A 56299-nucleotide genomic window follows, 5' to 3' on the forward strand; every position below is an offset into this window, starting at 1 on the left:
AAACCCGGAGTTCCGGATCATCCTGACACACCGTGCCGCCTGATTTTACGACTGCTGCGCAGCCGGACGCAGGCTACGCCAGCTGCTACAGGACGCAGGCTTCGCCAGCTGCGACAGGGCAGTGGCTATTCGGCGGGTAATGTCAGGCGCTGGCCGGCCATCAACAACGACAACCGGCTCAGGCTCATCCACGGCGAGCCTGCGGCCTGGCCCTTGATCTGCGCATCGATGCGCTGAGCTTCCAGTAACAACTGCGCCCAGCGTTGCGCCGAGTAGCGTTGCAGGGCTTTGCTCATCAGCGGTTTGCGTTTATCCCAGACCGGCGGTCGGGCCTGGCTGAAGGCCTTGTCCAGCGGCACACCCTGGCTGTATTGCAGTGACAGGTTGGCCAGCAGGCGCAGTTCCCGGGCCAGGGCCCACAGAATCACCGGCGGTTCGACACCTTCCCCGCGCAGCCCTTCGAGCATGCGCAGGGCATGCGCCGCTTCGCCGTTCAGAATGGCATCGGTCAGTCCGAAAACATCGAAACGTGCACTGTCAGCCACTGCAGCCTGCACCGTTTCGACGGTGATCTGACCGCCTTCGGCCATCAGCTTGAGTTTTTCGATTTCCTGAGCAGCGGCCAGCAGGTTGCCTTCAACCCGCGCGGCGATCAGTTCGACGGCGTCCTGGCTGGCGGAAAGCCCGGCCTGGGACAGCCGTTGACGGATCCAGCTCGGCAACTGGTTGGCGTCTACCGGCCAGATCTGCACGAACTGGGTGTGCTGACCTTCGACCAGTGCCTTGCCCCACTTGGTTTTTTGCGCACTGCCATCAAGTTTCGGCAGGCTGATCAGCAATACCGTGTCTTCGGCCGGCCGCGAGCAGTACTCGATAAACGCAGCGGCGCCTTTGTCACCGGGTTTACCAGAAGGCAAACGCAGTTCCAGCAGACGTTTTTCGGCGAACAACGACATGCTCGCACCCGCTTGTAGCAACGTACCCCAGTCGAAACTGGCATCGGCGGAAAATACCTGGCGTTCGTCGAAACCCTGTTGGCGGGCGGCGGCACGAATGGCGTCAGCGGCTTCCTGACACAGCAAGGGGTCATCGCCACTGATGATGTAGACCGGCGCAAGGGCGCCTTGCAGGTGTTTGGCGAGTTGGGCGGGAGCGAGTTTCATAAGAGAGGGGGAACGGGGCGCCTGAGCGCCCCGTAAGCCTTACTGCTGCGGCAGTTGGACTGGCGACTGGCGCGGAGTATTCGCTTCAGCCTTCTGCGCCGCTTCCAGCGCCGCGGCTTCTGCCTTGGCCCTGGCTTCGGCCGTCTGTTGCAGCTTATCCAACTGGGTCGGCGAGATCTGTTGCAGGCGCAGCATCATGCGTTGAACCAGTTCACGACGGGTTTCTTTGCGCGCAGTGGCGGTTTCCTGATCGGAACCGACCAGATTGTTGCCGTCATGGAGAAAGATTTTCTGCACTTCAAGCTTGTCGCTCAGCAGTGGCAGGTTGTGGGCACCACGGATCTCATAGTTCAGCACCGTGTTTATCTGATACTCGCCAGTACGACCGGCACCCGCATAGCTGAGGATGCGCTGGTTTTCCTGCTCATCGGTCAGCATCAGTTTGTAGGGAGCGCCGGAGTAAACCTTGACGCCGCTGCTTTCCAGCACCTGGCGCAATTGGGTCACGGTTTCGCCGTAGGCGTTGCGGGCGCTGAGGTCGAGTTCCTTGATCGCCAGCTCGGTGGTGCCGGTGCCGCGCAGCTGGAACCCGCAGGCGCTCAGCAGAACGGCGAGACCCATCACCAGCAAATTGCGTTTGATCATCTTGTTGCTCCCCTTGAAACCAGGTGGGCCGATCATGCGGCCCGAAAGGTTTTACTCGGCACCAGGCATGACCTGGCGCCTGATCCAATTTAGCTGGCGACGATGTTGACCAGTTTCCCGGGCACTACGATCACTTTACGAATAGTCAGGCCGTCGACAAAGCGCAGCACGTTTTCGTTGGCGCGTGCGGCGGCTTCGACTTCTTCGCGGCTGGCGCTGGCCGGCATTTCGAGGTGCCCGCGCAGCTTGCCATTTACTTGAATGACAAGCTGCAGGCTGTCCTGCACCAGCGCGCTTTCGTCCAGCACTGGCCAGCCTGCGTCGATCACCGGTTCGGCGTAGCCCAGTTGATTCCACAGTTCGTGACTGATGTGCGGGGTGATCGGCGCCAGCAACAGGGTCACGGTTTCCAGGCCTTCGTGAATCAGGGCGCGATCCTGTTCGGTGCCTTGTGGGGCTTTTTCCAGCACGTTCATCAGCGTCATCACCTGGGCGATGGCTGTGTTGAATTTGTGGTTCTGGCCGACGTCGTGGCTGGCCTGCTTGATGGCCTGGTGGATCGAACGCCGGATGGCTTTCTGCTCGTCATTCAGGCTGGCGACATCCAGTTTGCCCGGCAGGCCCTGAGTGACGTGCGCTTGAGCCAGTCGCCAGACGCGCTTGAGAAAGCGGTGCGAACCTTCTACTCCGGAGTCGGACCATTCCGCGCTCATGTCAGGTGGCGAGGCGAACATCATGAACAGGCGGCAGGTGTCTGCGCCGAACTGGTCAATCATCGACTGTGGGTCAACGCCGTTGTTCTTTGACTTGGCCATCTTCTCGGTGCCACCGATTTCCACCGGCAGGCCGTCTGCGATCAGCTTGGCGCTAATGACCTTGGCCTTGCTGTCGCGTTCGAGTTCGACGTCCGCCGGGTTGAACCACGTGTAGGCACCGTTGGCTTCGCGACGATAGTAAGTCTCGGCGATCACCATGCCTTGGGTCAGCAGGTTCTTGAACGGCTCGTTGGAGCTCACCAGGCCTTCGTCGCGCATCAGCTTGTGGAAGAAGCGCGCGTACAGCAGGTGAAGAATGGCGTGTTCGATACCGCCGATGTATTGATCCACCGGCAACCAATGGTCGGCTGCAGATTTTTCCACCAAGCCACCTTGATAGTGCGGCGAGGCGTAACGGGCGTAATACCACGAGGACTCGACGAAGGTGTCCATGGTGTCGGTTTCACGCTTGGCAGGCTGGCCGCATTTCGGGCAGATGCACTCGTAGAACTCGGGCATGCGCGCCAGCGGCGAACCGGCGCCATCCGGTACGACGTCTTCGGGCAGTACGACAGGCAGTTGAGCTTCCGGGACCGGCACATCACCGCAGGTGTCGCAGTGGATGATCGGGATCGGGCAGCCCCAGTAGCGCTGACGGCTGATGCCCCAGTCGCGCAGGCGGAACTGGGTGCGCGAGGCGCCCAGGTTTTTCTTGATCAGTGCGACTTCCATGGCGTCAAAGGCGCCTTCGAAGTCCAGGCCGTCGAACTCGCCGGAATTGATCAGCGTGCCGTGCTCGCCGTAAGCATCCTGCCAAGGTGCCGGGTGAGTGTCACCAGTACTGGTGCGCACCACCGACTTGATGGGCAGGTTGTACTTGGTAGCGAACTCGAAATCACGTTCGTCATGCGCCGGAACCGCCATGACCGCGCCGTCGCCGTAGTGCATCAGCACGTAATTGGCGACCCACACCGGGAGCTTCTCACCGGTCAATGGGTGCTCGACGAACAGCGTGGTCGGCAGGCCTTTTTTCTCTTGAGTGGCGACGTCGGCTTCAGCGACGCTGCCGCCCTTGCATTCAGCGATGAACGCTTGCAGCTCAGGGTTGTTCTGCGCAGCCAGTGTGGCCAGGTGGTGTTCGGCGGCCACGGCGACGTAGGTCGCGCCCATCAGGGTGTCCGGACGGGTGGTGAAGACTTTCAGTGCGCCGGTTTCACCGATGGAATCAACGTTGTACGGGAACTGCACTTCCATCCCGCGGGATTTGCCGATCCAGTTGCGCTGCATGGTCTTGACCTGTTCGGGCCAGCCCGTCAGTTCGTCGAGGCTCTCCAGCAGCTCATCCGCGTAGGCGGTGATCTTGAAGTAGTACATCGGGATTTCGCGCTTTTCGATCAGCGCACCGGAACGCCAGCCACGACCGTCGATCACCTGTTCGTTCGCCAGGACGGTCTGGTCGACCGGGTCCCAGTTCACGGTGCCGTTTTTGCGGTAGATCACGCCTTTTTCGAACAGGCGAGTGAACAGCCATTGTTCCCAGCGGTAGTAATCAGGCTTGCAGGTGGTCACTTCGCGCGACCAGTCCACCGCCAGGCCCAGGCTGCGCAGCTGGGTTTTCATGTAGGCGATGTTTTCGTAGGTCCATTTGGCGGGCGCTACGTTGTTCTTCATCGCGGCGTTTTCCGCCGGCATGCCGAAGGCGTCCCAGCCCATCGGTTGCAGGACGTTCTTGCCTTGCATGCGCTGATAGCGGGAGATCACGTCGCCGATGGTGTAGTTACGCACGTGCCCCATGTGTAGCTTGCCGCTGGGGTAAGGGAACATCGACAGGCAGTAGAACGTCTCCTTGCCTGGCTGTTCACTGACTTCAAAGGACTTTTGCTCGTCCCAGAACGACTGGGCGGCGGCTTCGATTTCACGGGGCTGATATTGTTCGTGCATGGCTACTTTTGAACTGAATAGGGGTGGCCTAATCCTCTTCGATGCAACGCTGGGCGATGAACACGCCCAATCGGCGTTTCGCTGCCCAGGCAAGCTGGAAGTGGAGTTACAGGAAGCGCCGTAGCATACATGACCGCACTCTATCGAGGGAAACCCTGATTACTGCCGCGCATCCCCCGAAACCCGCTGCGAGGGCCGTTGGTCGCGGCGTCCAGCCGGTTTGTTCAGTGAAGCTAAGCTCTAAATGGGGAGTAAGTCTTATCTTCAATGAGGTGAGGGATGGTTGAGTCACGGGAAAAAGTTACAAAACCGGAGATGTACGAAAGACTGATCGATCGGCTGGGAATGGCCCTGGACGTGGCAAAAGCCGCTGGCCGGCTGCGTGACGAACGTCCTCTTGAACTGGAGCTGCGTGGCTTGAGCCCCGCTGAGTTTGCTCTGGTCAAGGCGTATCTGGATCGCAGTGAACGTGAAACACACGGATGCTTGTCTGAAGCAGTGAAGCAACTCGACGCACCACGTTCGGCCAAGATCATCTGGCTCAAGGACAAGACTCCCAGCCGAGACGCGGTAAAGGTCCGGTCTCTGCAATTCAAGTAAGGGCACTTGAAGCTGTAGCCATGACTGATGTTTATTTAAAGCATAGTCCTTCAGTTGTTGTCGCATTGCGTCAACCCACATAGGCTTCGAGCATCTCTGGAGATGCTCGATGCCTTTTCGTTATGCCCTTAAACAACTTCTACTGCCGCCCGGCATTCTTTTGCTGCTGTTGGTGCTTGCCTGGTGGTTGCGTCGCTCAAGGCCGCGCCTTGCCGGTGTGTGTTTTGCTCTGGGGGTGGGCGGCTTTTGGCTAATGAGCCTGCCGGTGGTGGTGCAGTGGGAGGCGGGGGCACTTGAGCGTGAACCGCCACTGACGCACGACGAATGGGCAGCACTGGGTCAGCGTGCGGATGCGATCGTGGTGCTGGGCTCTGGGCGCGAACGTGGCGACCTGGCCTGGGGCGCCGACCAGCCGACCGGTGTGGGTCTGGAGCGTGAGCGTTACGCCGCACGATTGGCCAAGGCGTCGGGGCTGCCGATCCTGACCAGCGGCGGCTTGCATTACGGCACTCCGCCGACTGAAGCCAAAATAATGGCTGATTCGATGCACGATGATTTTGGCGTGACCGTACGTTGGCAGGAAGGGCGCAGTCGTACCACCTGGGAGAACGCGCAGTTCAGCGCCCAGGTGTTGTTGCCGGAAGGGATCAAGCGCGTTGTGGTGGTGACTCAGGCCTGGCACATGCCGCGAGCGGTCTGGAGTTTCCAGAAGGCCGGATTTGAGGTGGTGCCGGCGCCGGTGGGGTTCTTGGGTGTGGACAACGCCCGGCCGCTGGGCGGCTGGATGCCGGAGTTCAAATCGATCTGGCAGAGCGGGCAGTTGATGAATGAGGCGGTGGGGCAGATTGGGTATTCACTGTTCTACCGCTGAAAATCAAAAGATCGCAGCCTCGTTTCACTCGACAGCTCCTACAGGTGATTGCGTATCCCTGTAGGAGCTGTCGAGTGAAACGAGGCTGCGATCTTTTTGCAGGCGCCGCGATTAACGCGATTAAACAGTCTTTGCCATCCGGCTCGCAATCAACGCCCAGCCAAACAGCAGCACGCACACGATGATCAGCGGCCACGAACGCCATTGCAGGTACGGCGTCAGGTTGTGCATCGGCACCACTTCGCCATACAAAATGCCGCGTTCGAACTGCGGGATCTGCGCGGTGATCTGGCCGTACGGGTTGATCAAACCGGTTACGCCGTTATTAGTGGCACGGATCATCCAGCGACCGGCCTCAAGCGCGCGCATTTGCGCCATCTGCAAGTGTTGCAGCGGGCCGATGGAAGTGCCGAACCAGGTGTCGTTGCTGATGGTCAGCAGTAAATCGCTACGGGCGGCGAGGCTGGCGGCGAACTCTGGATACACCACTTCGTAGCAGATGAACGGCGCAATTTGATAACCCTTGGCCTGCAGCATAGGCTGATCGTCCGGGCCACGGGCAAAGTCCGACATGGGCAGGTCAAAGAAGGCAATCACGCCGCGCAGTACTTCCTGCAGCGGAACGTATTCGCCAAACGGCACCAGTTTCTGCTTCAAGTACGTTCCGTCACCTTCGCCCACCACGGTGATGCCGTTGAAGAAACGCTTCTCGTGGTGAACTTCCTGACGGATCGGTACGCCGGTAATCAGTGCGGAGTTACGCTCGGCGGCGAAGTTTCCCATCATGTTCAGGTAGCCCTCGGCGGACTCCTTGAGCACCGGGACCGCGGTTTCCGGCCAGATCAGCAGGTCGACGCGCCTGGAACTGAAACTCATGTCGCGGTACAGCGCCAGTTGTGCGTTGAGCTGCGCCGGGTCCCACTTCATGCTTTGTTCGATGTTGCCCTGGATTGCCGCGACGGACAGCGGCGCGCCCGCCGGACTGGTCCAGGCGTGGCCTTTGAGTGCCATGCCGGCCACCCAGGGACCGATCAGCAGCAACACGCCCGCCGCGATAAAGCCCTTGCGGCCAGTCTTGATCAGGCGCGAAGCGTTGTAGATCAGCGCGGCTGTCAGGGCCAGCGTGAAGGACACCAGCCACATGCCGCCGATCGGCGCGAGCCCGGCCAGTGGGCCATTGAGCTGGCTGTAACCGGAGTAAAGCCATGGGAAGCCAGTGAGAAACCAACCGCGAAACGCTTCCTGAGCGACCCACAATGCGGCGAACGCCAAGGCATCGGCCAGCGGCGCTTCGTTTCGGCGCAACCATCGCGCCCAGATCCAGGCGGGCAGGGCGAAGAACCAGGCAATCGCTGCGGTAAAGGCCAGCATCAGCAACCCGGCCAGCAGCATCGACGCTCCGCCAAAGTTGTGAATGCTGTAGTAGATCCAACTGGTGCCAGCGCCAAACAGGCCGAAACCGAAACACCATCCACGGCCCAGGGCCTGACGTGGGCTCAGCTCGCGCAAGCCGGCATAGAAGAATCCGACCGCCAGCAATGCCAGCGGCCAGACATCGAACGGCGCGAGGGCCAGGGTGGTGAGTCCACCGGCCGCCACGGCCAGCAGGTTACCGGGCCAGCCGGGGCGGGTCAGACGGTGCATGTCAATCCTTAGCGTGCAATGGGTGTCAGGCGCAGCAAATGAATTCGACGGCTGTCGGCGTTCAGGATGCGGAAGCGATAAGGGCCGATTTCAGTGATTTCGTTGCGTTTTGGCAAGTGCCCGAACGCGCTCATCACCAGGCCGCCCACGGTGTCGAACTCATCGTCGGAGAACTCGCTGTCGAAGAACTCGTTGAAGTTCTCGATCGGCGTCAGGGCCTTGATCAGGAAGTCACCGCTGGGCAGGGGCTTGATGTAGCTGTCTTCTTCGACGTCGTGCTCGTCTTCGATGTCGCCGACGATTTGTTCCAGCACGTCTTCGATGGTCACCAGCCCCGCCACGCCGCCGTACTCGTCAATGACGATGGCCATGTGGTTGTGGTTGGCGCGGAATTCGCGCAACAGCACATTCAGGCGCTTGGACTCGGGCACGAAGGTGGCCGGGCGTAGCAGGTCCTTGATGTTGAAGCTGTCGCCGTTCTCCCTGAGGATCAATGGCAGCAAGTCCTTCGCCAGCAGCACGCCCATCACGTCGTCGTGGCTTTCGCCGATGACCGGGTAGCGGGAGTGGGCCGAATCGACCACGGCAGGCAGAAACTCGCGGGGTGTCTGGGTCGCCTTGATGCTGACCATCTGCGAACGCGGGACCATGATGTCCCGTACCTGCAGGTCCGCAACCTGGATAGCGCCTTCGACGATGGCCAGCGCTTCGCTGTCCAGCAACTTGTTTTGGTGTGCGTCGCGCAGCAGCTCCAGCAGCTCCTGGCGGTTCTTCGGCTCGTGGGCAAAAGCCTGGGTGAGCTTACCCAGCCAAGACTTTTGCCCGTTGCTCGATCGATCTTCGCTCATAGCGATTACTCTGAATCCTTTGTTGTAACGATAGGGGATGTTTCTGTTTCGTCGTCCGCGTACGGGTCGGGATAGCCCAGCTCTGCAAGCAACGTTCGTTCCAGCGCTTCCATCTCTTCGGCTTCGTCGTCATCTATATGGTCGTAACCGAGCAGATGCAAGCAGCCGTGAATCACCAGGTGCGCCCAATGAGCCTTTAGTTCCTTGCCTTGCTCGGCGGCTTCGCGCTCGACCACCGCCACGCAGATCACCAGATCGCCGAGCAGCGGGATGTCGAGAAACTCGTCAGGCACATCAGCAGGGAACGATAAGACGTTAGTGGCGTAATCCTTTTGCCGCCAGGTGTGGTTCAGCTCGCGACCTTCCTCTTCGTCGACCAGGCGAATGGTCATTTCAGAGTCGGCGGTGCGCTGGCGCAGGGCCAGCTCGCACCATTGGCGGAACTCGGCTTCGCTTGGGGCTGGCGCTTCGGTAGCAAGTTGCAGATCAAGCTCAAGCATCGCGGCGGCTATCCTTTGGCTTTTCGTCTGCCACGCGATTTTCGAAGCGCTCGTAGGCTTCGACGATGCGTTGCACCAGCGGATGGCGCACAACGTCCTTGGGCATGAAATGGGTGAAGCTGATGCCCGGCACGTCTTTCAGCACCTCGATCACATGGTGAAGGCCGGACTTGGTGCCTTTCGGCAGGTCGACCTGGGTGATGTCACCGGTGATGACTGCGGTGGAGCCAAAGCCGATCCGGGTCAGGAACATCTTCATTTGCTCGACCGTGGTGTTCTGGCTTTCGTCGAGGATGATGAAGCTGTTGTTCAATGTGCGACCGCGCATGTAGGCCAGTGGTGCGACTTCGATCACCTGGCGCTCGATCAGCTTGGCGACGTGTTCGAAGCCGAGCATTTCGTAGAGGGCGTCGTAAAGCGGACGCAGGTACGGGTCAATCTTCTGCGACAGGTCGCCGGGCAGGAAGCCAAGCTTTTCGCCCGCTTCAACCGCCGGACGCACCAGCAGGATGCGACGAATCTGCTCGCGTTCCAGTGCATCCACCGCGCAGGCAACGGCCAGGTACGTCTTGCCCGTACCGGCCGGACCGATGCCGAAGTTGATGTCGTTACCGAGGATTTCCTTCACGTAGCGCAGTTGATTCAAGCCGCGAGGGCGAATCATGCCTTTTTTCGTGCGCAGGGCCACGGAAGGTTCGGAGGGGGAAACGTTGTCCAGCTCTTCGACGGCCGATTCCTGCAGGAACAGGTGAACCATGTCTGGCGACAGCTCGGTACCTTTGGTTTCCCGGTACAGGCGGCGCAGGAGGTTTTCCGCGGAGGTGGTGTGTTTGGGCTCGCCGATCAGTTCGAACTGGTTTCCGCGGTTGCGGATCTCGATGGTCAGGCGCTGTTCGATCAAGCGCAAATGCTCGTCGAATTGCCCGCACAGATTGGCAAAGCGCCGAGCCTCAAAGGGCTCGAGGATGAAACGATGTGGTTCGATGGGTGCGTTCAAGGTCGTATTTAGCCGCCCTGGGGCAATTAAGATGAAATCAAGGATAGCGCCAGTGGCGCGGGTGCGAAAGCTCTTAAATATCGCAAGGCCAAACACCGATCCCGGTAGGAGCGAGGCTTGCCCGCGAAGAACGATGACGCGGTTCGTCAGGCAAACCGCGGCGCGGCCTTCGCGGGCAAGCCTCGCTCCTACAGGGTTTTGCGGTGTTATTGGATCAGCGAGCCCCGCAATGAGTGCGGCTGTGCGGCGTCAATGTGCACATCGGCGAACTGGCCGATCAAAGTTGGATTGTCGCAGCGGAAGTTGACGATTCGGTTATTTTCGGTCCGGCCTTGCAACTCGCCGGGGTCCTTTTTCGAATAATCAGTGACCAGAATGCGCTGGATCGAACCGACCATTTGTCGGCTAATTTCGAAGCCTTGCTGGTTAAGGCGATGTTGCAGCGCATTCAGACGTTCTTTTTTCAGCTCTTCCGGCGTCTCGTCGACCAGGTCTGCGGCCGGTGTGCCGGGGCGCTGGCTGTAGACGAACGAGTACGAGAAGTCGAAACCAACGTCTTCGATCAGCTTCATGGTCTGTTCGAAATCTTTCTCGGTCTCGCCCGGGAAGCCGACGATGAAGTCGGAGCTGATACAAATCCCCGGCACGGCGGCGCGCAGTTTGCGCAGTTTGGATTTGTATTCCAGGGCGGTGTGATTGCGCTTCATCGCCGACAGAATCCGGTCTGAACCCGATTGCACCGGCAGGTGCAGATGTTTGACCAGTTCCGGCACATCGGCGTGAGCCTGAATCAGGCTGTCGGAGAACTCCAGCGGGTGCGAAGTGGTGTAGCGAATCCGGTCGATGCCGTCGACGGCGGCCACCACGCGAATCAGCTCGGCGAGGTCCGCCAGACGACCGTCGTGGGTAGCGCCGCGATATCCATTGACGTTCTGACCCAGCAAGGTCACTTCACGTACGCCGTTTTCGGCCAAATGGATGATTTCGGCAATCACGTCATCGAACGGGCGGCTGACTTCTTCACCGCGGGTGTAGGGCACCACACAGAAGGTGCAGTACTTGCTGCAGCCTTCCATGACCGACACATAAGCGCTCGGGCCGTCGATACGCGGCTCGGGCAAATGGTCGAACTTTTCGATTTCCGGGAACGAGACGTCCACTTGCGGCAGCTTGGTGGCGCGTGCGGCGTCGATCATCTCCGGCAGGCGGTGCAAGGTTTGCGGACCGAATACCACGTCGACATACGGGGCACGATCGCGGATGGCCGCGCCTTCCTGACTGGCCACGCAACCGCCGACGGCGATCACCATGTCCGGGTTGGCGAGCTTCAGTTCGCGCCAGCGACCGAGCTGGGAATACACCCGGTCCTGGGCACGTTCACGGATGGAGCAGGTGTTGAGCAGGATTACGTCCGCGTCTTCAGCGCGAGCGGTGACTTCCAGGGCCTGGTGTTCGCCCAGCAGATCGACCATGCGCGAGCTGTCGTACTCGTTCATCTGGCAGCCGTGGGTTTCGATGTATAGCTTCTTGGCCATGGAAAGAGTCATCACGTGATTCAAAGAACCGCGCATTATAGGGAACATGTCCCAAGGTTCCTACCGCTGCGCGTCCGGTGGCTATGCTATAGTTCGCGCCCTCATTTTTATCCCCGACGTGTTGCTCGCCCACCATGACCAAACGTGAAGCTCCAATCTACAAGGTGATTTTCCTTAACCAGGGCCAGGTGTACGAAATGTACGCCAAGCAGATCTATCAAAGTGATCTGTGGGGTTTTCTGGAAGTGGAAGAGTTCGTCTTTGGCGAGCGCACGCAAGTGGTCGTCGATCCGAGCGAAGAGAAGCTCAAGGCTCAGTTTGAAGGCGTTGTGCGCAGTTTTGTGCCGATGCATTCGATCGTGCGCATCGACGAAGTCGAGCGTCTGGGCACGCCGAAAATCAGCGAAGCCCGCGGCGCGGTTGGCAATGTCATGCCATTTCCGATGCCGATGCCTGAGAAGTAGGACCGAGTTCGCGGGCAAGCCTCGCTCCTACAAGGGCAGCGCTGGTCCTGTAGGCGCGAGGCTTGCCCGCGAAGAGGTCGGAAAGATCGACGCAGAATTCAGGGCAGTGGCGAGAAAGGCGTACGCCCATCGGCGCTTTGTAATTCCATCAGGTATTTACGGAAAATTTGCCCGAGCACTTGGGTAGCGACTTCCAGTTCTTCGCGCGGCATCTTTTCCGCCACTTCGTCAGCCGTGTCCAGCGCATCTTCAGCGCCATTGACCGCCGCCATTTTCAGCACGATGTAGGCCTGAATGTTATTGGCCGGTACACCTTCGCCATGGAAAAACATGGTGCCAAGTTTGAACTGTGCCTGGGCATGGCCTTGCAGCGAGGCCTTTTCGAAGTAGCTCAGGGCTTGTTTGAGGTCACGCGGCGTATTTTTACCGTCGTAGTAGAACTCACCCAACTCGTATTGCGCCTGCGCATCCCCTGCATCCGACGCTTTCTGACAGACAGCGAGTGCCTGTGCCAGGTCTTGCCCCTGGGTATTGAGGGTGCAACGACCCATCGCTGGGATTAACAACGAGTTGCCGCCTGCCTGTGCGAGCAGGGGCTGAAGGAGCAACAGGCAGCCCATTGCAAGGGCGCGGCCGGTGCGGTTCATGGGAATCGACTTACCTCTGAAGGGCGCGCGGACCCATCGAGGGATCCAATAAGCGCGCATTATGAAATAAGCAGGGCCAACCTTACAAAGTCTTTACTCGTTTTTCTGCTGCACGGGAAATATATCGCCCACTTTGCGGGGGATTATTAGCAGAAGCGTAGGAATAAGGGCAGGAATGTAGGTAAAAGCTGACGCTGGCGATGGCCAACGTCAGCGGCTCAGCGTTATTTCAATGCAGCGAATGCTCGCTCGGCGGCATCCAGTGTCAGTTTCAACTCGGCTTCGCCGTGAGCGATCGAGGTGAAGCCGGCTTCGAATGCGCTCGGCGCCAAATACACGCCGCCCTCGAGCATCAGGTGGAAGAAGCGCCCGAACAGGGCGGCGTCGCTGGCCATCACGTCATCGAAGGTCACGATGTCGTCGGCGCCGCTGAAGTACAGGCCAAACATGCCGCCGGCCTGGGTAGTCACGAACGGAATGCCTGCGGCATCGGCGCGCTGTTGCAGACCATCGAGCAGGCGGCTGGTGTAGTCGCTCAGCTCGGCATGGAAACCTGGACGGCTGATCAGGCGCAAAGTCGTCAAGCCAGCCGCCATCGCCAACGGGTTGCCCGACAAAGTGCCCGCCTGGTAGACCGGACCCAAGGGGGCGATGTGCGACATGATTTCGCGTTTGCCGCCGAAGCAACCGACCGGCATACCGCCGCCGATGATCTTGCCGAAGGTGGTCAGGTCCGGCGTCACGCCGTAGTGCGCTTGTGCACCGCCGAGGGCGACACGGAAACCGGTCATGACTTCGTCGAAGATCAGCACCACGCCATGCTTGTCGCACAGGGTCCGAAGGCCTTCGAGGAAGCCGGGTGCCGGCGGTACGCAATTCATGTTGCCGGCCACAGGCTCGACGATGATGCAGGCCACGTCCTGGCCGACTTCGGCGAGCATCGTTTCAACGGCGTCGATGTCGTTGAATGGCAGGGTCAAGGTGTGTTTGGCGAATGCTGCCGGCACACCGGCCGAGCTAGGCACGCCTTGGGTCAGGGCGCCGGAACCGGCCTTGACCAGCAAGCTGTCGGAGTGGCCGTGGTAGCAGCCTTCAAACTTGATGATGCTGTCGCGACCGGTGAAACCACGGGCCAGGCGAATGGCGCTCATGGTCGCTTCGGTGCCGGAGCTGACCATGCGCACCATCTCCATCGACGGCACGATCGAGCAGACCAGATCAGCCATCTGGGTTTCCATCTCGGTGGGAGCGCCATAGGACAATCCATGCTCAAGCTGCTTGCGCACGGCGTCCAGCACGTCCGGATGGCTGTGGCCGAGGATCATCGGGCCCCAGGAACCGACGTAATCCACATAACGCTTGTTGTCTTCGTCAGTGACGTAGGCGCCTTCGGCGTGTTTGAAGAACAGCGGCGTGCCGCCGACGCTCTTGAATGCGCGAACCGGCGAGTTCACGCCACCGGGGATGTGTTTCTGAGCGTTGGCAAACAGGGTTTCAGAACGAGACATGATCGGGCTCTCAAAAATCAGGATTTGAATAATTCGTTAAAGGCACGGGCCCGGCGTGTGACCTCGGCCGTGCTGTCGGCGCCAAACAGGCCATGGACCACCGCGAGCAAATCGACCCCGTGAGCCACCAGCGGGGCGGCGTTGTCCAGGGTGATGCCACCGATCGCGCAGATCGGCAGGTGCAGTTTGCTGCGGGCCTGGTCGAGCAGTTCGAGGCTGCAGGTCGGTGCACCCGGTTTGGTGTTGGAATTGAAGAAACGGCCGAAAGCGACATAACTGGCGCCTTCTTTGGCGGCTTGCTCGGCGAGCTCGAGTTGCGCGTGGCAGGTCGAACCGATGATCGCCTGGCGACCGAGCAATGACCGGGCCGGGGTCAGCGGGCCGTCAGTCTGACCCAAGTGCACGCCAACGTTCAGGCGCGCGGCCAGTTCGGCATCGTCGTTGATGATCAGCTGGGTCTTGTAGCGTTCGCACAGGTTGCGCAGGGTTTCGGCCTCACGCAGGCGGCGGGCCTCATCGCTGCTTTTGTCGCGGTACTGCAGCAAGGTAACGCCGCCTTCCAGCGCCGCCTCCACGTACGAAAGGAATTTACCGGCCAGTAGCTGGCTGTCGGTAATGGCGTACAGGCCACGTAGTTTCATCGGACAAGCCTCACCGCATCGCTAATAGAAAGTTACGAACAGAAATCCAGCGGCAGACGGCGTGGCACGAACTGACCTTTGCCCAGCTGCTCGGCATCACGCAGGGTGCGCCACGTGTAGTTAAGCGCGGTCTGCACGGCGCTGACGAGGTTTTCACCCTGGGCCAGACGACCGGCGAGGGCACTGGCCAGCGTGCAACCCGAGCCGTGATAACTGCCGGGCAGGCGCTGGCAGGTGTAGGTTTGGCGCAGACCGTCGCGGCTGTACAGGCGATTGTGTATTTCGTGTTCATCACCGTGGCCGCCCGTGATCAGCAGGTGTTTGACGAACGGCAGGAGTTTTTCAGCGCATTCGTCTGCGGTGCCTTCGGGCAGTTCGGCGAGGATGCGTGCTTCGGGGAGGTTGGGGGTCGCAATGATGGCCAGGGGCAACAGGCGTTCGCGCATGGCGTAGCCGACTTCATCCTTGCCCAGTCGTCCGCCGCCGCCGGCGCGCAGCACCGGGTCGCAGACCATTGGCAAATGCGGGTGCGCCTGGAGCAGTTCGACGACAGTGTCGACCATTTCCAGCGAACCGAGCATGCCCAGTTTGACCGCAGCGACTTCGCAATCGTTGAGCACGGCGTTGGCTTGGGCCAGCACCCACTCACGGTCGAGGACGCGGAAGTCAGTGACGTTCACCGTGTCTTGCACGGTCAGGGCGGTGACGGCCGGAGCTGCATGGCAACCCTGAGCGAGCAGGGCTTCGATATCTGCCTGCAGGCCGGCGCCACCACTTGGGTCGTGGCCGGAGAGACAGAGGACAACGGGGCGAGAGCTGTAGATATTCATGGTGCGCGAGCTTACCACCAAACATCTTTTTTCGGGTGCCCCCGGCGAGTCATGACGCGGTCAATGTAGCAGCTGCCGAAGGCTCGGGCCGCGTTCGGACGTTCGGCTGCTGTAGGAGCGAGGCTTGCCCGCGAAGGCGTCAGTTCTGACACTCCGCGTTATCGTTCTTCGCGAGCAAGCTTCGCTCCTACAGCAGCCGAACGCAGGCTGCGCCAGCTGCTACGAGGAATAGGGCGTTTCCGCCCGCTGATCGGGGGAAACGGCTCTAACTTAAGGCGTGGCGCTGTAATGCCCGTTCTAGAGCCTTTGTAGGAAATATTTCGATGGTGTTCAAAGGCCATCAACGGCTATGCTAGAGTGGATCCAAACCAATAACAGGTGATACCGGTTTACGTCTACTCAAAAGGAATGGGGGGCTTCCTGACAGAACCGGACAGGCCACGCTGGGGCTTCAATGCGCTATTTGCTGATGTTGCTGTTGTGTTTGCCCCTCATGGCGAGCGCTGTCGAATTTGATGAATTCACTCAAAGCCTTCCCTTGGGGCGAACCCTGCAGGTGTTCGAGGACGCGGGTGGTCAGGCGACTATTGAGGATGTCCGCGCACAAGCGGCGGCTGGAAACTTCAAGCCCCACCATAAAGATACCCTCAACGCGGGTTACTCGCGCTCGGCGTTCTGGCTGAAAATCGATTTGCATTACCGCCCGACGGACCCTGCCGCGCGACGCACCTGGCTGCTGGAACTGGCCTATCCGCCCCTCGATCACCTTGATCTGTACCTGGCCGATGCTGGCGGTCACTATCAGTTGGTTAGACGGACCGGCGATGCGTTGCCATTCGACAGTCGCGAGATCCGCCAGAACAACTACCTGTTCAATCTGAATTTCACCCCTGATCAGGCGCAAACCCTGTACCTGCGCCTGCAAAGCGAAGGCTCGGTCCAGGCGCCGGTCACGTTGTGGTCGAGCACCGCTTACCTCGAAGAACAGCCGGTGCGACTGTATGTGCTCGGGCTGATCTATGGCGTGTTGCTGGGGATGCTGGCCTACAACCTGTTCATCTACCTGAGCGTGCGCGACACCAGCTACCTCTATTACATTTTCTATATCGCCTCGTTCGGCTTGTACCAGCTGTCGGTGAACGGCGCGGCGGTGCAGTATTTCTGGTCGGACAACCCGTGGTGGGCCAACGCGGCGACGCCGTTTTTCATCGGTTGCGCAGGGCTGTTCGGCAGCCAGTTCGCCCGCCGCTTCTTGCAGACGGCCACCTACAGTCGCTGGCTCGACCGCTTGTTGCTGGCGCTGATTGCGTTCGGGGCGGTGGTGGTCGGGTTGTCATTGATGACCAGTTATGCGCTGGCCTTGCGATTGGCAACGGCGTTGGCGCTGATGTTCACCGTGGTGATTTTTACAGCAGGGATTTTCGCCTGGTTGCGCGGCTTGCGAGTGGCGCGCTATTTCATCATCGCCTGGTCGGCGTTTTTGCTCGGCGGCGTCATCAATACACTGATGGTGTTGGGTTACCTGCCGAACGTGTTCCTGACCATGTATGCCAGCCAGATTGGTTCTGCGATCGAAGTCGCGCTGCTATCCCTCGCGCTGGCCGACCGCATCAACGCCATGCGCGAGCAGCAAGCGCAGACCCTGTTCGATGCCGGTCAAAAGCTCGAAGCGCTCAACCAGCAACTGGCTCGCAGTAACAAACTCAAGGACGAATTCCTCGCCACGTTGACCCACGAACTGCGCACGCCCATGAACGGGGTGATCGGTTCGCTGGAACTGATGCAGACCGTCAAGATGGACCCCGAACTGGAGCAGTACCAGCAAACTGCAGCCGGTTCGGCGCGGGACATGATGCGCATGGTCAATGGCATTCTCACCCTGACCGAACTGCAGGCCGGCAAGCTCAAGGCCTCTGCGACCGCGTTCAGTTTGCGTGGCGTGGTTGAAGCGTTGCGCCTGCAGTTCCAGGGCAACGCTTCAAGCAAGTCCCTGGACTTCAAAGTCGAGGTGACACAGGGGCTGCCGGATCGCTTGCAGGGCGACAGCGCCAAGTTGGCGCAATGCCTGGAATCTCTGCTGGACAACGCGATCAAGTTCACCAAGGTCGGCGGTCTGGCGTTGCGCGTGACGGGCAAGCCTCTGGAAAACAATCGTCTGGCGCTGTCATTTGCGGTGATCGACACCGGCATCGGCTTCACCGATCTTGGGGAGGCGACGATGTATCAACGCTTCTTCCAGCTCGATGGCTCAATGACCCGTGAATATGGCGGCCTGGGCGTCGGCCTGGCGATTTGTCGGCAACTGGTCGAGTTGCTTGGCGGGCGCCTGACCCACCGCTCCGAGCCTGGGCGGGGCAGCCGCTTCCAGCTGGATGTGGAGTTCGCGCTACCGGTGATAGAGCGTGTGCAAACACCGCTCATGCCGCGGGATTTTCCGCGCTTGCGACTGCCGCAGGATTGCACCGTGCTGCTGGTGGACGACAACAGCATCAATCAATTGGTGATGCGCGGCATGTTGCTCAAGCTTGGGTTCCGGGTGCGCGCCGCTGACAGCAGCGTTGCTGCGCTGGATTATTTGCAGCGTGAAGCCTTTGATGCGGTGCTGCTTGATTGCCAGTTGCCAGCCGTGAATGGCGAGTCTCTGTGCTGCCAGATCCGCGCCTTGCCGGGCTGCGCCGAATTGCCGGTGTTCATGGTGGCCCTGAGTGTCGATCGTGAGCGCTGCCCGACCGGTGCATTGATTGACTATCTGGGCAAACCAGTGAAATTCGAAGACTTGCAGGCAGCGCTATATCGGCGAGTGCTCTGTCCACAACAGGGTGAAAGCGCCGGCAGTTAGGCGTATATGACACTTTGATCGGCCAATGGGCGGTGCTTAACTGAACGCTCTTGGCTGACCAAAGGAGCCTTGTCATGAACCTGCATCAGTTCGCTGAAACCCACGAAGTCACCAACCAGCCACCGTCGCTGGACGGCACCAATCTGTACCGCATCGACCTGCCTTTGCAGGAGTGGTCGCGGCGTTTCGGGGCCGGTTGGGCGCAGGCGCGGATCGACGCTTACGGCGCACTGGCCGGTGGGCCGCTGATGGAAGCAGGGTTTTTGGCCAATCAGAACAAACCGGTCTTCGTCAGCCATGACCGCTATGGTCATCGCATCGACCTGGTGGAGTTTCACCCGGCCTACCACGAATTGATGCGCACGGCGGTCGAGCACGGGCTGACCTCGTTGCCGTGGGCGCATCCGCAATCCGGCGCCCACGTGGCCCGCGCCGCCATGACCTACTTGCACAGCCAGGCCGAAGCCGGCAGCGGATGCCCGTTGACCATGACCTTCGCCAGTGTCCCGGCGATGCGCCTGCAGCCGGACCTGGCCGAACAGTGGCTGCCGAAAATCCTCGCCACCGAATACGACCCGCGTAACGTTGGCATGGCCCACAAGGCCGGTGTCACCATTGGCATGGCCATGACCGAGAAACAGGGCGGCACCGATGTGCGGGCCAACACCACCAAGGCGTATCCGGTCGGTGCCAGTGGGCCGGGCCAGGCCTATGAGTTGGTGGGCCATAAATGGTTTTGTTCTGCGCCGATGTGCGATGCCTTCCTCACGCTGGCGCAGACGGACAAGGGATTGACCTGTTTCCTGTTGCCGCGCCACCGCCCGGATGACACGCGCAATCAGTTCTACATCCAGCGGCTGAAAAACAAACTCGGCAACAGCTCCAACGCCTCCAGCGAAGTGGAATTCCGGGGTGCGCTGGCGTGGATGGTGGGTGAAGAAGGGCGGGGCGTTGCGACCATCATCGAAATGGTCGCCATGACCCGGTTCGATTGCATGGTCGGTTCCAGCGCGCTGATGCGTCAGGCGTTGACCCAGGCCAGCCATCACTGCGCCCACCGCCGCGTCAGCGGCAAGCTGCTCAGCGAACAACCGTTGATGCAGAACGTACTGGCCGACCTTGCCCTGGAAAGCGAAGCCGCCCTGGCCTTGAGCCTGCGCATGGGCCGGGCGCTGGATCATCTTGACGACACGCAGGAAGCGAAATTCGCACGACTGGTGACGGCCGTGGGCAAGTATTGGATCTGCAAGCGCGCCCCCGCGATGATCAACGAAGCCGCCGAGTGCATGGGCGGTGCCGGCTATGTCGAAGAAAGCATCCTGCCGCGTTTGTACCGCGAGGCGCCGGTCAATTCGACGTGGGAAGGCTCCGGCAACGTGCAATGCCTTGATGTTCTGCGAGCCTTGTCGAAAGAGCCGGGGGTGCTGGACGCGCTGTTCACTGAGTTGGGTGACGGCCAAGGCGACAAACGGCTGGCCGCGCACATCAGTCAATTGCAGGCGGCCTTCAAAGACACTGGCGACAGTCAATACCGCGCCCGGCAGCTGACCGAAGACATCGCCTTGGCGCTTCAGGCCAAGCTATTGCTGGAGGCGGGTAATGCCGCGGTCAGTGACGCCTTCATTGCCAGTCGTCTCGGCTCGGCAGGTCGAGTGTTTGGTGCGTTGCCGCGAGGGCTGGAGGTGGAAGCGATTGTCGCGCGGTCCACCCCGCAGGGCTTCTGAGCACGTTTGTATGATCCACATTGATCCAATGTGGGAGCGAGCCTGCTCGCGAAAGCGGTCGGTCAGTCACATCGATGTTAGAGGTGGCGCCGCCTTCGCGAGCAGGCTCGCTCCCACAGGGTTCCCGTGAAGCGACGATGCAGGCAAGATGAAGGTCTGCAAGTCAGAACACAGGATGCTGATCGTGACCGAAGCTTTTATTATCGTTCAAACCGCCGAGCAAGCCGTGGACCGGCTTGCACTCCTGCACAATCGTGCAACCACCGCGCTGAACCAGGCGCTCAAGCGTTACCTCAAGGATCGTATTGAGCCGGACGCCGAACAGCGCGCGATGTTCCGTTATCCTGAACTGCGTCTGACCTACCATTGCCAGGGCGAAGTCCCACAGACCACACGTGCCTACGCCAAGGTTCAGTTGCCCGGGACCTACAGCGTCACCGTCACCCATCCCGCCGCCTTCCGTAAATACCTGCTGGAACAGCTGGTGCCGTTGATGCATGACTTCACCGTGACGGTCGAAGTGGGCATCAGCCAGCAGAACATTCCTTATCCATACGTGGTTGAACAGGGTGAAGAGCTGGCCGGCTCTGGCGTGACCGCTGCCGTGCTGGCACGGGTGTTCCCGAGTACCGACCTGTCGGCCGCCACCGATGGCATTGCCGATGGTTTGTACGATTGGGAAAACACCGATCCGCTGCCGCTGGCGTTGTTCGATGCGGCACGGGTGGACTTCTCGCTGCGCCGACTGGTGCATTACACCGGCAGCGACTGGCGCCATGTACAGCCGTGGATTCTGCTGACCAACTACCACCGTTATGTCGACCAGTTCATCGTCCATGGCCTGGAGCAGTTGCGCAGTGATCCGCGTTTTGTGCGGATGGTGTTGCCGGGCAACGTGATCATCGAAAAGAGCATGGATCACGGCGAAGCCTCGGCGATTGCCGCAGGCGTGGTCTGGCACCGCTACCAAATGCCGGCCTACCACCTGATTGCCAGCGACGGCCATGGCGTGACCCTGGTGAACATCGGTGTCGGCCCGTCCAACGCCAAGAACATCACTGACCATTTGGCGGTGCTGCGCCCACATTGCTGGCTGATGATTGGCCACTGCGGTGGCTTGCGTCAGTCGCAGACCATTGGCGACTACGTGTTGGCTCACGCCTACATGCGCCGCGACGGGATTCTCGACCGGGTCGTGCCGCCGAACATTCCGATTCCAGCCCTGGCCGAAGTGCAGATGGCGTTGCAGCAAGCGGCGGCCAATATCACCGGCGAGAAGGGCGATCAGCTGAAGAAGCGCCTGCGCACCGGCACCGTGCTGACCTACGACGACCGTAACTGGGAGTTGCGTTGGGCTCAGGAACGTCCGTTGATCAACTTGTCCCGCGCCGTCGCAGTGGATATGGAAAGCGGCACCATCGCAGCGCAAGGTTATCGCTTGCGCGTGCCTTACGGCACGCTGCTCTGTGTCTCGGACAAACCCTTGCACAGCGAAATCAAGCTGCCGGGCTCGGCCAACGCCTTCTATGAGCGCGCGGTCAGCCAGCACTTGAAGATCGGTATCGAGGCGGTGGATTTGTTGCGCACCGAACTCAACTCGCTGCACTCGCGCAAATTGCGCAGCTTCGACGAGCCGCCGTTCCGCTGATAGATGTCATGGTCATTTGGCGGTCGGGGCACTAGCATTAGCAGCCCTGACCGTTAGATGTTCTTTTCCCATGTCCCGTCCTCAACGTCCCGTTTCCCGCCGCCCTGGCGTGAAGCCTGCGCCATCGTCCTCAGCCCCGCGCCGTGTCGCCAAAGCGCCGCCGGCCGAGCCGAAGCTGATTCTGTTCAACAAACCGTTCGATGTGCTGACGCAATTCAGCGATGGCGAAGGGCGGGCGACGCTCAAGGACTATATCGAGATTCCGGGGATTTACCCGGCAGGACGGCTGGACCGTGACAGCGAAGGTTTGTTGCTGTTGACCAACGACGGTCAGCTTCAAGCGCGGATCGCCGACCCGAAGCACAAACTGGCCAAGACCTATTGGGTGCAGGTGGAAGGCGAGCCGAGCGCCGAGCAGTTGCAGCGCTTGCGCGATGGTGTCGAGCTGAACGACGGCATGACCTTGCCTGCCGAAGCACGGCAGCTGGACGAACCTGAATTGTGGCCACGCAACCCGCCGGTGCGCTTTCGCAAAAGCGTGCCGACCCATTGGCTGGAGCTGGTGATTCGCGAGGGACGCAACCGTCAGGTGCGACGCATGACTGCTGCGGTCGGCTTGCCGACGCTGCGGCTGGTGCGGGTCAGAATCGGCGACTGGTCGATCGAAGGGCTCGATCAGGGCCAGTGGAAGGAAGTCCCGGCGCGTTTATGAGCCGTTTTCGATGTACGCGATCACCACACTTTTGACGACGAACGCGAAAATCCCCAGGCCCAGCACGAAGAACAGAATGAGCGTGCCGAACTTGCCGGCCTTGGACTTCTTCGCCAGGTCCCAGACGATGAAACCCATGAAAATGATCAGGATGGTGACCAGGCCGGTCATCATCCACTCTTCAAATACTGCAGGATCCATCGAACATCTCCAGCGCGGGCGGGGCTAAAAAGGGCGGGGCGAGTATACGCCATGGGGGAATGGCGGGGCATTGACCTGCGTCGGTGTGCCTGTAGCAGCTGGCGAAGCCTGCGTTCGGCTGCGCAGCAGTCGTAAAATCAGACGTCGCGGTTTTTCAGGTAAACCGTGGATACAGCATTTACGACTGCTGTGCAGCCGAACGCAGGCTTCGCCAGCTGCTACAAGGGCTCAGCTGCGCAGGTGAGTTAGGGGTAACTCGGTGCTGTTGAGCACCTGGTTCAACACAAAACTCGAGCGCACGCTCGTCACTCCTTCAATCCGGGTCAAATGCCCCAGCAGCAGTTTTTGATAGTGGTCCATGTCCGGCACGACAACCTTGAGCTGATAGTCAGCATCCATCCCGGTCACCAAACTGCACTCCAGCACTTGCGGCAGCGTGCGAATGGCCGCTTCAAAGTTCTCGAACCGCTCCGGCGTGTGTCGGTCCATGCCGATCAGTACGTAAGCCGTCAGGCTCAACCCAAGCATTTTTCGGTCCAGCAAGGCGACCTGACGGGTGATGTAGCCGTCATCTTCCAATTGCTTGACCCGCCGCGAGCACGGCGAGGGGGACAGGCCGATGCGTTCGGCCAGCTCCTGGTTGGAGATGCGCGCGTCACGCTGCAATTCCGCCAAAATGCTCAGGTCGTATCGGTCGAGTTTGCTCATCAATCAGGCCTTTGTCATAACTATTGCGGAAGATTATCTATCCAGGGTTAAAAATTGCGCAAGTGATGTTTATTTGAGCAATATTCGCAATCCTCTGCCGGTGCCGCGAGCCTATTCTTATCACCAGAATCACTGCTCGGACAAACAGTCCAAAGCGGCTCGCCCAATCAGGCCAGCTGCGGTCGCCACTCCCCACAGGGGATGAGCCGGCCCCCGAGCTACACACTGTCCAGAAGACGGCGTGAGGTGAGCCGACGTCATAAGCGTCGAGCACGGACGAAGTTCTCAAGGGGAGGCCGACGGGTCTCCCCTTTTTCTTGTCCTTGAATTTCTCGCCCATCCTCAATAAATAAGTTTCGCGACTGATAACCTGTTGCAGAACCGGCCTGCACTTTCCCAGTCTTACGTACAGGCCCTAACCCGCAGTGAGGAAAAGCATGAAGTCGCGCATCTGGCGTATGGCCGGTGTTGGTTTGTTGTGTGTAAGCATCACTGCTCAAGCGCTGGCCGATGAGCCGCAATACCGTGGGCCCGAGGGCGGGCAACACGGGTCGGATGGCCATCAGGGAAACAATCAGGGCCATGGCGGCAACAATCAGCCGCGCCCGCAAAATAATCAGCCTGCTCAAAACAATCAACCGCATGTGCAGAACAACGATGGCCATCGAGGTGAGAACAACCGTCAGTACGAGCACAACGGCCAGAATCAGAATGGGCAATACCGCGCGCCGCAGGAGTACAACAATCCGGTCCGGCCGCCACCACCGTCGCCGAGGCCACAGGCTAATGAATTGCCGATCCAGGGCCGGCCCGACACAGTGCGCCAGACCCAGCAACCGCAGCATGGCTACTATCAGGACGTTCCGCAGCGCAGCAATAATAATCCGCACTGGCAAAACGGTGGTCAGGGTTCACACCCCGATGATCACCGGTGGGAGGGGCGTCCGGAGGGGCATGGCAATGGCTGGGGCCCCGGCCCGCAGTATCGTCCAGGCCATGTAGTCGATCGCTTCCCGGACCGTGAGTTCCGCGTGCCTTATCGAGGTCAGGATTACTTCTACTCCGGCGGCTACTGGTATCGCCCGCAGGGCCCACGCTATGTAGTGGTGCAGCCGCCTCGCGGAATTCGTGTCAGCTATCTGCCCGACTACGCGCGTGAAGTGTGGATCGGCGGTGCGCTGTTGTTCCTGGCAGCAGGCTCGTATTACGCCTATCAGGAAAGCACTCAGGATTACGTCGTGGTTGAACCGCCGGTGCAACAGGCGCCGCAACCGACCAGCAATGGCTATGACGTGGAGGCTTATCCAGCCAACGGCCAGTCGCCCGAGCAGGTCAATCAGGATGGCTACGAGTGCTATCAATACGCGGTGCAGCAGAGTGGCTTTGATCCGCGAACGGCCACCTACCAACCGGACCCGTCGGTGGTGCAAGCCTACCGTCAGGCCCAGGGCAACTGCCTGAGCAGTCGCGGTTATCAGGTTTCTTTCTGAGCCTTGGCGGCCAGTACCGCTTCCCGCGGGTCGGCGTGCACCAGCACTTCGGCTTGCGGGTAGGCGGCGTGAATCGCATCGGCGGCTTGATCGCTGATGCCGTGAGCGACTGAGAGGGTCAGGTTGCCCGGTAACTCCAGATGCAATTGGACGAACCATCGGTTGCCGGAAATTCGCGTGCGCAGGTCATGCGCGCCCAAAACCCCAGGTACACCGCAAGCCAGTTCGAGCATGTTCTGGCTGACATCCGGCGGCAGTTCTTCATCCATGAGCACCGTAAAGCTTTCCCGGGCGATCTGAATCGCGCTCCACAGAATGTAGACCGCAATCGCCAGACCAAACCACGCATCCACCTGGCTCCAGCCAAACCCGGCCAATACCAGCGCCACGAGGATGCTGCCGTTGAGCAGCATGTCCGAGCGGTAGTGCAGCGAGTCCGCACGTACCGCGTTCGAGCCGGTCGCCTTGACCACCCGATGTTGCAACATCAGCAACGCCAGTGTCAGCACCAGGGAGAACACAATCACCCCAATGCTGATCCACGGCGCGCCCACGGGCTCCGGATGCTTCAACCGGTCAAACGCCTGCAAGGCAATCAACACCGCACTGCCACCAATGAACAGCGCCTGAGCCATGCCGGCCAGTGATTCGGCTTTGCCATGGCCGTAACGGTGATCGTCATCGGCAGGACGCAAGGCGTAATGCACCGCCAGCAAATTAAGCAGCGACGTCACGCCATCGAGTACCGAGTCAGTCAACCCGGCGAGCATGCTCACCGAACCGCTCAACCACCAGGCGATGGCCTTGGCGACGATCAGCGTACACGCGACCGCCACCGAGGCACGGGTTGCCAGCCGCAGCAGGCGGGCGTGTTCGACGCTTGTGATCATAGGTACGGCTTTTCCTTTTAAGTGGCCCTAAATGCACGGATTACGCAGCAGGTTGCAAGCCGAACATAGCCAATTGCTGAGCACTGCCCTTGTGTTGGATCAAGCGCGGGTCATCCAGCGGGAAGTGACGGCCCAGTTCTGTGTCGAGAATAGTCTGCAACTTCTGAGTGTCGACCTTGCCGTCGGCACCGATGGCATCCTTGAGTTTTTCCGGGGCTACCTGGGCGGTCTTGCCCGGTTCGAAATAAATCGCACCGGTGGTGAAGTCCACGGCAAACGCGATCAGGCCAGGGACGATATAGAACAGCAGGCCCACGGCATCGAGGGCGGCGATGGCCGGGTCGATCTTGCCGTCAATCTGACCGCGGCGATCCGGGTAGAAGATCGATCCGCAGGCGGTCACTTGGGTCAGCAGGGTCGCCACCAATACACCGCCAATCAGGCGAAAGGGAACACGCATATGAAATCTCCTGAGTCATGTAGAAAACGAAGCGTCGTCGATATGAATTAGGACAGCAACGAGCGACAAGCCGTTCGCCGTTATACTCGCGCCTCTGTTTGGGAGCCAGCATGATTTCTTTGCCGATTGATGAAGTTTTACCCGCTTTGCGTGAAGCCTTGGCTACACGCCACGAAGCCGTGCTCGAAGCACCGCCCGGTGCCGGTAAAACCACCCGAGTGCCCTTGGCCTTGCTCAATGAGCCGTGGCTGGCGGGACAAACCATCCTGATGCTCGAACCGCGCCGGTTGGCAGCGCGGGCGGCGGCGGACCGTTTGGCCAGTGAACTGGGCGAGAAGGTCGGTGAAACCGTCGGTTATCGCATTCGCCTCGACAGCAAAGTCGGGCCCAAAACACGTATCGAAGTGGTCACCGAAGGTATCCTCACCCGGCGCTTGCAAGATGACCCGGCGCTGGAAGGCGTCGGCCTGCTGATCTTCGACGAATTCCATGAGCGCAGTCTCGACGCTGACCTCGCGTTGGCCCTGAGTTTGAACGGCCGGGAGCTGTTCCGGGACGATCAACCGCTGAAAATCCTGTTGATGTCGGCAACCCTTGAAGGCGAACGCCTGGCCGGGTTGCTCGACGATGCGCCGATCCTGCGCAGTGAAGGGCGCATGTACCCAGTGCAAATGCGTTGGAGCCGACCGTTCCAGCCGGGTGAATTCATCGAGCCGCGCGTGGTGCAGACTGTTCTCGACGCCTTGAATGATGAAACCGGCAGCCTTCTGGTCTTTCTGCCGGGGCAGGCGGAAATCCGACGCGTTCATCAACAGCTGGCCGATGCGCTGGGCGAGCGCTCGCAGGTGTTGCTCTGCCCCTTGCATGGCGAACTGGACCTGGCCGCGCAGCGTGCGGCGATTGATCCTGCGCCTGCGGGCAAGCGCAAAGTGGTACTGGCGACCAACATCGCCGAGACCAGCCTGACCATCGACGGTGTGCGCGTGGTGATTGATGCCGGGTTGGCGCGAGTCCCGCGTTTCGATCCGGGCAGCGGCATGACCCGGCTCGACACCCAGCGCATCTCCCGTGCCAGCGCGACACAGCGCGCCGGCCGGGCCGGGCGTCTGGAACCGGGCGTGTGCTATCGCTTGTGGTCGCAGGATCAGCACGAGCAACTGGCGGCTTACGCCAGTGCGGAAATTCTTTCGGCGGACCTTGCCGGCCTGGCGTTGCAACTCGGGCGCTGGGGCGTGGCGCCGGGGCAGTTAGTGTGGCTCGACATTCCGCCAGCGGCGGCGTATGCACAGGCTCAGGATTTGCTCGATCGTCTGGGCGCCCTGGACGGCGAAGCGCTGACCCGTCACGGCCAGGCCATGGCCGAACTGCCGGCGCATCCACGCATCGCCCATTTGCTGTTACGCGGGCAGGCACTTGGCCTGGCAGACATGGCCTGCGACGTCGCGGCATTACTGGGGGAGCGAGATATTTTGCGCGGTGCCGGGGCTGACTTGCACAGTCGACTGGTGTTGTTGTCCGGCGAAGAGCGCGCTGCACGTGGCGCTCAGGGCGGCGTGCAACGGGCCCGGCAACTGGCGCGACAGTATCGCGGTTATCTGCGCGGCAAAGCGTCGGAGCCCGTCAGCGATCCGGATCATCCGCGTTGGCTCGGCGCGCTGCTGGCGCTGGCCTATCCGGACCGTGTTGCCCAACAACGTCGGGCCGGTGGCGCAGAGTATCGCCTGGCCAACGGTCGCGCAGCGCTGTTCGCTGACGCCGACAGTCTGATGAAACAACCGTGGCTGGTGATCGCCGACCTCGGCAGCCGTCAGGGCCAGCGTGAGGAACGGATTTATCTGGCGGCGGATTTCGATCCGGCGTTGTTTGATTCCGTGCTGTCGGAGCAAGTGCGGTGCGTCGATCAACTGGATTGGGATGAGCGCGAAGGTGTGTTGCGCGCCGAGCGTCAGCGCAAGGTGGGCGAGTTGATCCTCAGTCGCGAACCGCTGACCGGCCTCGATGAAACGGCTCGCAGCCAGGCGCTGGTGAATCTGGTGCGACGCAAGGGGCTGGAACTGTTGCCGTGGACGCCGGAGCTGCGTCAGTGGCAAGCGCGAGTCGCGTTGTTGCGGCAGTTGGACCTCAACAGCAAACATGAAAGTGAATGGCCGGATGTCAGCGACGCCGCGCTGCTTAAACGCCTCGAGCACTGGCTGATGCCGTACCTGGGGAAAGTCTCGCGACTCAGTCACTTCGCCAATCTGGACCTTTCGAGCATCGTCCATAACTTGTTGCCATGGCCGCTGCCGCAACGGCTCGACGAGCTGGCGCCGCATCATTTGAGTGTGCCGTCGGGTTCTTCGATTCGTCTGGATTACAGTGAGCAACCGCCGATTCTGGCGGTGCGTTTGCAAGAGTTGTTCGGCCTGGCCGAGACGCCGAGGATTGCCGGCGGCCGCCAGGTGGTGAAGTTGCACCTGCTGTCCCCGGCGCGGCGGCCGGTGCAGGTGACCCAGGACCTGGCAAACTTCTGGCGCAGCACTTACGCCGAAGTGAAGAAGGATTTGAAAGGACGCTATCCCAAGCATTACTGGCCGGATGATCCGCTGGTGGCCGAAGCCACCGCGCGGATCAGACCCCGCAAATAACCCGGGCTCCCTGTAGGAGCGAGCAGGCTCGCTCCTACAAGGGCTTGGCGGTGAGCTGCTCTCTGCAGTAATCAGCAAACAACTGCGCCGGTTTGGTCAGTTGCCCGCGTTTGAGCCACGCGGCCACCAGCCCTGAGCCGGTGACGTCTTCGACGATGTCCACGCACACCACTTTCTGGCCGTCGTAGGTGCATTCCGAATGTGGCCGGGTGACCAGGATCGAAAAGCCGAACCCTTGCCCGACCATCCCCCGCACCATTTCGATCGACGGCGAACTGAAGGCGATGTGCGGCGTCAGGCCGAGTTCTTCGAACAGGCTGACGAAGTAGGTCCGGCTCGGTTGTACGTCCAGCAAAATCATCGGCTCCAGGCACAGGTCACGCAGCGACACCTGCTTGAGCTGGGCAAAGCGGTGGTCCGCCGGCAGTAACGCGTAAGGCCGTTGCGCCGGCATCAGCGGTTCGGTCTGGATGGTGGCGTCGAGGTCGTGCTCATACAGGATCGCCAGGTCGAAGGTGCCCGAGGTCAGGCCTTGCACCAGCTCTTGCTGCTCGCCGTCGCGGATGCGGATTTTCACCCCCGGGTACAGCGCCGAGAACCCGGCAATCAACTGTGGCAAGTACAAGGGGGCAACCGTTTCGAAGCAACCGATATCGATTTGCCCGGACACCACGTCGTTGTCGGCCAGGGCGTTCTGTTCGAATTCCTTGGCCATGCGCAGCAGTTCCTGGGCCTTGCGGTAGAAGCGCGCGCCGCTAGGGGTCAGGGACACGCCCTGGGCGTGGTGACGGATCAGCAGCTGTACGCCGAAGCTGTCTTCCAGGCCTTTGATCGCTGTGGAGATCGCCGGCTGGGCGATGTACAGCTTGCGCGAAGCCTCGGCGACGCTGCCGCATTCGACGGTGGTGATGAAGTACTTCAGTTGACGCAGGTTGTAGGCAGCCACGGCAAACCTCGGGGTGGATGGAGTCGACATCCAGGCAATTTTTGCGCCGACGGCATCCGTTCTGACGACGGTGTTGTTAGGCCTGAACAATAACTACATACCGCGCAACCGGGGAGATTGGTTGCCCAGTTTTTTCATGGTCTGCGAAGACATTTTTACTATTTTTCCTGGACTCGGGCCTGGGCCACCATCCAATTCACAAGAAAAGCCCATGGAGCATCTGAACGTGTTCGAGCTTACATACTGGCAAAACAAGGCCGCTGCACAGCCGTTTCCAGATCAGGCACTGATCGACGGCAAACCCCGTTCGGCGCAGTCGGGACAGACCTTCGCCGTGATCAACCCCGCCACCGGCCAGTGTCTGGCTAACGTGGCCGCTTGCGGTGATGAAGACGTGAACGCGGCTGTGCGCAGTGCGCGGCAAGTGTTCGAGGCTGGAACCTGGGCGGCGCGTTCGCCGGGTGAGCGTAAGCAAGTGCTGTTGCGCCTGGCTGATCTGATCATGGATCACCGCGAAGAACTGGCATTGCTTGATTCGCTGAACATGGGCAAACCGGTGATGGATGCCTACAACATCGACGTGCCGGGCGCTGCCGGAGTGTTTCGCTGGTACGCCGAAAGCCTCGACAAACTCTACGACCAGATTGCCCCCAGCGCGCAGAACGTACTGGCGACCATCACCCGCGAAGCGCTCGGTGTGGTGGCGGCGGTGGTGCCATGGAATTTCCCGCTGGACATGGCGGCGTGGAAACTCGCCCCGGCCTTGGCTGCCGGTAACTCGGTGATCCTCAAACCCGCCGAGCAATCACCGTTTTCCGCGCTGCGTCTGGCCGAGCTGGCGCTGGAAGCCGGCCTGCCGCCAGGCGTGCTGAACGTAGTGCCGGGTCTCGGTGAGCAGACCGGCAAAGCCCTTGGTTTGCACCCGGACGTCGATTGCCTGGTCTTCACCGGCTCCACCGAAGTCGGCAAATACTTCATGCAGTATTCCGCGCAATCGAACCTCAAACAGGTGTGGCTGGAATGCGGCGGCAAGAGTGCGAATCTGGTGTTCGCCGATTGTCAGGACCTTGATCTGGCCGCCGAGAAAGCGGCGTTCGGGATCTTCTTCAATCAGGGTGAAGTCTGCTCGGCCAACTCGCGTTTGCTGGTGGAGCGTTCGATTCATGATGAATTCGTCGAACGCCTCAAGGTGCAGGCTGAACGCTGGCAGCCGGGTGATCCGCTGGACCCGTCGAGCAACGCCGGGGCGATTGTCGACAGCCGCCAGACTGCGCGCATCATGAAGTTCATCGAGCAGGCCGCACGCTTGGGCGCGACCAAGGTATGTGGTGGCCGGCAATCGATCTTCAACGGCTCCGATAACTTCATTCAGCCAACGATATTTACCGGTGTGAGCCCGGACATGCCGCTGTTTCGCGACGAAGTATTCGGCCCGGTGTTGGCCATCACAGCCTTCGATGACGAGGCACATGCCTTGCAACTGGCCAACGACAGCGTCTACGGCCTGGCCGCTTCGCTGTGGACCAATGACCTCAATCGGGCCCATCGCGTGGCGCGACAATTGCGAGCGGGCACCGTGTCGGTCAACAGCGTCGATGCACTCGATGTGACCGTACCTTTTGGCGGTGGCAAGCAGTCCGGATTCGGCCGCGACTTGTCGCTGCACTCTTTCGATAAATACACTCAGTTGAAGACCACCTGGTTTCAATTGCGCTAATAACAAAAAAACGGAGAACTGGCGATGACCACACCACGTGAAACCCGCGACTACCAGGCCGCCGATGCTGCGCACCACATCCACGCATTCGTCGATCAAAAGGCACTCAACGACGAAGGGCCGCGCGTGATGGTCCGTGGCGAGCGCCTGCACCTGTGGGACAACGATGGTCGGCGTTACCTCGACGGCATGTCCGGGCTGTGGTGCACAAACCTCGGTTACGGCCGCAAGGACCTGGCGGCGGCCGCGACTAAACAGCTTGAGCAGTTGCCTTACTACAACATGTTTTTCCACACCACCCACCCGCAGGTGATCGAGCTGTCGGAGCTGTTGTTCAGCCTGCTGCCGGGACACTACAGCCACGCGATCTACACCAACTCGGGCTCGGAAGCCAACGAAGTGCTGATCCGTACCGTGCGCCGTTACTGGACGATCCTCGGCAAGCCCGAGAAGAAAATCATGATCGGTCGCTGGAACGGTTACCACGGCTCGACCCTGGCCGCGACGGCGCTCGGAGGCATGAAGTTCATGCACGAAATGGGCGGCATGATTCCGGACATCGAACACATCGATGAGCCGTACTTTTTTGCCCACGAAGGCAATCTGACCCCGGCCGAGTTTGGGCTGCGGGCGGCGCAGCAACTGGAAGCGAAGATTCTCGAGCTCGGCGCGGACAAGGTCGCCGGCTTTATCGCCGAACCGTTCCAGGGCGCGGGCGGGATGATCTTTCCGCCAGAAAGCTACTGGCCGGAAATTCAGCGGATCTGCCGCAAGTACGATGTGCTGCTGTGCGCCGATGAAGTGATCGGCGGCTTCGGTCGAACCGGCGAATGGTTCGCCCACGAGCACTTCGGTTTCGAGCCGGACACGCTGTCCATCGCCAAGGGTTTGACCTCGGGTTACATCCCCATGGGCGGACTGATCCTGTCGAAAAAAATGGCCCAGGTACTGGTGGAGCAGGGCGGGGTGTTTGCCCATGGGTTGACCTATTCCGGGCACCCGGTGGCGGCGGCGGTGGCCATCGCCAACCTCAAGGCGTTGCGCGATGAGGGGGTGGTGACGCGGGTCAAGGATGACATCGGGCCGTACCTGCAACAGTGCTTGCGCGAGGTGTTCGGCAATCACCCGTTGGTGGGGGATATTCAAGGCGTCGGCATGGTCGCGGCACTGCAATTGGCGGAGGACAAAACCAGCCGCAAGCGCTTTGCCAACGAAAACGATATTGCCTGGCGATGCCGCACGATTGGCTTTGAGGAAGGGGTGATCATTCGCTCGACGCTAGGGCGAATGATCATGGCACCGGCATTGATTGCCAGTCGTGAAGAGGTTGATGAACTGGTGGGGAAGACCCTGAAAGCAGTTGATCGTACGGCGCAGGAATACGGCCGGCTCTGAGATTGCCGGAAGGTCCTGCGGACCTTATCGCGAGCAAGCTCGCTCCCACAGGGGTTCTGTGTCGAACATAGATCCAATGTGGGAGCGAGCCTGCTCGCGAATGCTATGGCCCATTCACCACACTTCCCACCTTTTGCACCCACCCCGTGCGCCCCTGCCAATACCGCCCTTTCCCAGTGCGCGCTACCGCGTTTTTTCTTCGCTCCCAGCGACATATTTCCTAATTTTCCTAATCCCGGGCTTGGGCCAACATCGACTTCGCCAGTCAGCCAAACGATGACCACCGAAGGGTCCATTCAGAGACCACAGGTAGCATCTGCTTCAAGGCCACTGACCGTACTGCCCATTACAAAACTAAATCAACAGCTTTGGGAGTGCTCCATGAAAAAGTCCTTGTTTACCCGCTTCGCTCATCCACTGGCGTTCACCGCCATCGCCGCGACGGTCGCCACCAGCGCCCAGGCCGGCACCTTGTCCATCGGTCACACCACATGGGTGGGCTACGGCACGCTCTATCTGGCTCAGGATCTGGGCTACTTCAAGGAAAACGGCTTGACCGTCGAATTGCCCGTCGTCGAAGAGGCCTCGATGTATATGGCCGCCCAGGCGTCTGGAGAATTGTCGGGCTCGGCGTCGACCATCGACGAAGTGCTCAAGTACCGTCCGCAATTTTGCTTCAAGGCAGTCGCCGCACTTGATGACAGCCATGGTGGCGACGGTGTGCTCGTGGGCAAGGACGTTAAGAGTCTGCAAGAGCTGAAGGGCCAGGCGGTGGCGGTAAACGAAGGGTCGACCTCGCAGTTCTGGTTATCGTATCTGCTGAAAAAGCACGGCATGAAAATGAGCGACATCACCGTGCAAAACATGACGGCTGACGACGCGGCTACCGCGTTTATCGCCGGTCGCGTGCCGGCCGCCGTGACCTGGGAACCGCACCTGTCGATGGTTCGCAGCAAGAATCAAGGCAAGGTCTTGATTGACAGCAGCAGCACGCCGGGGGTGATTGTCGACGTGGTGGCGCTCAACTGTTCAGTCATCGAAAAGCAGCCAGAAGACGTCAAGGCGTTGGTCGCCGGTCTGTACAAAGCAGTGAAATACACCCAGGAGCATCCGCAAGAGGCCTACAAAATAATGGCCAAGGGCGTCGGTGGTTACCTCGCCGATCCGAAGGAACTGGCCGCCGCCGCGCAAGGCGTGCGCTTCTACGATCAAGCCATGAGCGAAAAACTCCTGGGCTCGCCAGGCAAGCCGGGCGATAGCGAACCGCTGATCAAACTGGCCAACGAGACCGCCAGTGAGTTGCAGGGCAAGCCCTACAACGTCAGCAATGACGACCTGATCGACAACCGTTTCGTCAGCCCGCTCTAGGAGGTTCGCATGTTCAAGCGCAATTCATGGCTGAGCCGCTGTATGACGCCCAAGACCGGCTTGCCCGTACAGGTCATCTGGAGCGCGAGTGGCCTGGCCTGGGTTCTATTGATCGGCTTGTGGGCAGGGTTGTCCTATGGCGGCGTGGTGCCGGGCATGTTCCTGCCGACACCGGGGGCGGTGGTCGAGGCCGCCGTGCGCCTGGGTCGCGACGGCACACTCGGTCAACACGTGTGGGCCAGCGTCGAAGTGGTGATGGTCGGCTTCATCGTCTCGTCCCTGGTGGCGGTGCCGTTGGGGTTGCTGATGGGCAGCTTCCGTATCGTCCAGGCCTTCCTTGAACCGATGGTCAATTTCATCCGTTACCTGCCGGTGACCTCGTTCGTGCCGCTGTTCATTCTGTGGATCGGCATCGGCCTGGAACAACGGGTCTCGGTGATCATCTTCGGGGTGTTTTTCCAGCAACTGGTGATGATCGCGGACGTGTCCAAAGGCATTTCCAAAGACCTGATCAACGCGTCCTACACCCTGGGCTCGAACCGCCGCGATGCGGTGTTGCATGTGATCGCTCCGGCGTCGTTGCCGGGTGTGCTCGACACCTTGCGCGTGACCATGGGCTGGGCCTGGACGTACCTGGTCGTCGCCGAGCTGGTCGCGGCCTCCAGTGGTCTGGGTTACCTGAGCCTTAAAGCCATGCGCGGCTTTCAAGTGGATGTGATCTTTCTGGCAATCGCGATTATCGGCCTGTTGGGCCTGGTCACCGATCAACTGTTCCGTTTCCTACGTCTGAGGATCGCCGCATGGGCTCAGTAACCGCCGTCAACCCTCGTTTCGTCACGCCCCAGGCTGCCCCGGCGCAGGCCGCGCCTCGACTGCAAGTGGACAAGGTCAGTCTGCGTTACCAGAAGCCCGACGGTGGAATGTTCACCGCGCTGGAGCAAGTCTCGTTCGAAGTGCCGGATCAGCAATTTGCTGTGCTGGTCGGGCCATCGGGCTGCGGCAAGTCGAGCTTGCTGTACCTCACTGCCGGTCTGAATGAACCCACGGAAGGCGAGATTTACGTGGGCGGTCAGCAAGTGCAGGGGCCGGGCGCGGATCGCGGCATGGTGTTCCAGAGCTATACGCTGTTCCCGTGGCTGACCGTGCGGCAGAACGTCGAATTCGGCCTCAAGCGTCGCGGCATGGCATCCGCCGAGCGCAAGGAGATCGTCGACTATTACGTCAATGAAGTGGGCCTGACGGGATTCGCCGACAACTACGCCAAGCAGCTGTCCGGCGGCATGATGCAGCGTGTCGCCATTGCTCGGGCGTTGGCCAACGACCCGCAAATTTTGCTCATGGATGAACCCTTCGGCGCGCTGGACAGCCAGACTCGCCTGCAAATGCAGCAACTGTTGTTGCGGGTTTGGGGCAACAGCAAGAAGACCGTGCTGTTCGTGACCCACGATATCGACGAGGCGATTCTGTTGGGCGACCGGGTCTACGTCATGGGCGCGCGGCCGGGTCGGATCAAGCAAATTCTGGACGTGCCGATCGAACGCCCACGGACCCTGGACATGGTCATGGAGCGCTCGTTCATCGACATGAAGCGCAAGATCTTCGGGTTGCTGCATGACGAGCTGGAAGAGGAGCATTGAGTCTGATGCCAGTCGAGCACAATCCCTGTAGGAGCGAGCTTGCTCGCAAAAAGCGGTGGGTCAACATTGATTTCGCCTGACACGACGCCTTCGCGAGCAAGCTCGCTCCTACAGGTCTTGCGTTGAGCCGGGGTTAAGGCGCAGCCGGCAAGAGGAAACGGGCGATCACCGGCAAGTGATCGGAGATCCGCAAGGTATCGTCCTGCCTCACCGTCGCCTCGACTCGTTTGATCCGCGGACTGTAGAACAGGTAGTCAACAGTCCGGTCCGGGCCGTTCAGGCCTGGATCGTTCGGGAAATGGGTCAGCCACTGCGCCCGGTCGACGCCGCTGGCTTCGCTGTTGGTGGGGATCATCGGGTATTTGTCCCACAGCACATGCAACGCGCTGTCGGCGGAGTAGGGCATGCGTTGCTCGGAAGGCAGGCGTTGATATTGCCCCAGCGGCAACAGATTGAAATCCCCCCCGATCAACCATGGCGTGCCGCGGCTTTCGTACTTGTCGAGTACTTTGGCCACGGCCGTCACCTGGTCTTGCAAGGAGTGGTCGGGTTCGGTGATGCGGTCCAGATGGGTGTTGAGCACCGCTATCTGGCCGCCATCGCTCAATGGCAGGTAACTCATCAACAGGGCGTTTTTCGGTTGGAACTGGCGACTGATGAAATTGGTCGGCAGGGTTGGCAATTGCTGGCGTTCAGCGTGTTCGATCTGGAAGCGGCTGAGGGTCGCCAGTTGCCGTCCAACGCTGCCGAAGATGTGCGGATCGGGGACGAAATCGGCTTTCCAGTCGAAGGTGTGAGCGCTGCACGGATACAGGTCCGCGACCCGTTCTTGAAGCAACTTGAGTTGATTCTGGTAATCGCTGGCCTTGGCGCCGTCATCGAGTTCCTGCAGCAGCACGAGGTCCGGTTGCTCGTCACGAATCACCCTAGCCACTTCATCGAGGCTGAAGGCCATGTCTTCGAGGGTCGGTTTTTCGTCGTCGCCGTGCGCCAGGTCGTTCCAGAAAACGTAGCGTTTACCTGCCAGGTATTGGACGTTCCACGTCATCACCTTCAGCGCCTGGCCAGGCACCAGCGTTGGCGCCTGCGCGTTGCAACTGACCGGCAACACTTCCTTGACGCGGGGGCGCCAGGTCAGGCTGTAGATCAACAGTGCAAACAGACCGAAAACAATCAGCAGGCCCAGCAGGGTGTAGCGCAGTAGACGGGTCATGGCTCGGCTTATAGCGTTACAAAAGATGGCCCCGAGCATAACCGAGCGTAAACGGCATGCCCATCAATTCGCCATGACACGGACCGTGTAGCAGCTGGCGAAGCCTGCGTTCGGCTGCGAAGCAGTCGTAAAATCAGTGTCCTCGGTGTATCAGGTAGACTGCATGCGTCGGATTTACGACTGCTTCGCAGCCGAACGCAGGCTTCGCCAGCTGCTACAAGGGGGGGCGCCAGTCAGAGCGGTCGATTAATTTTCCCGGGCGCGTTGTCAGTCAGAGCGGTCGATTAATTTTCCCGGGCGCCGTTGTCAGTCAGAGCGGTCGATCAATTTTCTCGGGCGCCTCGGCAATCAGCATGAACAAGCGGAACAGCACCACGCTGGTGAACAGTTGCAGGAAGCTGTGAGCGCTGTCGATCAGCAGCGAAAGCGCCGGGTTCTGCGGGTCGGGGTACACCGCCATGGTCGCGCCCTTGAGCAACCATAACGGCCCCATCACGCAAAGGAGGCACACCAGAATCCGCAGGAAATGGCCGCGGGTCAGGCGCATGCTTTCCTTCATCGCCGTCAGCGGGGCCAGGCCGCGCAGCACCAGCAGGTACTCGGCAAACGCCAGGGTCACCATCAGCCAGATGCCCGGCAGGAAATACAGCGACAGACCGATCAGGATCAGCACGGTATTGAGCGCTGTCAGCAGGGCGAAGCGCGGCCACAGGGTCGCGGACATCGCCAGCAGGTCGCGGATACGCGGCGATTCGCCACGGCTGCGCGCATCGAGAAACAGGATCAGCGCCGCGGTGTACAGCGGGTACACCAGCAGGCCGACAATCACGCTGTAACCGGGAAAACCTTCCGGGCCGGCCGTGTTGTCGACAATTTGTTGCAATAGCGCCTCAAGAATCACCAGCGGCAGGCACAGCTGCACGATCTGGCCCAGATTGCGCTTGAAGAAGTACAGAGAGTCACGCAGAACGTCGAACGGATTCATCAGTCGGTATCGCTGGTCATAAGCAGTGACACACTTTAACCGATGAAGTGCTGCCACAAGCAAACGTAAACGTTAGGTAAAGACCATTGAAACATCCTGTATTAGCCTCCATTACGAGTTTGCACCTTATTCACAGTGGATAAGGGCGATGAAATTCCCGGCAATCTACGAGGTCGCCATGAACAGCGAAGAACAAACCCTGATCGATGGACTGTTTTCCCGGCTGCAACAGGCCGAAGCGGAATCAGCCCCGCGCGACGCCCAGGCCGAGGCGCGGATCAAGGAACACCTGACTCGCCAACCCGCGGCGGGCTATTTCATGACCCAGGCGATTCTGGTTCAAGAGGCGGCCATCAAGAGCCTCGACGAACAGAACAAGCAATTGACCCAGCAAATCCAGCAGTTGCAGGCCGAACTGCAACAGGCCAGGGCTCAGGCGCCCGCTGCTGCGCCTGCCAGCGGCGGCTTTCTATCGAGCATCTTTGGGGGCGGTTCCCGCGATCCGCAGCCCGCACCGACGCAGAGCGCACCGCCATCGACTGGCGGCTGGCGCGAACCGGCGCGGCCGTCGTTCAATTCGCAACCGCCACAGCAGAACTTCGGTGCGGCGCCGCCTCAGCAGAACTATGGCGCAGCGCCGCCTCAGCAGAACTACGCACCACAACAACCTGTCGGCAGCGGATTCCTTGGCGGTGCACTGAAAACCGCCGCCGGTGTGGCGGGTGGCGTGATGCTGGCGCAAGGCATCAGCAGCCTGTTCCATCACAATCAGCAGCCGGAAGTGGTTGAAGTGATCAAGGAGGAACCGGCTCAGGTCACCGATCAGAGCAATGACAAAGGCTGGGGCAGTGATCAGCGCATGGCGGACAACAACACCAACGATCAGGGCGGTTTCGCCGATACCGACTACAACGATGACAGTTCATCGTTCTTCGGCGGCGATGACGACGATTCCTTCGTCTGACACGCCATTCGTCCGGAGCGCTGCGGCGCTTCGGGCTGATTATTCGCGGAACAATCCTTATGGCTGGCATACTGGGCAACTTTTCGGGCCTGGTGCCTGATCCTGCCTGCGCGTCTGTGCGCTCATGAGGATGTACGGTGAAAAAAATTGCAGTGTTCGCCGATGTTCAAAACCTCTATTACACCGTGCGCCAGGCCTATGGTTGCCACTTCAACTATGCCGCGTTGTGGGCTGACATCAGCAAACAGGGCAAGATCGTCGAGGCCTATGCCTATGCGATCGATCGTGGCGACAGCAAACAGCAGCAGTTCCAGCAGATCCTGCGCAATCTCGGTTTTACCGTGAAGCTCAAACCCTACATCCAGCGCAGCGACGGCTCGGCCAAGGGCGACTGGGATGTGGGCATCACCCTCGACATCATGGACGCTGCAGACCATGTCGACGAAGTGGTGCTGGCCTCCGGCGACGGTGATTTCGACATGCTGCTGGAGCGCATCATCAGCAAGCACGGCGTTCAAGCGGTGGCTTACGGCGTGCCGGGCCTGACGGCTAACTCGCTGATCCGCGCCGCCAGCCGCTATGTGCCAATCGAAGGCGCATTACTGCTCAAGAATTGATTTTTACGGAGTTGAAACCGGTTTGGAACGCATAGCAGTCATCGACTTTGAAACCACCGGGATCTCCCCGGGCACTGGCTGCCGGGCCACCGAAATTGCCGTGGTGATCCTCGAACAGGGGCGCATCGTCGATCGCTACCAAAGCCTGATGAATGCGGGCGTGCGCGTCCCGGCGTTCATCGAACAACTCACCGGCATCAGCAACGCCATGTTGCGCACTGCGCCATCGGCCGAACAGGTGATGAACGAAGTCAACGAATTCGTCGGCATCACGCCGCTGCTGGCCCATAACGCCGCGTTCGACCAGAAGTTCTGGGATTTTGAACTCGGGCTGATCAAACGCACCCGTTTGCAGAACTTTGCCTGCTCGTTGCTACTGGCCCGTCGGCTGATGCCCGCCGCACCGAACCACAAACTCGGCACCCTCACCACGTTCGCCAAACTGCCTCATACCGGCCAGGCTCACCGGGCCATGGCCGATGCCGAGATGGCCGCCAACCTGACGGCGCATCTCGCGCAGGAACTCCGGCACAAGCATGGGTTGCGGGAGTTGTCGCATGAGTTGTTGTGCAGCTTGCAGAAAGTGCCGGCGGCGAAGATCAATGAGCATCTCAAGCGCCATCGCGGGTTTTAGAGTTTAGCGGTGCTTGGACGGGACTCTTCGCGGGCAAGCCTCGCTCCTACAGGTACGATGAAATCCTGTAGGAGCGAGGCTTGCCCGCGAAGGTGTCATCCGCTTCACTATTTCCCTTCAAGCTGCCCCAACGGCACGCGCTTCTCGATGGCGCTCGACAACACGATTGACGTCTTGCTGAAGCCAAACTTGGCAATCCGGTTAATCAGCTCTTCCAGCTCCGGCATCGAGCCCACCGCCGCCTGCATGATTACGCACGGATCTCCGGTAACCCTGTGGCATTCGGTCAGTTGCGGGATTTTGATCAGGTCGTCGTAGGCCTTCTGATTGCCATGCTGATTCAGGCGCAGCTCGATGACGCACTGGATCGGCAGGCCGACCTTGGACAGGTCGACCTTCGCCTGGTAACCCGTGATCACGCCGCAGGCTTCGAGTTTGGCTACGCGCTCGGCGACGGCCGGGGCGGACAGGTTCACCTTGCGCGCCAGTTCGGCGTAGGACGCCCGACCATTTTCCAGCAGGGCGCTGAGCAGCATTCGGTCGTATTTATCCATCGTGGCTACCCTCAAATGACCTGGCTTTCGAAAGCACGGTTTATAGCGGTGATTCCCATGTTTTGAAAAGTGTACGGGCGGTTTAAACAGGTTTTGTAACTTATTTTTCGCTGTTGGCCTTTCTAGAATAGCTGTTCACTTGCCTTGCCTACGAGCTGCCCCATGCCTGGCCTACGTCGCTTTCCTTTGCCGTTGATCGCTGCCTTTTTCGCCTTGTACGTGATTTGGGGCTCGACCTACCTGGTGATTCGCATCGGCGTCGAGTACTGGCCGCCATTGCTGCTCGGGGGTATCCGGTTTGTGATTGCCGGTTCGTTGATGTACGCCTTCCTGCGCTGGCGCGGGGCGCCGGCACCGACATGGGCGCAGTGGAAAGCGGCGGGAATCATCGGGATTTTGCTGCTCAGTTGCGGCAACGGCGCGGTCAGCGTGGCTGAACACACCGGCGTGGCCTCGGGCGTGGCAGCATTGGCGGTGGCGACGGTGCCGCTGTTTACCTTGCTTTGCGGCTATTTCTGGGGCGCGCGTAATACCCGTCTCGAATGGGCCGGGATTGTGCTCGGGTTGATCGGTATTGCCATGTTGAATCTCGGATCAAACCTGCAGTCGAGTCCGCTGGGCGCTGTGTTGTTGGTGTTCGCGGCGGCGGCCTGGGCGTTCGGGTCGGTGTGGAGCAAGCACTTGCCGTTACCACAAGGCGCGATGGCCAGCGCCGTGGAGATGCTGGTGGGCGGCGTGGTGCTGTTGATCGGCAGCGCGGTCAGCGGTGAACACCTGGAAAGCCTGCCGCCCGTCGAAGGCTGGGCCGCGCTGGCGTACCTGATCTTTTTCGGTTCGATCATCGCGTTCAACGCCTACATGTACCTGTTGAAAAATGTGCGTCCGGCGGCGGCCACCAGTTACGCCTACGTCAACCCGGCGGTGGCGGTGTTGTTGGGGATTGTGTTTGTCGGCGAAACCATCGGTATCGAAGAAGCACTGGCGATGTTGGTGATTATCAGCGCCGTGGTGCTGATCGGATTGCCGCAGTGGCGTCGCGCTCCTGTTCAGGCCGCCGTAGCGGTGCCGACTGAAACCCGTGTGAATTAGGGTAAACTGCGCGCCATTGCACACTCGTTTTGCACAACCGCGCTGAATTTTCCTACGGTAATCCCATGACTTTCGCCACCCTTGGCCTGATCGAACCCTTGCTGCGCTCTCTCGAGACGCTCGGCTACCAGACCCCGACGCCGGTTCAGGCGCAAGCCATTCCGGCGGTGCTGGCCGGTCGCGACCTGATGGCTGCCGCCCAGACCGGCACCGGCAAGACCGCCGGTTTCGCGCTGCCGCTGCTGCAATTGCTGGCTATGGAAGGGCCGAAAGTCACCGCCAACTCGGTGCGCGCGCTGATCCTGGTGCCGACCCGCGAGCTGGCCGAACAGGTTCACGAAGCCGTGCGTCAGTACGCTGAGAACCTGCCGTTGAGTACGTATGCGGTGTACGGCGGCGTCAGCATCAACCCGCAAATGATGAAGCTGCGCAAAGGTGTCGACCTGTTGGTAGCGACGCCGGGCCGTTTGCTCGACCTGTTCCGACAGAACGCACTGAAATTCAACCAGCTGCAAACCCTGGTGCTGGACGAAGCCGATCGCATGCTCGATCTGGGCTTTTCCGAGGAGCTGGGAAACATTTACAAGGCGCTGCCGAAGAAACGTCAGACGTTGCTGTTCTCCGCGACCTTCTCCGATGCGATCCGCACCTTGGCCGGGCAAATGCTCAACGATCCCCTGAGCATCGAAGTCAGCCCGCGCAACGTCGCGGCCAACACGGTTAAACAGTGGGTGGTGACGGTCGACAAAAAGCGCAAGCCGGAGCTGTTCATCCATTTGTTGCGCAAGGGCAAGTGGAAACAGGTGCTGGTGTTCGCCAAGACCCGCAACGGCGTGGATGCGCTGGTGGAAAAGCTCCAGGGCCTGGGCATCAACGCCGACGGCATCCATGGCGACAAACCTCAAGCCACTCGTCAACGCGCACTGGACCGTTTCAAAGCCAGCGAAGTGCAGATTCTGGTTGCAACCGACGTCGCGGCCCGTGGCCTGGATATCGAAGATTTGCCGTTGGTGGTCAATTTCGACCTGCCGATCGTGGCTGAGGACTACATCCACCGCATCGGCCGTACCGGCCGTGCAGGTGCAACCGGGCAGGCTATTTCGCTGGTGTGCGCCGATGAAGTGAACTTGCTGTCGGCCATTGAGACGTTGACCCGTCAGACGTTGCCTCGCCAGATGGAACATGACTTCGAACCCGAGCACCGCGTGCCGGATACCGATGCCAGCGGTCAGGTGGTCAAGAAGCCGAAAAAACCGAAGAAGCCAAAGACCTCCAGTGGCGGCAAACGCAACCTGGGCAAGTGGGTTGAGAGCGGGGATGCTTCGGCGCCGGAACCTTCGATCAAGCCTGTGCGAAAAGTCCCGGTGTTTAATACCGGGCCGCGTAAGCGTAAGCCTTGATTCGCTGCGGCGTCTGTTAAGCCGCCTTCGCGAGCAGGCTCGCTCCCACACTGGATCTGTGTCGTTCACTAGTCCCCTGTGGGAGCGAGCCTGCTCGCGAAGGGCGCACCTCGGTCTTCAACCGTTGCGCTTCAACCACTCCACCATCCCCAACCCCGCCGCACGCCCACTGGCAAAACACGCCGTCAGCAAATAGCCCCCCGTCGGCGCTTCCCAATCCAGCATTTCCCCCGCGCAGAACACGCCCGGCAATTGCTTGAGCATCAATCGCTCATCCATCGACTCGAACATCACGCCACCGGCGCTGCTGATGGCTTCGTCCAGCGGGCGGGTTTTCACCAGCGTCAGGGGCAGTGCCTTGATTGCCTTGGCCAGCAGTGACGCGTCGGCAAAGCACTCGACCGGTGTCAGTTCTCGCAACAGCGCTGCTTTCACGCCGTCGAGCCCAAGCTGGTTGTGCAGGTGTTTGGACATGGAGCGCGAGCCGCGCGGTTTGCTCAGTGCCGCCTGAACTTTATCCACAGGCCGGCCAGGCAACAGGTCGAGGTAAATGGTCGCCGAGCCCTGTTGATTGATCGCTTCGCGGATCGGAGCCGACAGCGCGTAGATCAAACTCCCTTCAATCCCGGTGGCCGTGATCACACATTCTCCCAGCCGTGGCACGTCGTCGTTGAGGCCAATGGCGATATTTTTCAGCGGTGCACCGGCGAATTTACTAACCATCAACTCGCTCCAGGCCTGCACCTCGAAGCCGCAATTGCTCGGTTGCAGCGGCGCCAGTCCTACACCGCGTTGCTCCAGTGGCAGCATCCACGCGCCATCGGAACCCAGTCGCGACCAACTGCCACCGCCGAGGGCGAGCAAGGTCGCGTCAGGCTTGACGGTTTTTTCGCCTTCAGGGCTGTGGATCCGCAAATCGCCCTGGTCATCCCAGCCGATCCAGCGGTGGCGGGTGTGGATAACTACGCCATGGTCACGCAGCCGTTTGAGCCAGGCGCGCAGCAGGGGGGCGGCCTTCATGTCCGTAGGAAATACTCGGCCGGAGCTGCCGACAAAGGTTTCGATACCCAAGTCATGAATCCATTGGCACAACGCCTCGGCCCCAAAGCCCCGCAGCAGCGGCGCTATCTGCGGCGCACGCTCGGCGTAGCGTGAGAGAAATGCCGGGTAGGCTTCGGAATGAGTGATGTTCATGCCGCCGACACCGGCCAGCAGGAATTTTCGCCCCACCGAAGGCATGCCGTCGTACAAGTCGACGTTGATCCCGGCCTGGCTCAACACTTCCGCTGCCATCAAACCGGCGGGACCGCCACCGATAATGGCGACGTGAGGGGCGTGGGAGGAGGGCTGAGTCATGGTGTGCGCTGCGGTTTGGCGGAATAAGCCGGGCATTCTACCAGCCCGAAACATTGTAGGATCCAGGTCGCTTCAAATAGTTGATCAAAAAACAATCACCCCATTGCAGGCTATATGCAGCATGGCCTGTAGGACCTTTCGCTCAGGTTATCCACAGGCAGCTCCACAGGCATTGTGGGTAAAGCATCCACAGCTCAATGACACCCTGATGACTGCCAGACCCGTTGTGCGCTGTGATGCAGAATTCCATGACGGCGGGCCAAGGCCTTGCGGTCCTTGCTGTACCCGCCGCCAATCACCCCGACCACCGGAATGTCTCGCCCAAGGCAATGGCGCATCACACTTTCATCCCGGGCCGCGACGCCTTCGTCGGTCAGCTTCAAATAACCGAGCGCGTCATCCTTGTGCACATCGACGCCAGCGTCATACAGCACCAGATCCGGTTGATAGAGCGGCAGCAGATAGTTGAGTGCATCTTCCACGACCTTGAGGTAATCGGCATCGCCCATGCCCTTGGGCAATGGAATGTCCCAGTCACTTTCGGCCTTGCGTGCAGGAAAGTTCTTTTCGCAATGCAGGGAAACGGTCACCGCGTCCGGGGTATCGCGCAGAATTCGCGCAGTCCCGTCGCCTTGGTGCACGTCGCAATCGAAGATCAGCACCCGATTCACACGGCCACTTTCCAGCAGGAAATGGCTGATCACCGCCAAGTCGTTAAAGATGCAAAAACCTGCCGGATAGTCGTAGTGCGCGTGATGCGTGCCGCCGGCCAGGTGACAGGCCAGCCCGTGCTCCAGCGCTTGCTCGGCCGCCAATAACGAACCGCCGACCGCCCGCACCGTGCGACGGGCCAACGCTTCGCTCCAGGGCAAGCCGAGGCGCCGTTGATCTTCGCGGGACAACTCGCCACTCATATAACGTTCGATATAGGCAGCGTCATGTGCGAGGGCGAGAATCTGCGGCGGACAGAGTTCCGGGCGCAGCAGGTCGGCGTCGCGGGTCAGGCCGCTGTCCACCAGGTGATCGCGCAGCAGGCGAAATTTGTCCATGGGGAAGCGGTGATCCGCCGGGAACTCGGGACTGTAATCTTCGTGGTATATCAGCGGCAGTGGCATGACGATTTAATGTAGGAATGAAGGACGGATCCTACCAGCGTTGTAGACTGGCGGCATGCAAAGGAGGAGGAGACGATGGAGCCGATACTGCAACTCGAAAGTGCGAGACTGTTGTTGCGGCAGTGGCGCGATGAGGATTTGCCAGAGTTTGCGGCGATGTGCGCCGATCCACAGGTGATGCGATATTTTCCAGCGCCGTTGAGTCGATTGGAAAGCGCTTCGCTGATCGGACGGGTTCGTGGCCATTTTGCCGAGCACGGTTTCGGTTTCTGGGCGCTGGAGCGCAAGGACACTCGCGCCTTTATCGGTTTTACCGGGCTCGGCGTGGTCGGTTTCGACGCCCCCTTCACTCCGGCCGTCGAGATCGGCTGGCGCCTGGCCCGCGAGCATTGGGGGCTGGGTTATGCCAGTGAAGCAGCCTGGACCGCTCTGCGCTGCGGGTTTGACCGTTTGGCGCTGAATGAGATCGTGTCCTTCACTACCCAGACCAATACCCCCTCTGAAAAAGTCATGCAGGCGATTGGCATGCACCATGATTCAGCCGATGACTTTGAGCACCCGAGGCTCGCAGTCGATCATCCCCTGCGGCACCATGTGTTGTATCGCATCAGCCGTGAACAATGGCTGCAAACCTTGCATGGATAAGCGGGCACGGACGTTTACAATGGCGCCCATAGTGGCGCCCGGGCCGAAAACTGAATTGACCGCCGCAGCCAAGACTGCGCGGCATTGCGTTGTGTGAGGAGAGTCTGAATGAGCCAAGTATTGGATGATCTGGTCGAGCTGTTGACCCTGGAACCGATCGAAGAAAACCTGTTCCGTGGCCGTAGCCAAGACCTGGGCTTTCGTCAGTTGTTCGGCGGCCAAGTGATCGGCCAGTCCCTGTCGGCAGCCAGTCAGACAGTCGAGGAAACGCGCCATGTGCATTCAATGCACGGTTATTTCCTGCGCCCTGGCGATTCTGCTTTGCCGGTGGTTTATCAGGTTGATCGGGTGCGTGATGGCGGCAGTTTCAGCACGCGTCGGGTGACGGCGATCCAGAAGGGCAACCCGATTTTCACCTGCAGCGCGTCGTTCCAGTACGACGAAGAAGGCTTCCAGCATCAGAGCGAAATGCCGATTGTGGTCGGGCCGGAAAACCTGCCGTCGGAACTGGAGATTACCCAGCAGCGTGCGCACCTGATTCCGGAGCATATGCGCGAAAAGCTGCTGTGCCCCAAGCCCATCGAATTCCGGCCGATTACCGAGAAAGATCCCTATAACCCGCAGCCGTCCGATCCGATCAAGTACGTCTGGTTTCGCGCCGACGGTGCCCTGGCCGATTCACCTGCGCTGCATAAATACCTGCTGGCTTATGCCTCGGACTTCGGTTTGCTGACCACGTCGATGCAGCCGCATGGCAAATCGGTCTGGCAGAAAGACATGCAGGTCGCCAGCCTCGATCACGCGCTATGGTTCCACGCGGACCTGCGCGCCGACGATTGGTTGCTCTACGCGATGGACAGCCCGTGGGCCGGCAATTCTCGCGGATTCACCAGGGGCAGCGTGTTCAACCGCGCCGGGCAATTGGTGGCGTCGGTCACTCAGGAAGGCCTGATTCGTCATCGCAAGGATTGGGCATGAGCCTGGCCGAGGTGCGGCACTGGGTGTTCGACATGGACGGCACCCTGACGGTGGCCGTGCATGATTTCGCGGCGATTCGCGTGGCCTTGGCGATCCCGGCCGAACACGACATTCTGACTCACCTCGCCGCGTTGCCGGCCGATGAAGCCGCTGCGAAACATGCGTGGTTGCTGGAACACGAACGTGATTTGGCACTGGGTTCGAAACCGGCGCCGGGTGCGGTGGAATTGGTGCGGGAGTTGGCCGGGCGTGGCTATCGCCTGGGCATTTTGACGCGCAATGCTCGCGAGCTGGCGCACGTCACGCTGGAGGCGATCGGCCTCGCCGACTGCTTCGCGGTGGAAGATGTGCTGGGTCGTGATGAAGCACCGCCTAAACCGCATCCGGGTGGTTTGCTGAAATTGGCGGCAGCCTGGAAGGTGCCCGCGAGTGAGCTGGTGATGGTCGGTGATTACCGTTTTGATCTGGATTGCGGGCGGGCCGCGGGGGCGCGGACGGTGCTGGTCAATCTGCCGGACAATCCCTGGCCGGAATTGACCGATTGGCATGCGGCGGATTGTGTGGCGTTACGCGAAATGTTGTCCGCCTGAGGGCCCCATCGCGAGCAAGCTCGCTCCCACACTGGTTCTCTAATGAATACAACTTTTGTGTTCACTGAAGATCAACTGTGGGAGCGAGCTTGCTCGCGATGGCGTCAGATCCGGCAACACAAAACTTACTGACCGAACAACACCTTCTGCCCCTCTGGCGAGGTAAACATCCCATCCCCATCATGCCCAACCCCGGGCACTTCGATCAGCTGCTGACTCAAGCCTTGAGGATGGCCGCGCTTTAAATAATCAAAATAATAGCGCCCACGAATCAATCGATAAGCACCTTGGGCCTCTGCCTCACAGCCTTTATCCAGGGCCGGATGATGAGGGTCGATGTCCTGTTGGCCCAGCAGATAAACGACGTCACGTTTGACGTATTTTTCCTCCAGCTGCGCCGGCGTTTGCCCTTCGGCATAGGCAGGCAAATTCGACAGCCCGTACTTCCAGCGATTGAAATCGGGACACGCCGCATGCTTGAACGCCACGGGCCTGCGCTCATCGAAATACGCATAGGAAGACGGGTTGGCGATCACAAAACGCACCTGCACGCCGGCCTCCTGGAGTTCCGGCACATCCCGGCTCAACACCGCATAACGCTGAACCACCTGAGCGCCGCCAGAGTGACCGGCGATGACAACTTCCTTCACGTCCGGAAACTGTCGGCGATCGCCGATTCGGGCGATGATTTCGTCGAGTGCCGCGTAGGAACTCAGAGGAAACGGACCTGTGGATAAACCGCCGGCCATCCAGTCATTCCCTTGCCAGCGCAATACCGTGTCGGCCACGGGATGGAGCGCGATGTCGGTCTCGTTAAGAAACTGCGGCGCAATCACCAAGGTGGTCGCGCTTTGCCCGGCCAGTTCGGCTGCGTGTTCGGCGCTCTGGCGGTAGGTTTCCGCATTGCGCAGCCGACCGTGGATGATGATCAGTACGCGTTCGATTTTCGCCGGCGCCGGGCCGATGCCCACAGCCATCTCACCTTCTTTCAACAGCAGTCGTCCAGGGCTGACCTCCTTTACCCCGTGCTCGGCAGCCTGGGTGCTTGCGCAGGCGATCAATATCGTCAACAGCCACTTCTTCATTTATAGGTTTTTCGCGGCAAAGGTATCGCACTGGCCAACCTGGCCTTGAGCAAATCCGGTTTTGAACCAGCGCACCCTTTGCGCTGACGTACCATGCGTAAACGAGTCCGGCACCACTCTACCCTGACCTTGTTGCTGCAAGCGGTCGTCGCCGATGGCGTTGGCGGCGTTCAACGCTTCTTCGATGTCACCCGGTTCCAGCCAGTTCAGGCGTTTCTGAGCATTGTTGGCCCAGACCCCGGCCAGACAATCGGCCTGCAGTTCCTGGCGCACCAGCAAACCGCCGTCGCCTTCCATTTGCCGACCCTGTTGGCGAGCCGTCTGAATTTTCGCCGAAACACCGAGTAAGGTCTGAACATGGTGTCCGACTTCGTGAGCGATCACGTAGGCCTGCGCGAAATCACCTGCGGCGGAAAAGCGTTGGGACATTTCCTGGAAGAACGCCATGTCCAGGTAGACCTTCTGGTCCGCCGGGCAATAAAACGGACCGGTCGCCGACGTCGCCAGGCCGCAGGCCGAATTGACGCGGTTGCTGAACAGCACCAGGGTCGGGTTCTTATACTGCCGACCGGCCTGTTGGAAAATCTGACCCCAGGTGTCCTCGGTATCGCCGAGGATCGAACGCACGAACTCGGCGCCTTCATCATTGGCCGGTGGCGCCTTGCGGGTCTGGTTACTGGCCGGTGCCGATTGTTCGGTCATCTGCCCGGTCAATTGTCCGAGGATCTGCATCGGGTCCTGTCCGGTGATCCAGCCGATTCCGACGATCAAGAGGATCGCCGTCAGGCTCAAACCCTTGCCACCTCCGAAGCGCATCCCGCCACCGCCGCCGCCGACATCATCACCACGTGCATCGACCACGTTGTCGCTGCGTCGGCCTTTTCTCCATAGCATGGGGGAGTCCTCTGTATGTCCGTGGGGATGAGTGTTGCTGGTGTGTGGGAGCGGCGCCAGTCCGGTCGTCCGGCTTTTACCTGGCAACCCGAGGGCGGTCACCAGGAACAACGCAGACAGTAGGAACACGGATACCCCATCGAATTCCGTCAGACGATGGATTTTTATCGAACGGGTGGACGCCTGCCTCGCATTCAAGCGCTAATGTGGGAGGTTATGGGACGTTGGGTTCCAGGTTTCGCATTCGCTCGATTGTCTTCTAGAATCGAAAAAATTTTGTGTGGGACTTTCCATGGCCGGCAGTCAGATAGAACGGGTTTTCAGCGTGTTGGAAAGCCTCACCAGCGACTCGCGCGGACTGCCAATGCAGATGTTGGCGGAGCAACTGGATATCCCCAAAAGCGCGACCCATCGCCTGCTCGCCGAACTGATTCGGTTGGGCTACGTGCGGCAGAATCCGGAGAACTTGCGCTATCACTTGTCGACCAAGTTAGTCGCGATGGGTTTCCGCTACTTGTCGAGCAGCGGCGCGGATATTGTTCAACCGGTGCTTGACCGGTTGGCTCAGGAAACCGGTGAGCTGGTGCGTCTGGGGGTAATCGAAGGCGAGCGGCAGACCTGGATCGCCAAGTCCCAGGGCGCCCGTTCCGGGCTGCGTTACGACCCGGACATGGGCCGTGATGCACCGCTTTTTTACACCGCCTCCGGTCATGCATGGCTGGCGTGCATGAGCGATGCCGAAGCCTTGTCACTGGTGGAGCGGCAGGCCGTGGAGCGACCATCGGAGCTGGGCCCCAACGCGCCGCGTTCCAACATTGAATTGCTCGAACGTCTGCGCCTGGCGCGTGAGCAGGGCTATGCCTGGGTCGAGGAGAGTTCGGCGGTGGGGACGTCAGCGATAGCTGCAGTGGTGCGGCATCCCGGCGATGGTCGGGTGATTGGCGTGCTCAGCATTGCCGGGCCCAGTGCGCGGATGCCGGGCGCGCGCCTGCATGAGTTGGCGCCGCTGCTGTTGAAATTTACCGAGGAATTGTCAGCCGCAAGCCTCGCGTCTGAATTGTTCGTTTAATTTGAACCGCACAGATCCATGTGGGAACGAGCTTGCTCGCGATAGCGGACTGACAGCTGACTCAGATGTTGAATGTCAGTCCCTCATCGCGAGCAAGCTCGCTCCCACATTGTTTTTTGTTCAATTAAAGCTGTGCGCTGTTCGAACGCTTTCGGTCTTGATCTGTTCGAGAATCTGGAACAAGGTTCTAAATTGTTGGGGTTCATCCTTCTACCAAGATCACAAAAGGACCGCGCCTTGAACTCAGCCCTTCGAATTGCCCGAGTCGGTGGTGGAAACATGGGCTAGCACCACCTTATGCGACGTCGCAGGGGCCGCCAGGGCCCTGGATAGCCTGTAGGAGCGAGGCTTGCCCGCGAAGCTTTTGAATATTAATGCAAAACAAGGACAACCCATGACCGTCAGCACTCCGCTCTCCGGTGTAAACCAACCCTTCAAAGGGATTTTGCTGATCGTTGTCGCGACCTTCCTGTTTTCCAGCCATGACGCCTTGTCGAAATACCTCTCAGGCTTTTACCCGATCATCATGGTGGTTTGGGCCCGGTATGTGGTTCACACCTTATTGATGGCCGGGATTTTCCTGCCTCAATCCGGGTTGAGTGTCCTACGGACCAAACGACCGTTGCTTCAGCTGGTGCGGGCGTTGTGCCTGCTTGGCACCAGCCTGCTCTTCACCTCGGGCCTGTTGTTCATTCCGCTGGCCGAGGCGACGTCGGTCAACTTCCTGGCACCGGTGCTGGTCACCGCGCTGTCGGTGCCGCTGCTCGGTGAACGCGTCACTCGCGGCCAATGGATCGCGGTGATGTGTGGATTTATCGGGGTGTTGATTATCGTCCATCCCGGTGGCGATCTGTTCACGCCCGCGGTGCTGTTTCCGCTCGGCTCGGCCCTGTTTTTCTGCTTCTATCAGTTGCTCACCCGCAAGCTCAGCGAAATCGATAGCCCGACCACCAGCAACTTCTTCGCCGGGTTGTGCAACACCTTGGTCATGAGTGCGCTGGTGCCGTTCTTCTGGCAGCTGCCGAGCCTGGGGCATAGCCTGATGATGCTGGCGCTGGGGGCATGCGGGATGACTGCGCACCTGTTTTTGACACAAGCCTTCCGCTATGCGGCGCCAGCCTTGCTGGCCCCCTTCAGTTATTGCCAGATTGTGTTTGCGGGGCTGCTGGGCTGGCTGCTGTTTGCCCACACACCCACCCTGGCCACGGTGGTCGGGATCGCGGTGATTTGCTGCAGCGGCCTGGCGGCAGCCTGGCAGCAGAGTCGTCGCTAGGAAAAGTACAAAAGCAGGCCTGGAATCAGGCCTGCCGGGGGCGGGGGCTTTACTCGGTGACGGTCGGAATCTTGCGCGGCGCCATGAAGTACATCCAGATCAGCGCGATGAAGTACATCGCCGGAATCAGGGTGAACAGTACGGTGTAGTTATTGTTGGTCACGGTCAGGATATGGCCGACCAGCTGGGTCATGAACATGCCGCCAATGGCCGCGCACATGCCGCCAAAGCCGAACACTGTGCTCATCATGTGTTTAGGCGTGTAGTCCATCACCAGGCTCCAGATGTTGGCGGTCCAGGCCTGGTGCGCACCGATGGCCAGGGAAATGGCAAACACCGCGACCCACAGGCTGCTCGAGCCGGCAGCCATGATCACGCCGACGATGCAGCAGGCGAACAGGAACATGGACATCAGTCGCGCCTTGATCGGATTGATCCCGCGCCCGATCAGGAACGAGGACAGGATGCCGCCACCGACGCTGCCGAAGTCCGCCGTCATGTAGATGATGATCAGCGGGATACCCATCTGGGTCACGTTGATGCCCAGGTTGTATTGCTGGTTGAGGAAAGGCGGCAGCCAATACAGGTAGAACCAGAATACCGGCGCCGTCATCGAGTAGGCGAGGGCGAAGGCCCACGTGCCACGCATGCGCAGGATTTTCGAGAACGGTACGCGGGTTGGCTCCGGTTCGACTTCGTTCTGGATGTAGTCCAGTTCCGATTGTTTGACGCTTGGGTGATCTTCCGGGTTGAAGTACTTCAAACCCCAGAACAGCAGCCAGATCCCGCCCAATGTCGACATGCACAGGAACGCGCCCTGCCAGCCCCAGACGTGAAGGATCAGCGGCAGCAGCATCGGGGTGAACATCGCGCCGACGTTGGTCCCGGCGTTGAAGATGCCAGTAGCCACGGCGCGTTCGCCGGCCGGGAACCACACCCGGGTGGTCTTTACGCAGGCCGGGTAGTTGGCCGCTTCGGTCAGGCCGAGAATGAACCGACAGACCATAAAGCCGACCGCCGAAGTGGCCAGTCCGTGAGCGCCGGTGGCGATACTCCAGAGCAACACCGCGCAGAAGAACACGCGTTTCACGCCGACCCGGTCAATCAGCCGGCCTTGCAGTACAAAACCGATGGCGTAGCCGACCTGAAACCAGAAGTTGATGTTGGCGTAGTCCATCGCCGTCCAGCTCATTTCTTTGGCAAGAATGGGCTGCATGACGCCCAGTGCGGCGCGGTCGATGTAGTTCAGGGTGGTGGCGAAAAACACCAGCGCCAGCATGCCCCAACGGGTTTTGCCGACGGCCATGGCGCCGCGGATCTTGTCGCCGATGCCGCCTGTGGCGACGCCCATGGCCGGAGCCATGCGAGAGCTTTGAGAAGGAATCATGTGTGCCATCCGTTCAATGACTGACAAGCAAAGCTCGTCGGGACTTCAAGGGCGCGTGATCAATCGGCGGCGGTCTGCACGCAAGGATTGATCGGCTGAGGAGTTTTCGTCTGTAGACGACAACGTGTTTATTCAGCGAGCGGCACGGTTCGGCCAGAGGCGCGAGACGTTCGGATGGACGCCGGGCAGGGTGTGTAAGGCGTGTAGCGAGGGAGCAAGGCGTTGAATGAGTGCATGAGCGTGTACCCGTTTTTTGAAATTTTTATGTGGTGTTCTGGGTCTTGGGTGACTGATGCCGGTGATTGATGACCGGAACCAATGTGAGGTTGATGTTGCGCAGTGGACGAAAAATCGTCAATTCGTCAAGGGTCATTGTGTTCGATAATCGCACGCAAAACTAACTGAATAGTACACTTTGGGTTGCTGTGTGAGTTCGTCACGCCAATAATTCACTCCATACAAACACCGGACCCTGTAGCAGCTGGCGAAGCCTTGTGGGAGCGAGCCTGCTCGCGAAGGCGGTATGTCATTTGCATTTATGTCGACTGACACAGCCTCTTCGCGAGCAGGCTCGCTCCCACAAGGCTTCGCCAGCTGCTACATAAACGTGCGATGTCGAAAACAAGATTGTCCCCCCACCGGGAGTCGAAATATGCAGCGTTCCATTGCCACCGTTTCCTTGAGCGGTACCCTGCCGGAAAAACTCGAAGCCATTGCCGCTGCCGGTTTTGACGGCGTGGAGATTTTCGAAAACGACCTGCTCTACTACGACGGCAGCCCCCGGGAAATCAAACAGATGTGTGCCGATCTCGGGATCGCCATCACGCTGTTTCAACCGTTCCGCGACTTTGAAGGTTGCCGCCGTGATCGTCTGCCGCGCAACCTGGAGCGGGCCGAGCGCAAGTTCGACCTGATGCAGGAACTGGGTACTGACCTGGTGCTGGTGTGCAGCAACGCCTCTGCCGATTCGGTCGGTGATGAACAGATCCTCGTTGATGATTTGCGTCTGCTGGCCGAACGGGCCGGGGCTCGTGGCCTGCGAATCGGCTATGAAGCGCTGGCCTGGGGGCGGCATGTGAACACTTACCAGCAGGTGTGGAACATCGTTCGACAGGCCGACCATCCAAGCCTCGGTGTATTGCTGGACAGTTTTCACACGCTCTCGCTCAAGGGCGACCCCAGCGCTATCGCCGAGATTCCCGGCGACAAGATCTTCTTCATACAGATGGCCGACGCACCGATCCTGGCCATGGATGTGCTGGAGTGGAGTCGGCATTTCCGCTGCTTCCCGGGCCAGGGAGAATTCGATTTGCCGGGGTTTCTCGCACCGATCATCAGGAGCGGTTACACCGGGCCGTTGTCGCTGGAAATCTTTAACGACGGCTTTCGCGCAGCGCCGCCACGAGCCAATGCCGCCGACGGTTTGCGTTCGTTGCTGTACCTGGAAGAGAAAACCCGCGAACGTCTGGCGCAGGAAGCCAAACCAACGGTCAATCCCGATATTCTGTTCGAGACGCCCAAGGCCAGCGAGTACAACGGCATCGAGTTTCTGGAGTTCGCCGTGGACGAAAGCCTGGGTGCCAAACTCACCCATTGGCTGGAACGGCTGGGTTTCGTCAAGGCCGGCCAGCACCGGTCCAAGAGTGTCAACCTGATGCGTCAGGGCGATATCAACCTGATTCTCAACGCTGAACCTTATTCTTTTGCGCACAGTTTTTTCGAGGCTCATGGCCCATCACTGTGCGCCACCGCTGTGCGGGTTCAGGACAGCGCCAGTGCACTGGCGCGGGCGGTGGCCTACAAAGGCCAGCCATATCGCGGACTGGTTGGCCCCAATGAACTGGAGCTGGCGGCCGTGCGCGCACCCGACGGCAGCCTGATTTACCTGGTGGACCAGGACGCCGATGTCTACGGCACCGATTTCAATTTACATTCGTCGGCAACGGCCAGTGGCGGGCTTAAACGAATTGACCACATGGCCATGGCGTTGCCGGCCGACAGCCTCGACAGTTGGGTGCTGTTTTATAAGAGTCTGTTGGATTTCGAGGCCGACGACGAAGTGGTATTGCCCGATCCCTATGGCTTGGTGAAGAGTCGGGCGCTGCGCAGTCGCGACAGTTCTATCCGCTTGCCACTGAACATTTCCGAGAACCGCAACACCGCCATCTCACACGCGCTGTCGAGTTATCGCGGCTCCGGCGTGCACCACATTGCCTTCGATTGCGACGACATCTTTGCCGAAGTCAGCCGGGCCAAGGAGGCGGGCGTGCCGCTGCTGGATATCCCGCTCAATTACTACGATGACCTGGCGGCGCGCTTCGACTTCGACGACGAGTTCCTGAGCGAACTGGCCTATTTCAACGTGCTTTATGACCGCGATGCTCAGGGCGGCGAGCTGTTCCACGTTTACACCGAGCCGTTTGAAGGGCGGTTCTTCTTTGAAATTATCCAGCGCAAGAATGGTTATGCCGGATACGGAGCGGCCAACGTGGCGGTGCGA

50 protein-coding genes (1 of these 50 only partly in view) are annotated in these 56299 nt (G+C 60.1%); 25 read left to right on the top strand and 25 right to left on the bottom strand.

Features of this window, described 5'->3' with window-relative positions:
- Positions 1-125: 125 nt before the first annotated feature.
- From holA to leuS, 3 genes are all read right to left on the bottom strand, one after another.
- Positions 126-1163 carry a DNA polymerase III subunit delta gene (gene holA / locus ACM6IR_RS27590; protein WP_414910621.1) on the bottom strand — a complete coding sequence of 346 codons (1038 nt, stop codon included), beginning with the start codon at positions 1161-1163 and terminating at the stop codon, positions 126-128.
- Between the two features lie 39 nt (positions 1164-1202).
- Positions 1203-1808, bottom strand: a complete 606-nt coding sequence (gene lptE / locus ACM6IR_RS27595) for an LPS assembly lipoprotein LptE (protein ID WP_414910622.1) — start codon at positions 1806-1808, stop codon at positions 1203-1205.
- Positions 1809-1897: 89 nt separating this feature from the next.
- On the bottom strand, positions 1898-4504 hold the full coding sequence (gene leuS / locus ACM6IR_RS27600) for a leucine--tRNA ligase (RefSeq protein WP_414910623.1): 2607 nt from the start codon (positions 4502-4504) through the stop codon (positions 1898-1900).
- A 279-nt stretch (positions 4505-4783) separates the two neighbouring features.
- On the opposite strand from leuS, the gene ACM6IR_RS27605 reads away from it, so the two are divergent.
- Together ACM6IR_RS27605 and ACM6IR_RS27610 are read left to right on the top strand one after the other, a co-directional pair.
- Positions 4784-5104, top strand: a complete 321-nt coding sequence (locus ACM6IR_RS27605) for a hypothetical protein (RefSeq protein ID WP_414910624.1) — start codon at positions 4784-4786, stop codon at positions 5102-5104.
- Between the two features lie 109 nt (positions 5105-5213).
- Entirely contained in the window at positions 5214-5975 is a 762-nt protein-coding gene (locus ACM6IR_RS27610) for a YdcF family protein (protein WP_414910625.1), read from the top strand.
- Positions 5976-6095: 120 nt separating this feature from the next.
- Here ACM6IR_RS27610 and lnt read toward each other — a convergent pair whose 3' ends face one another.
- The 5 genes from lnt to miaB all read right to left on the bottom strand — a co-directional run bounded on the left by lnt (position 6096) and on the right by miaB (position 11499).
- The gene (lnt, locus tag ACM6IR_RS27615) at positions 6096-7619 is read right to left on the bottom strand and encodes an apolipoprotein N-acyltransferase (protein WP_414910626.1); all 1524 of its coding nucleotides are present in this window, start codon (positions 7617-7619) and stop codon (positions 6096-6098) included.
- Positions 7620-7627: 8 nt separating this feature from the next.
- The gene (locus ACM6IR_RS27620; RefSeq protein WP_046028710.1) at positions 7628-8467 is read right to left on the bottom strand and encodes an HlyC/CorC family transporter; all 840 of its coding nucleotides are present in this window, start codon (positions 8465-8467) and stop codon (positions 7628-7630) included.
- Between the two features lie 5 nt (positions 8468-8472).
- On the bottom strand, positions 8473-8967 hold the full coding sequence (gene ybeY / locus ACM6IR_RS27625) for an rRNA maturation RNase YbeY (RefSeq protein ID WP_414910627.1): 495 nt from the start codon (positions 8965-8967) through the stop codon (positions 8473-8475).
- Positions 8960-9964 carry a PhoH family protein gene (locus ACM6IR_RS27630; protein ID WP_414910628.1) on the bottom strand — a complete coding sequence of 335 codons (1005 nt, stop codon included), beginning with the start codon at positions 9962-9964 and terminating at the stop codon, positions 8960-8962. Before ACM6IR_RS27630 ends, ybeY begins: the two co-directional genes overlap by 8 nt.
- A gap of 206 nt (positions 9965-10170) precedes the next feature.
- The gene (gene miaB, locus ACM6IR_RS27635) at positions 10171-11499 is read right to left on the bottom strand and encodes a tRNA (N6-isopentenyl adenosine(37)-C2)-methylthiotransferase MiaB (protein WP_414910629.1); all 1329 of its coding nucleotides are present in this window, start codon (positions 11497-11499) and stop codon (positions 10171-10173) included.
- Between the two features lie 134 nt (positions 11500-11633).
- On the opposite strand from miaB, the gene ACM6IR_RS27640 reads away from it, so the two are divergent.
- The gene (locus ACM6IR_RS27640; protein ID WP_007894425.1) at positions 11634-11963 is read left to right on the top strand and encodes a DUF1820 family protein; all 330 of its coding nucleotides are present in this window, start codon (positions 11634-11636) and stop codon (positions 11961-11963) included.
- A gap of 98 nt (positions 11964-12061) precedes the next feature.
- On the opposite strand, the gene ACM6IR_RS27645 is transcribed toward ACM6IR_RS27640, so the two are convergent.
- From ACM6IR_RS27645 to ACM6IR_RS27660, 4 genes are all read right to left on the bottom strand, one after another.
- On the bottom strand, positions 12062-12610 hold the full coding sequence (locus ACM6IR_RS27645; protein ID WP_414910630.1) for a tetratricopeptide repeat protein: 549 nt from the start codon (positions 12608-12610) through the stop codon (positions 12062-12064).
- A gap of 224 nt (positions 12611-12834) precedes the next feature.
- On the bottom strand, positions 12835-14118 hold the full coding sequence (hemL, locus tag ACM6IR_RS27650; RefSeq protein WP_414910631.1) for a glutamate-1-semialdehyde 2,1-aminomutase: 1284 nt from the start codon (positions 14116-14118) through the stop codon (positions 12835-12837).
- A gap of 17 nt (positions 14119-14135) precedes the next feature.
- Positions 14136-14759 (bottom strand): thiamine phosphate synthase, encoded by a 624-nt coding sequence (thiE, locus tag ACM6IR_RS27655; RefSeq protein WP_414910632.1) that lies wholly within the window; start codon positions 14757-14759, stop codon positions 14136-14138.
- 32 nt (positions 14760-14791) lie between these two features.
- Positions 14792-15589 (bottom strand): hydroxymethylpyrimidine/phosphomethylpyrimidine kinase, encoded by a 798-nt coding sequence (locus tag ACM6IR_RS27660; RefSeq protein ID WP_414910633.1) that lies wholly within the window; start codon positions 15587-15589, stop codon positions 14792-14794.
- 454 nt (positions 15590-16043) lie between these two features.
- Between ACM6IR_RS27660 and ACM6IR_RS27665 the strand changes: the two genes are divergently transcribed.
- From ACM6IR_RS27665 to ACM6IR_RS27680, 4 genes are all read left to right on the top strand, one after another.
- Entirely contained in the window at positions 16044-18428 is a 2385-nt protein-coding gene (locus tag ACM6IR_RS27665; protein ID WP_414910634.1) for a 7TM diverse intracellular signaling domain-containing protein, read from the top strand.
- Between the two features lie 74 nt (positions 18429-18502).
- Positions 18503-20152: an acyl-CoA dehydrogenase family protein gene (locus tag ACM6IR_RS27670; RefSeq protein WP_414910635.1), complete on the top strand. Its 1650-nt coding sequence runs from the start codon at positions 18503-18505 to the stop codon at positions 20150-20152.
- Positions 20153-20300: 148 nt separating this feature from the next.
- Positions 20301-21800, top strand: a complete 1500-nt coding sequence (amn, locus tag ACM6IR_RS27675; protein ID WP_414910636.1) for an AMP nucleosidase — start codon at positions 20301-20303, stop codon at positions 21798-21800.
- Positions 21801-21870: 70 nt separating this feature from the next.
- On the top strand, positions 21871-22512 hold the full coding sequence (locus ACM6IR_RS27680; protein WP_414910637.1) for a pseudouridine synthase: 642 nt from the start codon (positions 21871-21873) through the stop codon (positions 22510-22512).
- Here ACM6IR_RS27680 and ACM6IR_RS27685 read toward each other — a convergent pair.
- Positions 22507-22713 (bottom strand): DUF2788 domain-containing protein, encoded by a 207-nt coding sequence (locus ACM6IR_RS27685; RefSeq protein WP_414910638.1) that lies wholly within the window; start codon positions 22711-22713, stop codon positions 22507-22509. The two genes, ACM6IR_RS27680 and ACM6IR_RS27685, sit on opposite strands and share 6 nt — an antisense overlap.
- Positions 22714-22941: 228 nt before the next feature.
- Positions 22942-23421: an Lrp/AsnC family transcriptional regulator gene (locus tag ACM6IR_RS27690; protein WP_007894448.1), complete on the bottom strand. Its 480-nt coding sequence runs from the start codon at positions 23419-23421 to the stop codon at positions 22942-22944.
- A gap of 437 nt (positions 23422-23858) precedes the next feature.
- On the opposite strand from ACM6IR_RS27690, the gene ACM6IR_RS27695 reads away from it, so the two are divergent.
- Positions 23859-24911, top strand: a complete 1053-nt coding sequence (locus ACM6IR_RS27695) for a DUF6515 family protein (protein ID WP_414910639.1) — start codon at positions 23859-23861, stop codon at positions 24909-24911.
- On the opposite strand, the gene ACM6IR_RS27700 is transcribed toward ACM6IR_RS27695, so the two are convergent.
- Together ACM6IR_RS27700 and ACM6IR_RS27705 are read right to left on the bottom strand one after the other, a co-directional pair.
- A complete protein-coding gene (locus ACM6IR_RS27700; RefSeq protein WP_414910640.1) occupies positions 24896-25801 on the bottom strand; it encodes a cation diffusion facilitator family transporter in 906 nt (301 codons plus the stop codon). The genes ACM6IR_RS27695 and ACM6IR_RS27700 overlap by 16 nt on opposite strands.
- Before the next feature lie 40 nt (positions 25802-25841).
- Positions 25842-26261: a polyribonucleotide nucleotidyltransferase gene (locus tag ACM6IR_RS27705; RefSeq protein WP_414910641.1), complete on the bottom strand. Its 420-nt coding sequence runs from the start codon at positions 26259-26261 to the stop codon at positions 25842-25844.
- Positions 26262-26371: 110 nt separating this feature from the next.
- On the opposite strand from ACM6IR_RS27705, the gene hrpB reads away from it, so the two are divergent.
- Positions 26372-28888, top strand: a complete 2517-nt coding sequence (hrpB, locus tag ACM6IR_RS27710; RefSeq protein ID WP_414910642.1) for an ATP-dependent helicase HrpB — start codon at positions 26372-26374, stop codon at positions 28886-28888.
- Between the two features lie 34 nt (positions 28889-28922).
- Here the strand turns inward: hrpB and ACM6IR_RS27715 are convergent, their stop codons facing one another.
- Positions 28923-29834 (bottom strand): LysR substrate-binding domain-containing protein, encoded by a 912-nt coding sequence (locus tag ACM6IR_RS27715; protein ID WP_414910688.1) that lies wholly within the window; start codon positions 29832-29834, stop codon positions 28923-28925.
- 226 nt (positions 29835-30060) lie between these two features.
- Here ACM6IR_RS27715 and ACM6IR_RS27720 point away from each other — a divergent pair, with 226 nt between their 5' ends.
- The 5 genes from ACM6IR_RS27720 to ACM6IR_RS27740 all read left to right on the top strand — a co-directional run bounded on the left by ACM6IR_RS27720 (position 30061) and on the right by ACM6IR_RS27740 (position 35951).
- Positions 30061-31551 carry an aldehyde dehydrogenase gene (locus ACM6IR_RS27720; protein ID WP_414910643.1) on the top strand — a complete coding sequence of 497 codons (1491 nt, stop codon included), beginning with the start codon at positions 30061-30063 and terminating at the stop codon, positions 31549-31551.
- 24 nt (positions 31552-31575) lie between these two features.
- Positions 31576-32946, top strand: a complete 1371-nt coding sequence (locus tag ACM6IR_RS27725; RefSeq protein WP_414910644.1) for an aspartate aminotransferase family protein — start codon at positions 31576-31578, stop codon at positions 32944-32946.
- A gap of 381 nt (positions 32947-33327) precedes the next feature.
- Positions 33328-34314, top strand: a complete 987-nt coding sequence (locus ACM6IR_RS27730; RefSeq protein ID WP_414910645.1) for an ABC transporter substrate-binding protein — start codon at positions 33328-33330, stop codon at positions 34312-34314.
- Positions 34315-34323: 9 nt separating this feature from the next.
- Entirely contained in the window at positions 34324-35127 is an 804-nt protein-coding gene (locus ACM6IR_RS27735; protein WP_414910646.1) for an ABC transporter permease, read from the top strand.
- On the top strand, positions 35115-35951 hold the full coding sequence (locus tag ACM6IR_RS27740) for an ABC transporter ATP-binding protein (protein WP_414910647.1): 837 nt from the start codon (positions 35115-35117) through the stop codon (positions 35949-35951). Before ACM6IR_RS27735 ends, ACM6IR_RS27740 begins: the two co-directional genes overlap by 13 nt.
- Before the next feature lie 133 nt (positions 35952-36084).
- Here ACM6IR_RS27740 and ACM6IR_RS27745 read toward each other — a convergent pair whose 3' ends face one another.
- Both ACM6IR_RS27745 and ACM6IR_RS27750 read right to left on the bottom strand, forming a co-directional pair.
- The gene (locus ACM6IR_RS27745) at positions 36085-37164 is read right to left on the bottom strand and encodes an endonuclease/exonuclease/phosphatase family protein (RefSeq protein WP_414910648.1); all 1080 of its coding nucleotides are present in this window, start codon (positions 37162-37164) and stop codon (positions 36085-36087) included.
- A gap of 310 nt (positions 37165-37474) precedes the next feature.
- A complete protein-coding gene (locus tag ACM6IR_RS27750; protein ID WP_414910649.1) occupies positions 37475-38149 on the bottom strand; it encodes a YciC family protein in 675 nt (224 codons plus the stop codon).
- 178 nt (positions 38150-38327) lie between these two features.
- Between ACM6IR_RS27750 and ACM6IR_RS27755 the strand changes: the two genes are divergently transcribed.
- The 3 genes from ACM6IR_RS27755 (at position 38328) to ACM6IR_RS27765 (ending at position 40364) form a co-directional block, all read left to right on the top strand.
- Positions 38328-39113, top strand: coding sequence for a DUF2076 domain-containing protein (locus ACM6IR_RS27755; RefSeq protein ID WP_414910689.1), 786 nt, complete (start codon positions 38328-38330; stop codon positions 39111-39113).
- A gap of 137 nt (positions 39114-39250) precedes the next feature.
- On the top strand, positions 39251-39730 hold the full coding sequence (locus ACM6IR_RS27760; RefSeq protein ID WP_414910650.1) for an NYN domain-containing protein: 480 nt from the start codon (positions 39251-39253) through the stop codon (positions 39728-39730).
- Positions 39731-39752: 22 nt separating this feature from the next.
- Positions 39753-40364: a PolC-type DNA polymerase III gene (locus ACM6IR_RS27765; protein ID WP_201116189.1), complete on the top strand. Its 612-nt coding sequence runs from the start codon at positions 39753-39755 to the stop codon at positions 40362-40364.
- Between the two features lie 107 nt (positions 40365-40471).
- Here ACM6IR_RS27765 and ACM6IR_RS27770 read toward each other — a convergent pair whose 3' ends face one another.
- Positions 40472-40918 (bottom strand): Lrp/AsnC family transcriptional regulator, encoded by a 447-nt coding sequence (locus ACM6IR_RS27770; RefSeq protein WP_414910651.1) that lies wholly within the window; start codon positions 40916-40918, stop codon positions 40472-40474.
- A 162-nt stretch (positions 40919-41080) separates the two neighbouring features.
- On the opposite strand from ACM6IR_RS27770, the gene yedA reads away from it, so the two are divergent.
- Both yedA and ACM6IR_RS27780 read left to right on the top strand, forming a co-directional pair.
- Complete coding sequence (yedA, locus tag ACM6IR_RS27775) at positions 41081-42007, top strand: drug/metabolite exporter YedA (RefSeq protein ID WP_414910652.1); 927 nt, start codon at positions 41081-41083, stop codon at positions 42005-42007.
- Between the two features lie 65 nt (positions 42008-42072).
- Positions 42073-43407 carry a DEAD/DEAH box helicase gene (locus ACM6IR_RS27780; RefSeq protein WP_414910653.1) on the top strand — a complete coding sequence of 445 codons (1335 nt, stop codon included), beginning with the start codon at positions 42073-42075 and terminating at the stop codon, positions 43405-43407.
- A gap of 117 nt (positions 43408-43524) precedes the next feature.
- On the opposite strand, the gene ACM6IR_RS27785 is transcribed toward ACM6IR_RS27780, so the two are convergent.
- Both ACM6IR_RS27785 and ACM6IR_RS27790 read right to left on the bottom strand, forming a co-directional pair.
- On the bottom strand, positions 43525-44763 hold the full coding sequence (locus tag ACM6IR_RS27785; protein WP_414910654.1) for a TIGR03862 family flavoprotein: 1239 nt from the start codon (positions 44761-44763) through the stop codon (positions 43525-43527).
- Positions 44764-44957: 194 nt separating this feature from the next.
- A complete protein-coding gene (locus tag ACM6IR_RS27790) occupies positions 44958-45878 on the bottom strand; it encodes a histone deacetylase (protein WP_414910655.1) in 921 nt (306 codons plus the stop codon).
- A 75-nt stretch (positions 45879-45953) separates the two neighbouring features.
- Here ACM6IR_RS27790 and ACM6IR_RS27795 point away from each other — a divergent pair, with 75 nt between their 5' ends.
- The 3 genes from ACM6IR_RS27795 (at position 45954) to ACM6IR_RS27805 (ending at position 48091) form a co-directional block, all read left to right on the top strand.
- Positions 45954-46523, top strand: coding sequence for a GNAT family N-acetyltransferase (locus ACM6IR_RS27795; protein WP_414910656.1), 570 nt, complete (start codon positions 45954-45956; stop codon positions 46521-46523).
- 108 nt (positions 46524-46631) lie between these two features.
- Positions 46632-47501 (top strand): acyl-CoA thioesterase II, encoded by an 870-nt coding sequence (gene tesB, locus ACM6IR_RS27800; RefSeq protein WP_414910657.1) that lies wholly within the window; start codon positions 46632-46634, stop codon positions 47499-47501.
- On the top strand, positions 47498-48091 hold the full coding sequence (locus tag ACM6IR_RS27805) for an HAD family hydrolase (protein ID WP_414910658.1): 594 nt from the start codon (positions 47498-47500) through the stop codon (positions 48089-48091). The genes tesB and ACM6IR_RS27805 overlap by 4 nt, the downstream gene beginning before the upstream one ends.
- A gap of 125 nt (positions 48092-48216) precedes the next feature.
- On the opposite strand, the gene ACM6IR_RS27810 is transcribed toward ACM6IR_RS27805, so the two are convergent.
- A complete protein-coding gene (locus ACM6IR_RS27810; RefSeq protein ID WP_414910659.1) occupies positions 48217-49176 on the bottom strand; it encodes an alpha/beta hydrolase in 960 nt (319 codons plus the stop codon).
- A complete protein-coding gene (locus ACM6IR_RS27815) occupies positions 49177-50070 on the bottom strand; it encodes a neutral zinc metallopeptidase (RefSeq protein ID WP_414910660.1) in 894 nt (297 codons plus the stop codon).
- A 292-nt stretch (positions 50071-50362) separates the two neighbouring features.
- Between ACM6IR_RS27815 and ACM6IR_RS27820 the strand changes: the two genes are divergently transcribed.
- Both ACM6IR_RS27820 and ACM6IR_RS27825 read left to right on the top strand, forming a co-directional pair.
- The gene (locus ACM6IR_RS27820) at positions 50363-51139 is read left to right on the top strand and encodes an IclR family transcriptional regulator (protein ID WP_414910661.1); all 777 of its coding nucleotides are present in this window, start codon (positions 50363-50365) and stop codon (positions 51137-51139) included.
- A 394-nt stretch (positions 51140-51533) separates the two neighbouring features.
- The gene (locus tag ACM6IR_RS27825; protein ID WP_414910662.1) at positions 51534-52412 is read left to right on the top strand and encodes a DMT family transporter; all 879 of its coding nucleotides are present in this window, start codon (positions 51534-51536) and stop codon (positions 52410-52412) included.
- Positions 52413-52461: 49 nt separating this feature from the next.
- Here ACM6IR_RS27825 and ACM6IR_RS27830 read toward each other — a convergent pair whose 3' ends face one another.
- Entirely contained in the window at positions 52462-53799 is a 1338-nt protein-coding gene (locus ACM6IR_RS27830) for an MFS transporter (protein WP_414910663.1), read from the bottom strand.
- Positions 53800-54451: 652 nt separating this feature from the next.
- On the opposite strand from ACM6IR_RS27830, the gene quiC reads away from it, so the two are divergent.
- Positions 54452-56299, top strand: the 5' portion of a protein-coding gene (quiC, locus tag ACM6IR_RS27835; RefSeq protein WP_414910664.1) for a 3-dehydroshikimate dehydratase QuiC. It continues 54 nt past the right edge of the window; the window shows 1848 of its 1902 coding nt (coding positions 1-1848); it begins with the start codon at positions 54452-54454; the stop codon falls past the right edge of the window.

It is taken from the genome of Pseudomonas sp. IT-P253 (genome assembly GCF_949768125.1).
Classification (GTDB): domain Bacteria; phylum Pseudomonadota; class Gammaproteobacteria; order Pseudomonadales; family Pseudomonadaceae; genus Aquipseudomonas.

Bases quoted from the DNA above. Each gene is read 5' to 3' on its own strand.
- holA (WP_414910621.1), bottom strand. From the start codon at position 1,163: ATGAAACTCGCTCCCGCCCAACTCGCCAAACACCTGCAAGGCGCCCTT.
- lptE (WP_414910622.1), bottom strand. From the start codon at position 1,808: ATGATCAAACGCAATTTGCTGGTGATGGGTCTCGCCGTTCTGCTGAGC.
- leuS (WP_414910623.1), bottom strand. From the start codon at position 4,504: ATGCACGAACAATATCAGCCCCGTGAAATCGAAGCCGCCGCCCAGTCG.
- ACM6IR_RS27605 (WP_414910624.1), top strand. From the start codon at position 4,784: ATGGTTGAGTCACGGGAAAAAGTTACAAAACCGGAGATGTACGAAAGA.
- ACM6IR_RS27610 (WP_414910625.1), top strand. From the start codon at position 5,214: ATGCCTTTTCGTTATGCCCTTAAACAACTTCTACTGCCGCCCGGCATT.
- lnt (WP_414910626.1), bottom strand. From the start codon at position 7,619: ATGCACCGTCTGACCCGCCCCGGCTGGCCCGGTAACCTGCTGGCCGTG.
- ACM6IR_RS27620 (WP_046028710.1), bottom strand. From the start codon at position 8,467: ATGAGCGAAGATCGATCGAGCAACGGGCAAAAGTCTTGGCTGGGTAAG.
- ybeY (WP_414910627.1), bottom strand. From the start codon at position 8,967: ATGCTTGAGCTTGATCTGCAACTTGCTACCGAAGCGCCAGCCCCAAGC.
- miaB (WP_414910629.1), bottom strand. From the start codon at position 11,499: ATGGCCAAGAAGCTATACATCGAAACCCACGGCTGCCAGATGAACGAG.
- ACM6IR_RS27640 (WP_007894425.1), top strand. From the start codon at position 11,634: ATGACCAAACGTGAAGCTCCAATCTACAAGGTGATTTTCCTTAACCAG.
- ACM6IR_RS27645 (WP_414910630.1), bottom strand. From the start codon at position 12,610: ATGAACCGCACCGGCCGCGCCCTTGCAATGGGCTGCCTGTTGCTCCTT.
- hemL (WP_414910631.1), bottom strand. From the start codon at position 14,118: ATGTCTCGTTCTGAAACCCTGTTTGCCAACGCTCAGAAACACATCCCC.
- thiE (WP_414910632.1), bottom strand. From the start codon at position 14,759: ATGAAACTACGTGGCCTGTACGCCATTACCGACAGCCAGCTACTGGCC.
- ACM6IR_RS27660 (WP_414910633.1), bottom strand. From the start codon at position 15,589: ATGAATATCTACAGCTCTCGCCCCGTTGTCCTCTGTCTCTCCGGCCAC.
- ACM6IR_RS27665 (WP_414910634.1), top strand. From the start codon at position 16,044: ATGCGCTATTTGCTGATGTTGCTGTTGTGTTTGCCCCTCATGGCGAGC.
- ACM6IR_RS27670 (WP_414910635.1), top strand. From the start codon at position 18,503: ATGAACCTGCATCAGTTCGCTGAAACCCACGAAGTCACCAACCAGCCA.
- amn (WP_414910636.1), top strand. From the start codon at position 20,301: ATGAAGGTCTGCAAGTCAGAACACAGGATGCTGATCGTGACCGAAGCT.
- ACM6IR_RS27680 (WP_414910637.1), top strand. From the start codon at position 21,871: ATGTCCCGTCCTCAACGTCCCGTTTCCCGCCGCCCTGGCGTGAAGCCT.
- ACM6IR_RS27685 (WP_414910638.1), bottom strand. From the start codon at position 22,713: ATGGATCCTGCAGTATTTGAAGAGTGGATGATGACCGGCCTGGTCACC.
- ACM6IR_RS27690 (WP_007894448.1), bottom strand. From the start codon at position 23,421: ATGAGCAAACTCGACCGATACGACCTGAGCATTTTGGCGGAATTGCAG.
- ACM6IR_RS27695 (WP_414910639.1), top strand. From the start codon at position 23,859: ATGAAGTCGCGCATCTGGCGTATGGCCGGTGTTGGTTTGTTGTGTGTA.
- ACM6IR_RS27700 (WP_414910640.1), bottom strand. From the start codon at position 25,801: ATGATCACAAGCGTCGAACACGCCCGCCTGCTGCGGCTGGCAACCCGT.
- ACM6IR_RS27705 (WP_414910641.1), bottom strand. From the start codon at position 26,261: ATGCGTGTTCCCTTTCGCCTGATTGGCGGTGTATTGGTGGCGACCCTG.
- hrpB (WP_414910642.1), top strand. From the start codon at position 26,372: ATGATTTCTTTGCCGATTGATGAAGTTTTACCCGCTTTGCGTGAAGCC.
- ACM6IR_RS27725 (WP_414910644.1), top strand. From the start codon at position 31,576: ATGACCACACCACGTGAAACCCGCGACTACCAGGCCGCCGATGCTGCG.
- ACM6IR_RS27730 (WP_414910645.1), top strand. From the start codon at position 33,328: ATGAAAAAGTCCTTGTTTACCCGCTTCGCTCATCCACTGGCGTTCACC.
- ACM6IR_RS27735 (WP_414910646.1), top strand. From the start codon at position 34,324: ATGTTCAAGCGCAATTCATGGCTGAGCCGCTGTATGACGCCCAAGACC.
- ACM6IR_RS27740 (WP_414910647.1), top strand. From the start codon at position 35,115: ATGGGCTCAGTAACCGCCGTCAACCCTCGTTTCGTCACGCCCCAGGCT.
- ACM6IR_RS27745 (WP_414910648.1), bottom strand. From the start codon at position 37,164: ATGACCCGTCTACTGCGCTACACCCTGCTGGGCCTGCTGATTGTTTTC.
- ACM6IR_RS27750 (WP_414910649.1), bottom strand. From the start codon at position 38,149: ATGAATCCGTTCGACGTTCTGCGTGACTCTCTGTACTTCTTCAAGCGC.
- ACM6IR_RS27755 (WP_414910689.1), top strand. From the start codon at position 38,328: ATGAACAGCGAAGAACAAACCCTGATCGATGGACTGTTTTCCCGGCTG.
- ACM6IR_RS27770 (WP_414910651.1), bottom strand. From the start codon at position 40,918: ATGGATAAATACGACCGAATGCTGCTCAGCGCCCTGCTGGAAAATGGT.
- yedA (WP_414910652.1), top strand. From the start codon at position 41,081: ATGCCTGGCCTACGTCGCTTTCCTTTGCCGTTGATCGCTGCCTTTTTC.
- ACM6IR_RS27780 (WP_414910653.1), top strand. From the start codon at position 42,073: ATGACTTTCGCCACCCTTGGCCTGATCGAACCCTTGCTGCGCTCTCTC.
- ACM6IR_RS27785 (WP_414910654.1), bottom strand. From the start codon at position 44,763: ATGACTCAGCCCTCCTCCCACGCCCCTCACGTCGCCATTATCGGTGGC.
- ACM6IR_RS27790 (WP_414910655.1), bottom strand. From the start codon at position 45,878: ATGCCACTGCCGCTGATATACCACGAAGATTACAGTCCCGAGTTCCCG.
- ACM6IR_RS27795 (WP_414910656.1), top strand. From the start codon at position 45,954: ATGGAGCCGATACTGCAACTCGAAAGTGCGAGACTGTTGTTGCGGCAG.
- tesB (WP_414910657.1), top strand. From the start codon at position 46,632: ATGAGCCAAGTATTGGATGATCTGGTCGAGCTGTTGACCCTGGAACCG.
- ACM6IR_RS27805 (WP_414910658.1), top strand. From the start codon at position 47,498: ATGAGCCTGGCCGAGGTGCGGCACTGGGTGTTCGACATGGACGGCACC.
- ACM6IR_RS27810 (WP_414910659.1), bottom strand. From the start codon at position 49,176: ATGAAGAAGTGGCTGTTGACGATATTGATCGCCTGCGCAAGCACCCAG.
- ACM6IR_RS27815 (WP_414910660.1), bottom strand. From the start codon at position 50,070: ATGCTATGGAGAAAAGGCCGACGCAGCGACAACGTGGTCGATGCACGT.
- ACM6IR_RS27820 (WP_414910661.1), top strand. From the start codon at position 50,363: ATGGCCGGCAGTCAGATAGAACGGGTTTTCAGCGTGTTGGAAAGCCTC.
- ACM6IR_RS27825 (WP_414910662.1), top strand. From the start codon at position 51,534: ATGACCGTCAGCACTCCGCTCTCCGGTGTAAACCAACCCTTCAAAGGG.
- ACM6IR_RS27830 (WP_414910663.1), bottom strand. From the start codon at position 53,799: ATGATTCCTTCTCAAAGCTCTCGCATGGCTCCGGCCATGGGCGTCGCC.